Here is a 56,755-nt window from a genome sequence, read left to right as displayed (position 1 = left end):
AAACGGCGCTCTCGGCTGAACCGCCACAGGCCAAAGCCGCAAAGCAGAAGCGTCAACAACAAGTCGAGGTAGCCAAACGTGGAAAAGGCGATGCGATGCTGCGGATCCAGCCACAGGCCGATCGACAGGAGCAACAACCCGCCGAAGAAAAAGAGGAGATGCGGCAGGTGATCGCGCAGGTAATCTCGAAATGTCATGGCGCAGTCCTTTCTGTGCGGCAGCGGTCACGGAATCAGGTAGCCCTGCCCAACCTTGGTTTGAATGTAATCGGGGAGCCCGGCGTCTGTGATCTTGCGCCGCAGCCGGTTGATGTTCACGGTGAGGGTGTTGTCGTCTACGAACCGTTCGTCCTGCCAAAGGTCCTTGAGCAGCCGGGTGCGAGAAACGATCTGGCCGTGGCTACGCATCAGGATCTGAAGGAGCTTGTATTCATTTTTCGACAGGTCGATCTCTTGGCCGTTGATGCTGGCGCCACCGGTCTGTAGGTTCAAGATCAAGCCGTTGTATTCAAGCGCCTCGCTGTTTTGGTCGCTGTAATTATAGGTCCGGCGAAGCAGCGCGTTGATCTTCGCGAGCAGCACTTCCATCGCAAACGGCTTGGTGACAAAATCATCGCCGCCGAGATTCATCGCCATGATCATGTCCATGTTGGTGTTGCGGCTGGAGATGAAAATGACTGGTACGAGACTGTCTTGGCGAATCTTTTGGACCCAGTAATAGCCGTCATAAACAGGCAGGTTGATGTCTAGCAGGACCAGATGCGGTTTTTCACTTTGAAATTGCTCATAGACGCGGTTGAAGTCGGTGGCTACGACCGGCGTGAACTGCCACTTGACTAGATTTTGGGCGATCAAGTTGGCAATCGTTGCGTCGTCTTCTACGATCATGATCTTGAACATAGCGGACCTCCATTTTCTACTATCGTAGCGGTTTTACCCGCGCGACACAAGCGGCGCGGGTCGCGAAAATCTGTTATCATTGGGACGTATTGCACGCCGCGCATTGCGCTGGTAAGGGGATGTGACATCCGGCTGGCTGGCTTAATGGAAATGGCGGGGTGCGGCCGGCAACATAACATAAGGAGGCGCCCAAATGCGCATTGTCACAGTCGATCATTTGACAAAGATCTATGGTCACCGGTTCAACCGAGTCGGGGCGCTCAACGATCTCAGTTTTCACATTGATGCCGGCGAGTTTGTGGGCATTATGGGGCCAAGTGGAGCCGGAAAATCCACCCTACTGAATATTATTGCTTCCATAGACACCCCGACGACTGGGAGCGTGTGGGTCGGTGGGGTCGATCTGACCCAGCTCAATGATGCGGCGCTGGCCAAATACCGGCGCGAACAAGTCGGGTTCATTTTCCAGGAGCTCAATCTGCTGTCGGATCTCACCGTGGCGACCAATATCACGTTGCCCCTGACCTTTGTCCCGCCTGTGCCCAGCGACATCGACGCGCGGCTGGCCCATGTGGCGGACTTGCTCGATCTGACGGGCTTGCTGGCGCGCTATCCGACCGAGCTTAGCCTTGGCCAGCGCCAGCGCGTGGCCGCCGCACGCGCCTTGATCACGCAGCCGGCGCTGATCTTAGCGGATGAGCCGACCGGGAGTCTAGATTCCATGGCCGCCACGGAGTTACTCAGTTATCTGACAAAATTGAATCTGGAAGAGGATCGCACGATCATGATGGTGACGCATGATGCGTTCACGGCCAGTTTTTGTAATCGCATCATTTTTATTCGCGATGGCGCGTATTTTGCCGAGGTGACCCGAAGCGGCTCCCGCCAGGCATTTTTCGACCAGATCATCGACATGGAAGCGACCATCAACGGGGGAGGCAAGCGCCGTGAGACACCTCGCGTGGACTAATCTGAAACGCCATCGCCACAGCACCCTGATCGGCGCAGTGGCAGCCGGGGTCTTGATCGCGCTGGCATATGCGGTCGGCGCCTTGATCGATATGCGGCCGCTCATGCATGCGACTGGCAGCGTGCTTGAGGATTCGCGCCTGATGCCGGCGGTCATGACCCTGGCGTGGATCCTACTGCTGATCTTCATCGTGGCCTTTTTGATCTATTTGAACACGCTTTTGCTGGCCCGGCGCACCGAGGAGCTAGATATGTATCGACTGCTGGGAATGCCCAGTAGCCGGCTGGGTGGGGTATTGATCTGGGAAGCGCTGATGACTGGCGCGGCGGCCTTAGTGATCGGGCTGGTCGGCGGGGTGCTTTTGTCAAAATTGTTGGCGATGGCACTTGTGCGCCTGATGGGCTTTCAAACCGCGGTGGGCATTCAGTGGTCGCCGCAGATCGCCGGTCAGCTGACGGGGCTGTTCCTACTCGTGTACCTCATCATCGGTGCGGTCAATGCGGCATTCATCCGCACTTTGGGACACCAGCGCGGCCGCCGCGCTGAGGCGCAGCATTTGCCGCCTCGCCTGAGCGGCTGGCAGGTCGTGTTGGCCTGTGCCGGGGTGATTTTGGTGGGCTGGTCTGCAATCGGCACCGGGAACTATTTTGCCTGGGTCCGGCCGGTTCGTCAGCTGACGGGCCTGCCAGGATGGGGACAACTGGGCCTCCTGACTTTTTGCGGCATCGCTGGCACCTATCTGGTCTTTCGCCAATCGCTGCCGGCCGCCGCGTTTCTGCTGGCGCGCTGGCGGGTCGTCCGCCGGCATGCAAAATGGTTGCTGGCGGCGAACACGTTGTATCGATGGTGGCGACGCGACCATTTTGCGCTGTGGCTGATCACGCTGCTGTCCACCCTGACGATTGCTGTGCTCGGCAGTGCCGCGATGCTCCTGCAGTTGGGTCAGCGCGAGGTGGAAAATAGTATGCCGCTACCGATCACCACTTCCGCATCAAACGAAGCCCTGGTGGAAAAAAAGGCGGCCGGCTTGATCACGCGGCAGGCGCAAGTGACGACCAAACGGATGGTGGGGAAAACGACGTTGCGTCGGCAGGGCCGCGACGATCCCACCACCACGCTGTATCAAGTGATGCGGCTCAGCGATTATCAGCGGATTCGGCAATGGCAACCGAATCTGCCTGCCTTGCAGGTTGCCCCTGGCCAGGCCGCGTTGGTCCTGTCCGACCCGGCCTTCTTGCGGCGCGGGCCAGCGCAACGGTTGGTCAATGCGGGCCGCCAGATCACATTTCCGGCGGACGGGCGAACGCTGTTGATCAGCGATCTGACCACGGCTTTTCCGCTGGGCTCCGCGATCTATTTTGACCGTGGTCTGGTGGTGGCCGACAGCGATTATGAGGAAATGAAAGGGGTCAATGACCCGCTGGCGGTTTATTGGCTCAAGGAGACAGCGGCCGGCCATCGCGTGGAACAGCAGCTCGATGATCAAACCCAGATCGATTATGTGCGCTACGATCAGGCAGTGCGCAAGGGCGATAAGCTGCCGACCGCGACCAAGGACACCGATGATTCGTTTAGCCGGTCAGGATTGAACGTGCGTAGGCCAATGGCTCGCGCGGTGGATACCTTGTTTGGCTTCGCCGTCTTCATCACGCTTTTGATGGGTGGGGCGGTGCTGGTCGCGACCGCCTGCATTTTGCTCCTAAAGCAGGTGACCCATGCGCAGGGACGTGCCCCGGTGCGGCGCGTGCTGTGGCAGCTGGGAATGCCGACCAGCCAGCTGACAGACGTGGCTTATGTCTCAACGTTTGGGGTGTATCTCGCGCCGCTTATTTTTGCCAGCATCAACGCGTTTGTGATCGTGCATTTCATCGCCTCAGCCACGGCCGGGCAGACAGGCGGCTTGGTGCTCGTCGTCTGGGCAATCTATTCCCTCATCGATCTGGCCTTTGCCTGGCTGGCGGCGCAATTGACGGACCGGTATGGCTAGGCGAAAATTGCGTCTGGCGCGCCGTTTTCTACATCTCTCGGCTGGGGCGGGCACGGGCATTCGAGCGAATACGCTGCCAGGCCAAGCCGATACTTGACTCGGTCAAATACAAACTGGCCCAAAACAATTGTTTCGGGCCAGCGTCTCGTGATTATTTGCCTTGGTGAAATAGCCGCTTCAGATCAAGCGGCCGGTGCTCTTTTTCCTCGCTATCGGCCAGGGCTTCGGGCGTCGTGAAGTGATACTCGCTTTCATGGTAGCCTTCCCCGGCGGCCGCGCGGTGCTTGAAGACGCGCAGCGGTTCGACTAGCGGCAAGGACCGATTGGTGTAAGGATCAAGTTTATCATGCCAAGTGCTCATGACGACGAATTCGATGTGCTTGCTGTCGAGCTTGAGCAGGTGCATGCTTTGCAGGCCGGCAATGCGATCCGCCTCGTCCAGCAGCCGCTTGACCTGACTCTCGAAGACACTGCTTTCGTCCTCATTCAAGCGAAAATACATTAGGTAAAGAAAGCCATCTTGCGGCACTTCCTGATAGTGGTCACGAATCTGATAGCGCAGCGGCGCCTCAAATGGCACGCTGCCAGTTGAATCAAGCAGCAATGAACTTTGTCCTTGAATCATGCCCTCGGCCAGGCGCAGCGACTCTGGCGCCTTTTGATACAACTGTTTTAAAAAGTAAGTGGTCCCCAAGACCATTTGCATTTGATGTGACAAAAATACACCCCCCATGCACTCAGTATAACGCTTCCAAAAAGCGGAAAGGACGAATGACAATGAAATTGACGATTCTTGGCTATCTAGGCGGCTATCCTGCAAATGGAATCGGGACCTCAGCTTATTTACTGGAGAGCGGGGACTACCATCTCTTGATGGATGCGGGATCAGGCGCGTTGATTGCGCTAGAAAAGGTGCTACCGGCCAGCGCACTGGATGCGGTGCTTTTGACTCACTATCACCATGATCACACGGCGGACGTCGGCGTTTTGCAGTATTACTGCCAGCTTCATCAAGGGCCAGCGAAAGTGAGTCCCCTTCCAATTTATGGACACACGAAAGACCCGCTGAATTTTGCCGCGCTGACATTTGGCGACTTTACCAAAGGCGTGGGTTACGATGGCAGCACGACGCTAGAGTTAGGACCACTGACCGCCACTTTTTTGGAAACAGAACACCCGGTGCCAGCATTTTCGGTGCGGCTAGTCGAAAAAGAAACAGGGCGGGTGCTGGTTAATACCAGCGACACCCGCGCCTTTGCCGGGTTGGCGCCATTTGCCAAGGACGCTGATCTGTTAATGGCCGACACAAACTTCCTGGCCGATAAACCCGCGCCGCGCTGGCATTTAACAGCGCCAGAGGCCGGCCAGCTCGCCCAATCCGCCGGGGTTAAACGCCTACTGCTCACGCATTTACCGCAGCAGCTTCCACTCGATACACTATTGGCGCAGGCGCAGGCCGCTGCGTTAGACATTCCGGTTGAATTGGCGACCCAAGGCGCGGTCTTCATGGTCTGACAATATAAAACGATAATTTTATTTCTGTAATTTATCTAGTTAAGCATATGCTGAAGACGCCGTTAATGAACATAACACGGCTAAATGTTCATTAGCCGCTTGATAATGGCCAAAAACGTCAATAATGACAACGGGCAGTTGCGAGAAAAACAAAAATATTTTTTTCAATGTGATTGTAAAGACAGGGTTCGTTCCTTTATACTGATAATTGTAGATCAGTGCTTTGTGAATTTATCGTTTGAAGGAGCGAGCGCTTATGGTAACGCTATATTATGCACCTAGTTGCACCTCATGCCGCAAAGCCCGTGCTTGGCTCAAAGCACATAAGATACCGTTTGTTGAGCGCAATATCGTCGCTGACCCGCTGAATGCGACGGAAATCAAAGCGCTTTTGCGCATGACCGAAAATGGGACTGAGGAATTGATCTCGATCCGTTCCCGGACATTCCATGAACTCGGATTGGATCTTGATGATATGTCAATGACGGCGCTTCTTGACCTGTTGGTGCAGACCCCTGCGCTGATTCGGCGGCCGATCATTGCTGATGACAAACGGCTTCAGGTTGGCTTCAATGAAGATGAGATTCGCCGTTTCTTGCCGCGCAAGGTGCGAGCGATCGAGCTTCAGCAGGCCCAATTAATGTCAGGCTACTAATACCGTTGGCGTCCAGGTTTTGGGGCGCCTTTTTTATGGCTGAGAGTGTCCGGGCCTGCACGTGGCAGCTTTGGGCCGCATGGACGAGGGAGTTAGGTGCGCCTTTCACTCGAGGCGAGGTGCGCCACAAGCGCCCGAGCTAAGCTACCCGCTCAGACCTAGTTTCCCCGCTCCGCCCCCTTCCTAGTTGCGCGCTCGGCGCCGTGTTCTGTTTGCGTTTTGATGGTGATTGCGGTAGACTATCCGGAAGTTAGTAATCTGGTATAATGATTACAGACACACGATGGCGTTTATGACGCATAACAAAGTGAGGTGCAGTGGTCATGGAAATGCAACGACTCAATGAGAACACGATTCGTGTCCTGCTTGGCAACGATGATCTGGCCGAGCGCGGAATCACTGTCCTTGATCTGTTGGGCAACCACAAGCAGATCGAGAATTTCTTCTATAGTATTCTCGATGAGGTCGATAAGGATCACACCTTTGCGACCAATGACGCGGTCACGTTCCAGGTGATGCCGAGTCAGTCCGGGTTGGAGCTTTTGATCAGCCGCAATGTGGACCTCGGCGAAGACGACGATGAAGATGAGGCGCAAGATGACGCGTCTGCTGATGATGGCGACCAGGATGTTCCCGATTTCATCAAACAACAATTACGCGCTTTAGATGATGACTCCGCCACCGAAGCCGTCGACGAGGGCGGCTATATCGATGGCGATGGTGCGGCCCAAGAAGAATTTGTCCTGCGCTTTGGCTCTTTCGAGGATTTCGTGGCGCTCGCCAAACAGCTGCGCTTGGAAGGGGCGGCGAGCGACCTTTATCAATACAAGAACGACTATTACCTGGTCCTGACCTTCTACACGGACCACGTCTCAGCCGATGAGGCACACGATCAACTGGCACTTGCCCTTGAATTTGGCGACCGGGCCAATATTTCCGCAGCCGTTTTGTCAGAGTATGGCAAGTCGATTATGGCGACCAGCGCCCTTGAGACGGCACGGTACTATTTCAAGTAAGTTATGTCAGAAATGGCGAAATAATGGAGCAGACTTTTGTCTCGCTCCTAATTTTTTGCCCGGTGGCCCCTTTGTTTGTGCGATAATGCAGAAAGAAACGAAGATGAGGTGTGACATGGATAAAGCATTGCGATTTCGAAGCGTTTTTGACATCATCGGCCCGGTCATGGTTGGCCCCAGCAGCTCGCACACAGCCGGCGCAGCACGCATCGGCAAAGTCGTCCGGGATATCTTTGGTGAGGTCCCGGAAAAAGTCGACATCTATCTGTATGAATCTTTTGCCAAAACATATCGTGGCCACGGAACTGACATTGCGCTGGTTGGCGGCCTGCTCGGGATGGACCCGGCCGATCCGCGGTTGCGCGATTCGCTCCACTTGGCTTATGAACAAGGCATCAAAGTCAGTTTTGTGCCAAAAAGTGATAAGGTTGATCATCCCAATACCGCGCGGATCGTTTTGACAAAAGGCGCGCGGACGATGTCGGTGGTGGGGGTATCGATCGGCGGCGGCAACATTCAGATCAATGAGATCGACGGGTTCAAGATCTCGCTTTCCATGGGCACCCCGACGTTCATCACGGTGCATCAAGATGTGCCTGGCATGATCGCGCAAGTCACCAGTATTTTCAGCGACAATGATGTCAACATCGCGACGATGACGGTGACTCGAGCGGCCAAGGGGGAAAAGGCAATCATGATCATTGAAAGTGATGTGCGCCGCCCGGACCTCGTGCCGCAGTTACGTGCATTGCCGCACATGCAAAACGTCACGTATTTCGAGTAGGGGGACGCCATGTTTTATTCCATTCAAGATATCATCGAGCAAAGTGCCAATTATCCGTCAGTCGCAGACTTGATGATCGCCACCGAAATGGCGACCAGCGGTAAGGACCGCGAGACCATTCGTGCGATCATGGCGAAAAATCTGACCGTGATGGAGGCGTCGGTGACGGAAGGCGTCGCCGGCGTGCGGTCCGTGACCGGGCTGACGGGCGGAGATGCCAAACGCCTCGATCAGTATTTAGATGCTGGCGAGAGTCTGCTTGGCCCGACTGTTTTGACCGCGGTACGCAATGCGGTGGCGGTGAATGAGGTCAATGCGAAAATGGGCCTGATCTGCGCGACACCGACAGCGGGCTCGGCCGGGGTGCTTGCCGGGACGTTAATGGCGGTGCGCGACCAGCTGCACATGGATCGAGATGCCCAAGTGGATTATCTGTTCACGGCTGGGGCGTTTGGCTTGGTGATTGCCAACAAAGCGGGCATTGCCGGCGCGGAAGGCGGCTGCCAGGCAGAGGTTGGCTCGGCTTCCGCGATGGCTGCGGCGGCTTTGGTGATCGCAAAGGGCGGCACCGCCGACATGGCCGCCCAAGCCGTGGCCATCACTCTTGCCAATATGCTCGGCTTGATCTGCGACCCGGTCGCAGGGCTGGTCGAGGTGCCGTGCGTGAAGCGCAATGCGATGGGCGCCTCGCAGGCCTTGGTCTCGGCTGACATGGCGCTGGCCGGGATTCGCTCCGTGATTCCACCGGATGAAGTGATCACCGCAATGTATCAAGTCGGACGCCAGATGCCACAGATCTTCCGCGAAACAGCGGAAGGCGGCCTTGCGACCACACCAACAGGCCAGCGCCTGCAAAAACAGATCTTCGGCGATGCGACCAATTAAGGCAATTTGCCCGCCAGATAAAGATGAAGCATCTTGCAAAAGGCCTCCTCAATGCGCGAGGGGGCCTTTTGTGTGGCGAAGGATTGAAAAACGTCGGGGCATTCATCTGACAGGAAGGGGTCGTGATTCCAAATTGGCCAAGCGGAAAAGTTATTTTAAATAAATATATCGGGAGCTGACAAGACATCGGTAGAAATGCCGATGAGACGTGGTTCTTACGCATTTAAATTGTTGACAAATAAAGTTGACAAAACCGTTTTCACGGGTGTATATTAACCAACAGTTGAAGAGGTATCTGGCGTGGCCACACAGATTGCTTTCCTCCGAGACGGCGTGCCCGGCGAGGGAGTCCACCCCCGTCGCAAACCTAGAGCAGCCGCTATGAAGGGCATCCGAGTCAGTGGTGTCATAAATTAGGCGAGAGGGCGTACCACCAGTACCACCGTTGTCCGGCAGCAAAAATCGCACCTTGATCAAGCTGCCAGGTTGAAAATCTGATCCCGCTAAGCCCCGCGGCAAGGCGCCCTCAGTCTCCTAATCTAAAGTCTCCAATGCACACTGGCCATGGCTGAAAAGACACGTCGACCGGTGTGTTTGTCGTACATAGGGGCCGAATCTTTTTTTTCGATTCTGACCCTTTTTGTTTTGCCCGAAACAGGGCTCGTTGGACCAAGTGAAGCCGCCAGACAAAAAGATCCCCCTCACAAAAATCGTGAAGGGGAAGGGGCTTAGTCGAGTGTTTTCAATTTTCCTTGGAAGTCGCTGATCGAGGTGTAACCTTTTTTCGCCATTTCAGCGGACAGCTCTTCTGTCAGACGCTGGAAGACGCCGAGGCCTTCGATGCCGAGCACGGTGCCGAGCTGGACCATGCTGGCGCCGCAGAGAATCAGATCATAGACATCGCGGCCAGAGGTGACACCGCCAGTGCCGATGATCGCGATCTCCGGACGCAGGCGAAGGCGGAAGGCGCGGACATTGGCCAGCGCGATCGGCTTGGCGTAGGTGCCGCCGATACCGCCGAAGCCGCCCTTGGGCTTGATCAGAGTGGTGTCTGTCTCCGGGTCGATTGCCATGCCGTTGCCGATCGAATTCATCGAGTTGATGAACGTCAGCGGATAGTCGTTCAGCACGGCCGCCATGTCGTCGAATTGGGTCAGGTCAAAATACGGTGGCAATTTGATGCCCGCAGGTTTGGTGAAAAACGAGAACATGTCATCCAAAATGCGGCGGGTCGTCGGGATATCATAGGCAATCTGCGGCTTACCTGGGACGTTCGGGCAGCTGAGGTTGAATTCGGTCGGGCCCGTAAAGTTGCTTGCCTGAATCTTTTTGGCGATCACATGGTAGTCGTCGGGGCCAAGCCCAGCAACCGACAGGAAGATCGGCTTGTCAGGATGCTTTTCCTGGAACTTTTCAACGTAATCGATGTAATAGTCGATGCCGAGATTTGGCAGGCCCATCGAATTGATACTGCCAAAGGGAAGCCCGGCTGCGCGGGGGCTAGGATTGCCCGTGCGTGCCTCAGGGGTCCCGCTTTTTGTGATCAGTGTTCCCGCCACGGTGTCTGCGAGTTTATCGAGGTCGGCTGCCGTCATGCAGCGGACCCCACTGGCATTCATCAAGACATTGTCGAACCCAAACGAGCCGATCGTCGTGTGCAAATTGACCAAGTGTGCCACTCCTTTGCTATGCGTCTAGGAAAATTTTCATCTGGTCTATTAAAGCATACCACACGCTGTTTGACCAGCTGATTTTTACCTAATTCCACACGAAAAGCGCAGCTCCCTGACAAGAACGTTCGGGTCTGCGCTTGTTGGGGTTATAATAACGCGTTAACGGCCAGGGCAAGAATCGCGACGGCCGCGCTGCCGATCGTGACACGCCGCGGCCATTTAGGCTCGCGGTTGGCAATCATGACGATCAGCCATGTGATCAGGCTAACAAGAAAAACAGTGCCCGCGACTAGAAATACGCCGAGCGTGATGCGACTAAGCGTCAAAGTGAGGCCACCTTGCTTTGATGAGCAACTAGTTGGGCGAGCTTGCTGGCCTTGCGTCGAATTTCAGCAGGTGGCGCTTGTGGCAATGTGAAATGGGTCACCATTTTGTGTGGATCAAAATCAGGTGTCACGCTCACTAGTGAATAAAAGACGTTGTTGTCTTCGGTGTCAGGCATCTGGTTGAGCGTGTAAGCGGTCAGGGCTGCTTCGTCCTTTGGCAGGTGAGCGAGGAACTCAGCGAGCACGCGGTAAGAATAGTAGACTGTCTCTTCGTAAGTCGTCCCACTTGCTTCTGCTTGCGGAATGTTGACAAAATTGATCCGGTAGCCGTGGGTCGTGCGCTCGTTACGCGCCGCAAAGTAATATCGTCGCGTTGTTTTGGCCATGCCGATCGCTCCCTTCTACTTTTTCTCTATTTATTATAGCACGGTTAAAGAGTTAGGCAAGAAAATTTGACCTTTCTCATAATTTAAAGTTGGCCGAACATTTTGCTTGCAGCTTTGAGTGGCTAATGGGGCGTTTGTTTGTCCGAGGTGAGGGCGGGAACCAGGACTGTCCGCCGACCTAGCCGCCCCACCATCCCGCGGGCCTACGCACCGTAGTCGGGCTTCGCGGGGCAGGGGTGGGACATCTAAGCCATCAGCCGCCCGAGGCAAAGAGCGCCTCACGCGTCTGCTGGACTTAGCTGCCCACCCCCTAAGCGCTCCGCGCCGCACCCTAAATTTTCCTCTTGCTTATCTTCCTTCTGGCCGCTATAATATTTCATGTTGTTGCGGTCGTAGTTTAGTGGTAAAACTCCAGCTTCCCAAGCTGGTGTCGCGAGTTCGATTCTCGTCGACCGCTTTTTGCTGGTGCGCAAGCGCCGGCTTTTTTTGACATTAACAACCTTCATTGACGAAGAGGAGATCGTTTGTCTGTTTTCAGTGAGGCCGCGGGGGTGCGAGCGGCTGGCGGACGGCGGTGGCGCGCTTTTGAGAAGGAATTTCATATTGAGTGGACGTTCAGTCAACAAGAGTGGTACCGCGGGGCAACTCGTCTCTTTTTCAAATGGAAAAGGGACGGGTTTTTTTCAGCACCCAGAAGGAGGAAAATATGGATTTCAAACAAGAAGTTGTGACGGCATTGGCGGCTGTACTTAAAGACGAGGTCAGCGAGGCGGACATCGCAAAGCTCGTCGAGACGCCGAAGAGTTCAGCGATAGGCGATTACGCCTTCCCAACGTTCACGCTGGCGAAAATTCGGCATATGGCGCCTCCGATGATCGCCAAGGACCTGGTGGAAAAAATCGATGCCACCCCGTTCCAAGAGGTCAAAGCGGTTGGCGGCTATGTCAATTTCTTCCTTGATAAGGTCAGCTACGCCCATAGTGTTTTGACCACGATTGCCGAGCAGCAAGACAATTATGGTGACCTGACGCTGGGCAAGGGCAATGTGCCGATCGATATGTCCAGCCCGAACATCGCCAAGCCAATGAGCATGGGTCATCTGCGCTCGACCGTGATCGGCAATGCGCTGGCGAACATCATGACGAAGGTCGGCTACAGCCCAATCAAGATCAATCATCTGGGCGATTGGGGCACGCAATTCGGCAAGCTGATCGTCGCCTATAAGCTTTGGGGCTCTGAAGAAGAAGTCAAGGCCGAGCCGATCAAGCACCTGCTGGAATATTATGTCCGTTTCCACAAAGAGGCCGAGACCAAGCCAGAACTCGACGAAGAGGCGCGCGCCTGGTTCAAGAAGATGGAAGACGGCGATGAAGAGGCCAAGCATCTGTGGTCCTGGTTCCGCGAGGCGTCTTTGGCGGAATTCAACCGAATCTATAAAATGCTGGACGTCGATTTTGATTCTTATAACGGCGAGGCGTTTTACAACGATAAAATGGATGCCGTGGTGCAGACACTGCAAGACAAGGGTCTGCTGAAGGAGAGTCAGGGCGCAGAGATCGTGGATCTCAGCAAGTACGATCTCAACCCGGCGCTCATCCGTAAGTCCGACGGCGCAACGCTTTACATGACGCGTGATCTTGCGGCGGCGATCTATCGCCATGATCATTACGATTTCGTCAAGAGTTTGTATGTTGTTGGCGGCGAACAGCGCGAGCATTTCCAGCAATTGAAAGCTGTCTTACTGGAAATGGGGTATGATTGGGCTAACGAGATCACCCATGTGCTGTTTGGCTTGATCACTGCAAACGGGAAAAAACTGTCGACGCGTAAGGGCAACATCATTTTGCTCGAAAAAGTGCTGAACGATGCCATTACGTTGGCAAAACAGCAGATCGCCGCCAAGCATCCGGATCTTGAAAACGCCGATCAGGTCGCCCGCGAAGTCGGCGTCGGCGCCGTGATCTTCCATGATCTGAAAAATGAGCGATTGGACAATTTTGACTTCAACCTTGAAGAAGTTGTGCGCTTTGAAGGGGAGACTGGCCCATACGTGCAGTACACCAATGCGCGTGCTCACAGTATTTTAGCCAAGGCCACGGCTCAGCCGCTGCCTGAAGTGGCACTCACGGATCCGGCGGCGTGGGATGTGCTCAAGGCTCTCGGTGATTACCCGAATATCATCAAGCGCGCGGCCGACACTTATGAGCCGTCTGTGATCGCCAAATACGCACTGCGGTTGGCCAAGTCCTTCAACCAGTACTATGCCACCACCAAAGTGCTCACGGATGATGCAGAATTGCCAGCACGGCTGGCCCTAGTTCAGGCAACGAGCGATGTCTTGACCAACGCCTTGGCGCTGCTGGGTGTGCATGCGCCGGCTGAAATGTAGTTGCCCCGATACCCGATAGAGGAGGGATTCTATGAATAAAGCGGAACGACAGGCGGCGCTTGCGAAGATCATCAACCAGAAATCGATCAGCACGCAAGAGGAGCTGCTCAGCGAGCTCAAAAACGCGGGCATCGACGCGACGCAAGCGACGATTTCCCGTGACATTCGCGAAATGCGCGTGGTCAAGGCCCAAGATGGCACTGGGACGGTCCGTTACACGCTATTCCGCGGCGATTCAGAATCCGAACTCGAACGATTGGGCAACTCGGTGCGCGAGGTCGGCTTGTCGATCACTCGCGTTGAGTTCATGAACATCATCAAGACCATTCCGTCCAATGGCAATCTCCTGGCGGCCATCTTGGATACGATCGATTTTCCGCAGGTCGTGGGGACGCTGGCGGGCCACGATACCATCGTGGTGATCAGCCCAGACGTTGCGAGCGCGGAATGGTTCAACAAACAATACAAAAATAATTTTATCGAATAAGGGTGTGGAGGCCCGCGGGACGGTGGGTCAGCTAACTTGGCTTGGACGCTTGAGGCGTTTTTGGCCTCGAGTGTACGAGACAGTTAGCTGGTCCCACCATGCGGGCCGGAACCTGACTGGAAATAGGCGTGTCCATCCGCCGCCCAGCCATCGAAAAAGCGTTGCACGAAGCTGATCACAGCTTGGCGCAACGCTTTTTTAGTCTCCCTAAAATGGCACTGGCGATTCAAAGTGTAAGTCGCGACTCGACAACGGCTCGATCAGACGCATTTCGGCCGCATGCAGCATCAGCCGTGAAGCCGGGCGCGTGCTGTAAAGCGGATCACCAATGATCGGCGCGCCGATCGAGGCGAGGTGCACGCGCAATTGATGCGTGCGTCCAGTCTCAAGGGTCAGCCTCAACCGCGCGATGCCATCCCGCACGGCAAGCGTCTCGTAATGGGTGACGGCCGGCAAGCCATCCGGGCGAACCATGCGCTTGCGCTTGTCGTCGGGATCCTCGCCAATAGGGGCGGTGATCATACCGCTTGCCGGCAAGCCTGCTGGCACCAGGGCGACGTAAGATCGGGTCATTGTTTTGACCGCAAGTTCGCGGTCGATAATGGCCTGGGTCAGGGGATCCTTGGCGATCAACATTAAACCGCTTGTCGCCATGTCGAGGCGGTGGGTGATATAGGCGGGCCGGGGGTCCAGATAGCGCGCCGCTTGGTTGAGCAGCGTCCCGTTTTCACCTGGCTGGTTGGGATGGGGCTTGACGCCGGGCGCCTTGTCGCAGATCAGCACTTGGTCGTCTTCAAAAACAATCGTGGGCGGCTCGGCGGCGAGGGCATAGGTCGGCGGGGCGTCATCGCGAAGCGTTAAAGTGACCTGGGCGCCGGCTGCGACGGGTTCATTGAAATTTTGATAGAAGCCATCGATGGTGACGGCTTTGTTGATGCGTAAAAGGTGCTGGGTCTTTTTCGGCACCAACCACGCCGAAAGCAGCGCGCGCACACTGGCCGCCGCGGGGGCTGTCTCGTGAAGGGTAAAGATGGGCATCGTGTCTCCTTTCCGCCTGACTGAGGCCCGGATGTATTGAAAAATCGTTAAACTCCGGCTTGGGTCGGAAGCCCTGTATTCCCTGTATGGTAAAATAGGCAAGATCTGACAGGAGGGGCCGTTTTGCAAAATACGGATACATTTGGCGCGCGGGTGCGTGCGCTACTCAGCCGCATGCGCCATGCAATCGGCTGGTTCTTGAGACGATTTCAGATCGTCCGGTGGCTGATCTTGGTGCTGCTGGTCGTGTTCTTGGCGTTCTCCGCCTTTTTTACCTACAAGGCGAAAACGGCGGATGTGCAAGAGATCAAAAGCACGATGCAGACCAAGACGACGATCTATGATCAAAATAGTAAAGTCGCCGGCACGTTATATGGGCAAAAAGGGACTTATGTGGAGCTCGACAAGATCGCCCCGGCGATGCAAAACGCGGTGATCTCGACCGAGGACCGGACTTTTTATTCAAACTTAGGCTTTTCCATCAAAGGTATCGCGCGGTCCGTGCTCAACCTGGTCATCCATCGCGGGGAGATCACCGGCGGCGGCAGCACCATTACCCAGCAGCTCGCGAAAAACACGCTGTTGACGCAAAAGCAGAGCTACCTGCGCAAGGCCCAAGAGATCTTTTTGGCCGTGCAACTCACTAAAGTTTACTCGAAAAAAGATATCCTGACCATGTACCTGAACAATTCCTATTTCGGCAATGGTGTGTGGGGCGTCGAGGATGCCTCCGAGCGCTATTTCGGCAAGCACGCGGCGGCACTCACGGTGAGCGAGGCGGCGACGTTGACGGGGATGTTGCGCAATCCGAGCTATTACAACCCGGCCGATCACATGGACAATGCGGTTGCACGCCGCAATCTAATTCTCGGGCTGATGGTCGACAACAACAAGCTCTCCCAGGCCGATGCCGACGCGGCCAAGGCAACGAAGCTGACTGTCGTCGATAATTACTCCCAAGCAACGGCCGAGAAGTACCCGTGGTTCTTCGATTCGGTGATCGAAGAGGCGCGCGACAAGTACAACATTCAGCCGGACCAGTTGCTGAATAAGGGGTATCGCGTCTACACGACGATGGACCCGACCGCGCAAACGCAGCTCCAGAACAGTTTTGCCCAGGATTGGGCGTTTCCGGCGAATGCCTCCGATGGCACCAAGGCGCAGGCCGCCTCGGTGGTCGTCGATCCGAAAACTGGTGGCGTGCTCGCCGTGGTTGGGGCGCGCGGCCAGCATGTTTTCCTCGGCTACAATTACGCCACCCAGCTCCAGCGCTCGCCGGGCTCGACGATCAAACCTTTGATGGTCTACACGCCTGCACTTGAAAATGGCTACTCGTATGACTCGATCTTGACGGATAAGAAGCTCAGTTACGGGAAAAATAAGTACACGCCGACCAATCCGACCGGGCAGTATCTCGGCAGTGTGCCGATGTACACGGCCCTGGCCCAGTCCCTGAATGCGCCAGCGGTGTGGCTCATGAACAAGCTGGGCGTGGACACCGGCGTGCAGAGCCTCGCGCGGTTTGGCATTGATCTGAAGAAAGAGGATCAGAACCTGGCGGCTGTGTTGGGCGGCGTCACCACCGGTTTTTCTCCGCTGACCATGGCGCGGGCGTATTCGGCGTTTGCCAATGGTGGCAAGTTGCCGGAGACGCATTTCATCACCAAGATCGTCGATGCGACGGGCCAGACGGTGGTGGACAATACGAAGACCACCAGCAAGACGATCATGAAAAAAAGTGTGGCGACCGAAATGACGTCCATGATGATCGGGGTCTTCAAGGATGGCACCGGGCAGACTGCGGCGCCAACCGGTTACACGGTGGCCGGCAAGACTGGCTCCACCGAGGTACCAAGCAGCTGGGGTTACGGCACCCGCGATCAGTGGGTGGTCGGTTACACCCCGGATGTGGTGGTGGCAACTTGGACCGGCTTTTCCACGACCGACAGCACGCATTTTCTTGAAGGCACCAGCACCAGCGGGGTTGCCAGCATTTTCAAATTGGAAATGAGCAACATTTTGCCGTACACGGCTAAGACCCAATTCAACACCACCGATGCCAAGGCCCGCGCGACGCTTCAAACGCCAAGCACGGACGACGACGCGGCGGATTTCTGGTCGGGGCTGCAAAAAGGCGTGCAAGATGGCGTCGACTCGGCCAAGGATACCGTCGGAAAATGGTATAATGACATTCGTGACTGGTTCGACTAGTCAACACTCGGGAAATGAGGCGCGTTATGGCAAACGTATACGATACCGCAGACCAACTGGCAAAGGACCTCGAGGCCAGTGAACAGTTCCAGGACTTGAAAAAGGCATATGACATGCTGAAGCTGGACGCCGTCGCTTATGCGATGTTCCAACAGTTCCAAGACAAGCAAGTCGAGTTGCAGCAAAAACAAGCCACTGGCCAAGAGATCACGCAGGAAGAAATGGCCGGCCTGCAGACGATCGGTGAAAAGATGCAGAACATGCAGCCGATCAACGACCTGCTGGCCCGCGAGCAGGCACTTTCAACGGTGATGGATGACCTCAACCGGGTCATCGCCCAGCCAATCGTGGCGCTTTACCAAGCCAACATGAAAAAGCCTGACGCACAGTAATGACTGCACAGAAAACGCCGTCCAGCGATGGACGGTATTTTTTTGCGCTTTGCGCAGGTTATCGGTATGATGGGGGTAAATAGAAGACAGGTGGGGCGTATGGCAAAACAGATATTCGATTATCAAAACGGCGATGAGGTCAAGTTGACGGTGCTGGTCAAAACGGCCGAAGTGCGGCAGGCCAAAAACGGCAACAAATTCATCGCCTTCACATTCCAAGACGCAAGCGGCCACATTTCGGCCAAGTTCTGGGATGCCTCTGAGGCTGACATTGCGCAGTACAAAGCCGGCGAAGTGGTGCAGGTCAGCGGTAAGCGCGAGCTGTATCAGGGCAACCCGCAGATCAAGCTTTATTCGGTGCGCCTTGCGACTCAGGAAGAGGGCAATGACCCGAGCAAATATGTTGAGCACGCCCCGGAAACAGCGGACGATATGGGCGAAGAGCTCAACGATTTTATCTTCCAGATCACCAATGCCAACTGGAACCGCATCGTGCGCAAGGTGCTTGGCGATCACAAGCAGGCGTTTTTGACCTATCCGGCGGCGAAGTCTAATCATCATGCGTTCACCGGCGGCTTGGCATTCCACACGCTGAGTATTTTGCGCCTGGCTAAAAGCGTGGCGGCGCAATACAGCAGCGTGAATAAATCGCTGCTCTATGCAGGCGCGATCTTACATGACCTGGGCAAAACAATCGAGCTGTCCGGCCCGGTCTCCACGGAGTATACGATGGAAGGCAACCTGATCGGCCACATTGTGCTGATCGACGAGGCCATCGTGGTGGCGGCGCAGGAATTGAAAATCGATCCGGCGAGTGAGGACATGATCATGTTGCGGCATGTGGTGCTTGCCCATCACGGCTTGCTCGAATACGGTTCGCCAGTGCGCCCGCAACTCCTTGAAGCGCAAATTCTGCACGACCTGGACGAGTTAGATGCCGAAATCAACATGCTGACGACGGCATACCAGCGCGTTGAGCCTGGGACCTTCACTGAGCGGTTATTTGGGATGGACAACCGTCGTTTCTACCGCCCGGAAAAAGGACAGGGGTACCCGGATCCGAAGTGAGGACATCGCCAGTCAGCGCAAACAGGCTCACCAACAGTAGATGAACAAAACAAAATCGCCGATCGCAAGGCTCACGGATTTTCTGTGGGTGTCTGCGATCGGCGATTTTGTTGTGCGTTCAAGTTGGACCTTGCACCCGACAGTTGGGCTCCGCCGAGCAGGGGTGGGACATGTAGTTGTCCCGGTCGCCTGATGGCTAAGTGCGCCATCAACCGCCCAGGCCGAACTACCTGCCCACCCCAAAACGCTCGGCTGCGCACCCTACAGTTTGGCTCCGGCCCGCATGGTGGCAACGTCTAACTGTCTCGTGCACTCGATGGCTGAGTACGCCATCAAGCACGCGAGCCAAGTTAGTCGTTCCACCATCCCGCGGGCCTTCGCACCCTCAAGTCGGGCTCCGCCGAGCAGGTCTGAGACGTCTAGCTGTCTTGTGCACTCGAGGCGAAGTACGCCTCAAGCGCCCAAGGCAGACTATCCGCTCAGACCTAAACGCTCGGCTGCGCACCCTACAAAAAAAGCCGGCCTCAGCCGACTTTTTCATTGCGCTTAGTTGCTTGCTGCAGAGGAGCTGGTGCTTGTGTAAACGTCCAAGACGTCTGACAGGTCCTTGTCCTTGATGGAAACATTGGCCTTTTCAAGCACTTGCTCCATCACGCTGGTCATCACGGTGCTGTCGGATTCCCAGGTCGTGTAAAGTTGCTCTTTGAGTTCTTTGGTGTGATCGGATTCCTTGCCCTTGCCCGGGTTCTTGATGCTGCGAATGACATGGTAGCCATAAGTCGTCTTGACCGGGGTGGTGGTGTATTCGCCTTGCTTCAGCTTGAAGGCCGCAGTCTTGAAGTCGGAGTCGAGGCTGGTATCCGTGTTGTCGAACGCCGCAATCTTGCCGCCGCTGGTCGCGGTGCCGGTATCCGTCGAGTACTTCTTTGCCAAAGCGTTGAAGTTCTTTTCAGTGTTGTCCTTGGCCAAAAGCTTGATGATGTCTTCAGCCTTGGCTTTCTTGGCAACCAGAATGTGCTGAACGGTGATCTTTGGCTCGTAAGACTTCCACTGCGTATCGAGCTGCTTTTGGGTGACCTTCTTGAGATCCTTCAAAGCGACTTCGGAAAGAAGGGAAGTGCGAATCTCTTCCTTGAAGCTCTTGGTGGTCAGACCATTTTGTTCAAGGGCAGAGGCAAATGAGGTGCCATAGCTCTTCTTGACGGCGTTGTACTGCTTGGTGACTTGTTTGGTGGTCACTTTTTTGCCGTACTGCTGATCAAGCGCCTTGGCCAAGATCATGTTGCGAAGGGTCGCCTCGCCGCCAACGGAACTAGTCTTCATTTCATCGTAGTACTCCTGCTTGGTGATCTTCGCGCCGTTCATGTTTGCAACGGTCGCACTGTCGCCCGAGGAGCAACCTGCTAAGGTGACGGCCAGAAGAATGCCGGCGAGACCGGCGATCCATTTTTTCATTATCACACATCCTAAGTCCAGATTTTGCTTATGATAAGCACTGGGTCCTAGTTTAGCACATTGAAGCGCTTGTTGGCCCGGTGTTCACAGAACTTTCAAATTTCTATCACGCTGTCTTCTCAGATGACGGCCCGTCGCTTTGACCCGCTAGGGCGTCATCACTGGCAGTCAGGTCCGTCAGTGGGCCTGCTGCGGCTTCGATGGCATCGAGGTGTTCCTGCATCGCGGCCGTGGCGCCTTCTGCTTGGAACTGAAAATCGGTGACGTCATCGCTGATGTCTTTGAGCGCCGGCTGAAGGGTCTCTTTGAGCTCGCGTTGCAGGTCCTTGATGGCATTACCGAGGCGCGTGGTCGCGTGCTGCATATCGCCTGTCGCGCTGGTCACATCATCGACATAATCGGCGATGGCCCGTTGCCGCTCCGGCCCACTTTTTTTCGCGGTCAAAAGGGCGAAGAGGGTGCCAGCCACTGCCCCAAGTAAAAAGCCTTTGCCAAATTTTGCCATGTTAGTCGCCTACCTTTTCAGTGATGCTGTCCGCGACGGCCTGGCGCTTGGCGCTGTCGTATTGCGCGCTGTGGTCGCCAAAGTGGATGCTGAAGTCATCGCTGGCATCATAGCGCGGAATCAAATGAATGTGGGAATGGAACACGCTTTGATAGGCGACTTCCCCATTATTGATGAGGATATTCATGCCGGTGATCTTCGGGTCGCTGTCGCGAATCGCGCGGGCGATCTTTGGCAGCCGGGCAAAAACCTGGGCGGCCAGCTCGGCATCATAGGCGAAAATATCCGGGACATGCTTTTTCGGGACGACCAGCGTGTGGCCCTTCGTGACCTGGGTGAGGTCCAAGAACGCCTTCACAACATCGTCTTCGTAGACCACGGTGCTGGGGATCTCGTTGCTTACGATCTTACAAAATACACAATCCGTCATCACTGATTCCTCTTTCCTATTAATTCTGTGGGCTGGTTTCATGTTATCATAAACTGGACGTAAAAAGCGTTGTCAAAACGAAGAGAACGAGGTATTCAAATGAGCTTAGTGATCAACCATCTCACCGGCGGCTATGGGGCAATGCCGGTGATCAAAAACCTGGACTTTTCCGCCCCAGATGGCGAAGTGACTGCCTTGATCGGCCTGAACGGCGCGGGCAAGTCGACGACGATCAAACATATCATCGGTCTGCTGAAGCCAATGAGCGGGACGATCACGATCGGCGACAAGACGCTGGCCGACGACCCCGATGCGTATCGGCAGGCGATCGCCTATGTGCCGGAAACGCCGGTGCTCTATCCGGAGTTGACCCTCAAGGAACACCTCGAGCTGACCATGATGGCGTATCAGCTGGATCAGGACCAGACCTGGCCGAAAGTGAACGCGATGTTGGAAACGTTCCGGCTGGCCAACAAACTGGACTGGTTCCCGGATAATTTTTCCAAGGGGATGAAGCAGAAGGTCATGATCGTCTGCGCGTTCATGACGGATGCCGACCTGTTCTTGATCGATGAGCCCTTCACCGGCTTGGATCCGCTGGGCGTCCACGACTTGCTCGCGTTGGTCGAGGAAAAACGGGCGGCAGGGGCAGCCATTTTGATGTCGACGCACATCTTGAATACCGCCGAAGAAGTTGCAGATCAATTCGTGCTCCTCAAAGATGGCGGCGTGCGGGCGACCGGCGACTTGGCCAGCTTGCAGCGTCAGTTCAATTTGCCGGCAGGGCGGCTGGACGACATTTATTTGGCCATGACGAAAGAGGCCGCACATGAATAAGCTGTGGAAAACGCGGCTGGCGCGGCACTCAAAAGAACAATTCAAATACCTGCAGCTGGTTTTCAACGACCATTTCGTGTTGGCCCTGATCATTCTATTGGGCGCGCTGTTGTACGGCTATAGTCAGCTGATCCATGATCTGACGCCCCAATGGTGGTTCACCCCAGCCCTGGCCGCCGTGTTGGCCTTAGTTGTTGGGCTCGGTGATCTGGCCACGCTGGCGGAAGCGGCAGATGCGACATTTCTGTTGCCGCGCACCAGTGATTTTGCCGGCTACCTATTTCGGGCCCGGCGGTACAGCGCGCTTTTGCCACTGGCGACCTTGCTCCTCGCCACGCTGGCGGCCTGGCCGCTACTCGGCGTCTTGCATCACGGCGATTGGTTGTCGCTGGGGTTGATTCTGCTCGCGCTGTGGTTGTTCAAGGATGTCGACTTGTGGCTTCAATTGCTGGGCAATTACACGCTGCATTTGCCGATCTGGCTTTCGCGAGCGGTGTTGATCTTGGTCGCCTGGGCCGGATTGATGGCCGGCATCTGGATTCATCCGGTGATCACGACGGCGGTGGCCTTGGCCTGCGACCTCTTGCTCCGCTGGCGGATCGGCGATTGGTTCCAGCCCGCGCAACTCGACTGGCAGCTGCTGATCAAGCGCGAATCGGCGCGCATGGGCCGCATCTATCGCTTCTATAATCTCTTCACCGACGTCCCAGGCATTGGCGGTGGGGTGCATCGCCGCAAATACCTGGATATCTTTACGAAGCTGGTGCCAAAACGTTATGCCAGCAGTTGGACCTATCTCTATGTGCGCGGGTTTCTGCGCCGCACAGAATTTTTCGGCCTGTTTTTGCGGTTGGCGGTGATTGGCGCGGCAATCTTAGCCTTTGTCCAGCAATGGTGGTTGGCAGGGCTCTTCGCCTTGCTTTTCGTCTACCTGGTCGGCTTTCAGCTGTTGCCATTTTACCTGGCCTATGACGAGATCGTCTTCACCCATCTGTACCCGTTGTCGCTCAAGCAAAAAAAGGCCTCGTTTGGCCGGCTGGTGCTGGTCCTATTGCTATTGATGTCGGTGATCTTAGCAATCGGTGCAGCCCTCAGCGGGGCGTGGCTCAAAGTTGGTGTTGTCCTCGCGGCTGGCGTGGTGCTGGCCCTGGCGTTTGCGTTGTGGTATCTGCCGCTGCGGCTGGCAAAATTGGACGCAAGGTAGGCAGGAATTTCGTTTTCGCGGGGCAGGTCTGAGGCATCTAGTCGGCCTGAGCAGTCGATGACCGAACTAGATGCTCAGACCTAAACGCTTGGCTCTGCACCTAATAGTAGGGCTCCGCGGGGCAGGTTTGAGGCAGCTAGTCGGCCCGGTCGTTCGATGGCCAAGTGCGCCATCAACCGCCCAGGCCGAACTAGCTGCTCAGACCTAAACGCCCCGCTCCGCACCCTGATAGTAGGGCTCCGGCCCGTATGGTGGAAACATGCGGCGTCTCATGCACTCGGTGGCAAGGAACGCCACCAAGCACCTGAGCCGACCTAGCTGTTCCACCATCCCGCGGGCCTCCGCACCCTAGTTGGGCTTCGCCGAGCAGGGGTGGGGCATATAGTCGTCCCGGTCGTTCGATGGCCGAGTGCGCCATCAACCGCCCAGGCCGAACTATCTGCCCACCCCTAAACGCTCGGCTCCGCACCCTTCCTCAATATTGCCTTGACGGTGGGGCTGGCGGCTTGTAATATTGATTTTAGCTCACAGAAGATCGGTGCGTTGGGATGGGAGTTTTGGCAGATGAATTTTGACTTAGACCCCGGATGGTCGCTAGAGCCAGTTGGCGGCACGACCGGTGGGGCATTTATGGGCGTTTATGCCCACGAGAAATTCTTTTTAAAACGTAATGCGTCCCCATTTTTGGCGGCCTTATCAGTGGAAGGGGTGACCCCGAAGCTGATCTGGACCAAACGCATTTCTACCGGTGATGTTTTAACGGCTCAAGACTGGGTCAATGGCAAAACGCTGACGCGCGAGCAAATGTGCTCGCCGATCGTCGCACAACTTTTAGGCAAGGTCCACAATTCGGTGTTGCTTCGCCGGATGCTTCAAAAAGTTGGCGGCCAAGGTCAGTCGTTGCCTGCGTTGCGCGAACGCGTGCTGGTCAATTTGGCGCCAACGCTTCGGCAACACGCGGTGGTCGCACAGGCGGTCGCTGCGCTGATGACGTTGCCGCCGCAACGCGAATTGCGCGTGTGCCACGGGGACCTCAATCATAAGAACTGGCTGCTGTCCGACAGCGGGCGGCTTTATCTGGTCGACTGGGATCAAGCCTCGCTTGGCGATCCCGCCTTTGACCTGTCTGTTGTTTTGTTCAACTATGTGCCGCGCGCGCAGTGGCAAGAATGGCTCGATGCGTATGGCACGAAATTAACGGCAGATCTGGCCACTCGCCTGCAATGGTACGGCTTGCTTCATCTGTTGGATGAAACGCAGCGGATGTTTGACGCCCAGCGCTACACAGAAATGAATGCCGCACTGCTCAAGATGCAAGAAGTGCTTGATCAACAAGACTAAAATAAGCACCGGTGCGGACGTCGCACCGGTGCTTTTATGAGGAGAGAAGTAATGCGTTTACGCAACCAACCATGGGCAGCCCCGCTGATCGCGGCGAACCCAAACGAGATCTTAACGCGCCCGGAGAACATGCCGGGCAGATGGCAGGAACGGTTTGCCAAAAATCAACCACTGTATCTTGAGGTCGGGTCGGGAAAGGGTGCCTTCATTACCGAGATGGCGCAGCAACATCCCAATCGGAATTTCCTCGCGCTCGAAATACAAGAATCGGCGATCGGCTATATCCTACGCAAACAAGTTGCACTGAAACTGCCGAACCTACAATTGATCTTAGGCGACGGGGCCGATCTCACGACTTATTTTGCGCCAAGTGAGATCACCGGGGTTTTCCTGAACTTCTCAGATCCCTGGCCGAAAACGCGGCACGAGAAACGTCGCCTGACCTACAAGACATTTTTGGCCCAGTACCGCGCGATCTTGAAGCCGGCCGGGGTTTTGCAGTTCAAGACGGATAACCGCGGCCTGTTTGAATATTCGCTGGTCAGCATGAATAATTTCGGCATGCAGTTTGACCTTGTCAGTGTGGACGTGCACAATGATGCCCGGTTGTCCGAAAATGTCGAGACGGAATATGAGCACAAGTTCAGTGAAAAAGGTGGCGCTATTTATCAACTGACGGCGCGGTTTGCGGAAGAATCCGCTCCCCATTCCCTCTAATCAAAAACTTGATCACTTCGCCATCTTCGGTCGTCACACCGCCTTGATAGGTCGCTTGTGAGAAAGACCCTTCAGTGAGATAGGCGGGGTCCATCTCGATCCAGCCGCCAGTCACGGTATGCGTGGTGGCAACGTCTTGTTTCATCACTTTGAAGAGCCGGTTTGGCAACAGATGATGCCAGTAATAGCGCCGCGCGCTTTCGGCAATCACGCCCACCGCAAGCGGGGCCAGCACGCCGATCAGCAACCATTGATTTTTTCGCATGAGCTTCCTCCGAACATCGCCGCTGTGCGGCAAAATCAAAACTGGTTTCATTATAACCGGCAGGCAGGGAGAATGCATTGCATCTTCCCCGGAAACGTGTAAAATGTACTTATCAAATGTAAGCGAAAGGGATGTTGATCATGGAAAAATTCGATAGCAATGAGGCAATTTTGGAGGCGGCGAAGGCCCCTGGCAAGAAGATGCTGTTTTTCAGTGCTGACTGGTGCCCAGATTGCCAATTCATCAAGCCTGCAATGCCGGCGATCGAAGCGGAGTATCCGGAGTTCTCATTCATCTACGTCGATCGCGATGACAATATCGAGATCGCCCAAGACATGGGTGTGATGGGCATTCCAAGTTTTATCGCGCTGGAAGATGGCAAGGAGATCGGCCGGTTCGTCAACAAGGATCGGAAGACCAAGGCGGAAGTCGAAGCCTTTATCAATAACTTGCAGCCAGCCGCAATCTGATTTTAATTACTCAGGAGGTCCTATTTTGATCACCAGCATGAACAAGGAAGCGTGGGGCGACACTTTGATCGTTGTGCTTGCGCCAGACAGCGCCGTTGAGACCACCACGCAAAAAGGCGATATCGTCGGTATTTTCGACGACGCCGGTGCGGCACTTGGCTTCAATTTCTTCAACGTCTCACAGTGGCTGCCGACGCTGACCGGCGACGGGCAGTTGGCGCTCAGTGAAGCCGACGTGACCACGCTGAACCAGGCACTGGAAGCGGCCGGTTTTGACGGTGTGTTACCTCTGAATGAGGCGCCGACGCTGGTCATCGGCAAGATCGTCGCGATCGAGGCGCATCCGGATTCAGACCATCTGCACATCACCCAAGTTGACCTTGGCAACGGCAATGTCCGCCAAATCGTTTGCGGGGCGCCCAACGTCGCGTTGAACGAGACCGTTGTCGCTGCGCTGCCAGGCACCATGATGCCCGATGGCAAGATCATCTGGCCGGGCAAATTGCGCGGCGTCGATTCTTACGGCATGCTGTGCGCGGCACGCGAACTCGCGGTGCCGGGTGCACCGGCTGCACGAGGCATCTTGTTGATGCCAGCCAGCATTCCGGCTGGGACCCCATATGACCCTGAAGTTGCGGCTGAAGTGGTGGCCGCAGCCAACTAACAGACCCGTATTTCGCGATTCATAGGGCTGGATGGCGATCATGAGAAGACCTTTCGAGGAACCAAGACAAACAGTTTTGTCTTGGTTCCTTTTTTGTGGGGTTCCGGTGCGCAGGGGCGGGACATCTAACTGTCTCCCTCACTCGGGGCAAAGGACGCCCCAAGTGCCAGAGCCAAGTCAGCTGCCCACCCCTAAACGCGCACCTCCGCACCCTTTTTAGTCGGGCTCCGGTGCGCATGGTCGAGACAGCTAGGTATGCCCAGCACTCGATGGCTAAGAGCGCCATCCAGCGCCGGGCTAGCCTACCTGCTCGACCATATTCGCGCACCTCCGCACCCTTTTTTAGTGTTTCCAGCCGGGAAAAGTACCGTTCTATGGTAAAATAGGTGCATTAGCACAAGAGAGGAAGATCGCAATGGCTCATTATGACGGTCCGGCTTTTGGCCGCAAGCCAATTTCGCCGGCAAAATTTGACGACGCCAACGACGACTACGAATTGCCGCCGCGCCAGCAACACCCGACCGCCCGTCCAACCAAAGAGCCGGTCGCGAAAACAAAACCGGCGGCGCACGCGCCTAAGACCGCAGCGGCCACACAGACTGAGACCCGGCCTGGCGCGGCATTGGCGCGTACCATGCCGATGAGCGCCTTTACCACGCCGGCCAGTTTGGTCGATCGGGCGCAACGCGTGAAGATCGATTACAGCGCGCTTTTGACCCGCCTTGAGCGCCCAGACGACGCCGTATTTTTCCTCGCCAGCGAAGAGGACGAGGAGGATGATCCGGTCGCTTCAGAATTCGTTTCGGTGGAAGCGGTCGATGCCGTTGATGACGCACCTGACGAATCGGCGTTGCCGGATGTCGAAGAAGTGGAAGCGGACCAGGATGAAGCACCGGTAGATGAAGACTCTGAGACCGATGACGCGCCCACTTCACAAGCGGGGCTAAACCTCGAGGATGAGCCGATTCTAGATGCCGATCAAGAGCATCAGACTGACTCAGAAGAGGCCGCGGACCTGTCCGAAAACGAGACAGCGGACGCCGAGGAAAATGCGCCCCATTCGCCGGACATGGACGAGTCAGCCACTGTGTTCGAGCCAACGAACGAAGTGGCAGACGCTGAACTTACCACATCGACTGATGACGCGGCACCGGCTCCAGTCCAGAAACAGTCGATCGGCGAACCGGGGACATCCAACCCGTCAGATCAAGACGAGACCGCCCCAGCGCCGACCGGATCCGCGCATACTTATGTGGCGGCGACGTTGACGGAAATGATGGATCAGACCCGACGGCATCCTGAAAAACGGGCCACGACCACGGCAACGCAGGCGGCCAGCCGCGAAGAGCGGTCCTTGCTGCCGGATCGCCGCGCGGTCAGCCAACAGGTCCAGGCATACTTAGCAAAGAAAAAGGCAGCTCGGACAACGGTCGCAGCAACGACTGACACCCCCGCGGCTGAGCCGACCGCGACGCAATCCGAGCCCGTCGTTAAAGAGGTACCTGCCTTGACCGCCGACCTCACAGCACCGCAGACCGTTTCGTCGCACCAGAGCGCAAATGACCTTGGCGACAAAGAAGCAACGGCAACGACCACAGTCCAGCCCGCGCCATACGAATTTCCATCGCTCGACCTGCTCGATCCAGTTGCGACCGGCGATGAGGACGCGCAGGAAACATGGGCGGTCAATCAAATGGGCCAGCTGGATAAAACGCTGGCGGCCTTCAACGTTGACGCGCATGTGGTCGATAAAACCATTGGCCCAACCGTCACCCAGTTTCAGGTCGCAGTCGGGCCAGGGGTGAAGGTCAATAAGATCACTAATCTGACCGATGACCTCAAGCGGGCATTGGCCGCGCGCGACATTCGTATCGAGGCACCAATTCCGGGCAAAACGACTGTGGGTATTGAGATACCAAACCTCCATCCCCGGCCAGTGATGTTGCGTGAAGTGCTCCAGAGCCCTGTTTTCCAAGACGCCCGCTCGCCGTTGACCGTGGCGCTTGGGGTCGACTTGTTCGGCCAGCCGGTGGTCACGGATCTCGGGCGCATGCCGCATGGGCTGATCGCCGGGGCAACCGGATCGGGGAAGTCGGTCTTCATCAACAGCATCCTGACCTCGCTGTTGTATAAGGCCACGCCGCAACAGGTGCGCCTGCTGCTGATCGATCCAAAAGCGGTGGAGTTGGCTGTTTATAATGGCCTGCCGCATTTGGTCTCGCCGGTGATCTCAGATCCAAAAGCCGCCGCAGCCGCGTTGAAGTGGGCGGTCCAGGAAATGGATGACCGCTACAAGAAATTGGAAGCCGCGCGTGTCCGCAACTTGAAGCAATTTAATGAAAAAGCGGCGGCGCATGGCGACTACGGCCTGCAGCTGCCATATCTCGTGATTGTGATCGATGAGCTGGCCGATCTGATGATGGTCGCGTCCAGCGAAGTTCAGGATTATATTGCGCGCATCACAGCCAAGGCGCGGGCAGCCGGCATTCATTTGCTGGTGGCAACACAGCGGCCAAGCGTCGATGTCATCACAGGCACGATCAAAAATAATATTCCGACCCGTATCGCCTTCATGGTCGCTAGTCAGGTCGATTCGCGCACCATCATCGATACCGCTGGGGCGGAACGTTTGCTGGGCAAGGGCGATATGCTTTACCTGGGCAGCGGGGCCAGCCAAGCCCGCCGTCTGCAGGGGACGTTCATCGACCAGGCGATCGATGACGTGGTCGGGTTCGTCAAGCAACAAGCGCCAGTCCATTACGATTTTCAGCCGGAGACCTTGCTTCATAAATCAGAAGCCGCTGCGGACCAAGATCCGCTCATGCCGCAAGTGATGGCGTATCTCGTGGATCAACAAGAGGTCTCAACGTCTAAGCTTCAACGCGTCTTTTCCATCGGCTACAATCATGCGGCCAAACTGATCGATGAACTGGAGCGCCGGCATTTTGTCTCGCCGGCTAACGCTTCAAAGCCGCGGGATGTATACTTGACCCAGGAAGACTTGGCTCGCCTGAGTGATCAATAGAACAGAGAGGAAACATCATGACAGAGGACACGTATTATTTTATCGGTATCAAGGGCTCGGGGATGAGCGCACTGGCGCTGATCTTGCATGATCTTGGCCACACGGTATTAGGGAGCGACATCACCCAGTACACTTTCACTCAACGTGGGCTTGAACAGGCCGGCATTCAGTCGTTGCCATTTGATCCGGACAACCTGAAGCCGGGCTACACCGTGATCTGCGGCAACAGTTTCACCGATGAGCACCCGGAAGTTCTGCGCGCGCATGAACTTGGGCTGACCTTTTATCGCTACCACGAATTCGTTGGCAAATTCATGACGCCATACACCAGCATCGGTGTGGCTGGCGCGCACGGCAAGACCAGCACGACCGGCCTGCTTGCGCACACCTTGTCTGGCATCGCCAAGACCAGTTATCTGATCGGCGATGGCACTGGCAAAGGCGTTCCGGATTCCCAGTTCTTTGTGTTTGAGGCGGATGAATACCGCCGCCATTTCCTCGCGTATCATCCGGATTATACGATCATGACCAACATCGATTATGACCATCCGGATTATTACACCGGCATCGAAGACGTCTACTCCGCGTTTCAGACCGAAGCTGACCAGACCCAGAAGGCGATCTTTGCCTGGGGCGATGACAAGTGGCTCCGCAAGCTGTCCGCGAAGGTGCCGATCTATTATTATGGCTTAGATGACCGCGATGATTATGTCGCGAAAAATGTGGTGCGCACCACCACGGGTTCGAGCTTCGACGCGTTTCATCATGGCGAACTCATCGGCCATTTCCACGTGCCGTTGTTCGGCGAGCATAGCGTTTTGAACGCATTGGCTGTCGTCGCCGTGGCCACGACCGAGAATCTCGACCCAGAATTCATCGCGCGCGAGCTGGCCAGTTTTGCTGGCGTCAAGCGCCGCTTTTCGCAAAAAACGGTGGCGGATGCCGTCATCATCGACGATTACGCGCACCATCCAAGCGAGATTCGCGCGACCCTTGATGCCGCCCGCCAAAAGTTCCCGAATAAGCAGATCGTGGCGATCTTCCAGCCGCACACTTTTTCGCGGACGATCGCGTACCTGGATGATTTCGCCAAGACCTTGAATGCGGCCGACGCCGTGTACGTGACGCCGATCTTCAGCTCTGCGCGTGAAAAGTCGGGCGCGGTCTCGGCGGCGGATCTTGCGGCTAAGATTCCAGAAGGTGGCCATGTGATCGAGCTTGAAGACATGTCACCGCTGTTGGATTACAAAAACGCGGTCTTCGTCTTCATGGGGGCCGGGGATGTGCAAAAATACGAGAACGCGTTCGCGGATCTTCTAAGTGATCTCAGTCCAAAGTCTAACTGACAAGTCAGCCTGCGTTTCGTATAATAGCTTCTATACAAACAATACGTGTTCCAGAAAGGATCTGATTCAATGGATGAACGTCGAGTGGTGAATGACGACGCGGGCGTTGCGTCGTTCTTTAGCAAGGTTTACACGAAGATGGGTCTCGGCCTTGGATTGACCGGGCTGTTGTCCTATCTGCTGGCAGTGCCATTTCAGCAGCAGTATCTGACCTTCATTGGCCAGCACCAGATCCTGGCATGGATCTTTCTGTTCTTGCCGTTTATCATGACATTTATGGTCAGCGGCCGGCGCGCGCAGCAAAATACGTCCTTTGGCAATCTGATGTTCTACCTGTTCTCCGCCAGTTTTGCCTTCCAGATCAGCCTGGTCTTGATGGTCTATCCGACGATCAACATCTTTGCAGCCTTCGTCGTGACCGCGGTGATCTTCGTCTCCATGTCCCTCGTTGGACGGTTCGGTCACAAGGACCTCAGCAAAGCCGGTAGCATCGCCTACACCGCGCTGTGGGGTGTGATCGTGATGTCCCTCGTCAATATGTTCATCGCATCAAGTGGCTTGCAGTGGCTGATCAACTACGCCATCCTCGCGATCTTCATCGTGATGACCGCGTTTGACACCCAAAAGCTCAAGCAAGTCTACCTGACAGCAGGCGGCACCGGCGACGGCCTTATCGCGGAAAACGCCCTTGTGACCCAGGGCGCCTTGATGCTTTACCTCGATTTCCTGAACCTTTTCCTCGTCATCCTCCGCATCTTCGGTGGCGTGAGTCGAGATTAATAAGAATTTGTGTAAGCACTCACCTAACAAAACGGGTGGGTGCTTGTTTGATTCTAGGCGATGTTTCCGAGAGCCGAAGCAACGTGCGACAATGCAACGAAAAGTGCGGGACCTGTTCTTGTCAGTATCTGATTTTTTCTTTGTCGACTGCTCTGATGTGAAGATCGGAGTAATCGGAGTTGATCAGTGTCGTGAGTTTTATGACAACTTTTATGAATTCAAATGGTGTGTAACTGGAATGTGCAATATGAGGGTGGGTTCCGGCCAGAAATGGCTCAGCCCCCTCGTCGGTGTTAGCGGCTGTGCCGCTTACACCGAAAGTGAGCTTTAAGACCGCGGTCTTTGCGGGCTTAAAGTCACTTGGGAGCGTTCCAGCCATTTCTGGCCGGAGCTCAGCCGGGCGTTTTCACAAAATAAGCTTCTTAGCTAGATAGAAAACCTCAGACCTTGCCATCGAGGACCCACCCGCTGACCCTGCAAAATCTGGTACAATGGAAACGAGAAAAAGGAGGCCGCACATGGCAGACAAGGTGAAATTATTATTGATTGATGGCAATTCAGTCGCGTTCCGCGCATTCTACGCGCTGTACACCCAGATGGACCGCTTCACCAACAGCGAAGGCCTGCACACCAATGCGGTGTTCGCCTTCAATAACATGCTCGACAACATTGTGGCCCAGCAAAAGCCCGACAAGATTCTCGTGGCCTTTGATAAAAGTGGCGGTACATTTCGGACCAAGATGTTCGGCGACTACAAAGGCCAGCGTGACGCCGCGCCTTCTGAGCTGCTCGAGCAGTTGCCCGTGATCAAGGAACTGCTCGACGATCACGGCATGGCCCATTATGAATTGCAGGATTACGAAGCGGATGACATCATCGGCACCCTTTCCCGCGAAGCGGAAAAAGCAGGGTGGGAGACCACCATTGTGACCGGCGACCGCGATTTGACTCAACTGGCCACGGATCACATCACGGTGCAGGTGACCAAAAAAGGCGTTGCGGAGCTTGAGACCTACACGCCGGCGCACATCGAGGATAAATTCGGCCTGACCCCGACTCAAATCATCGACATGAAGGGCCTGATGGGCGACACCTCGGACAATTATCCCGGCGTCACCAAGGTCGGTGAAAAAACGGCGATCAAGTTGGTCACCCAGTTCGGCAGTATCGAAGATCTCTATGACAATCTGGATCAGCTCAAGCCTAGCAAAATGAAGGAAAACTTGGTGAACGACGAGGCCCAGGCTCGCCTCAGCAAGACTCTTGCGACCATCAAAGTCGACGCGCCGCTCACGATCGGCCTGGACGACCTGCATTACGCCGGCCCAGATATCGAAAAATTGCGTGCGCTTTACACCCGGCTGGACATGCGCCAGGCATTGGCCAAGTTGCCGGCCAGTGCACAGGAAACGGCGGTCCACGAAGCCATTACCTACACCGTCCTCGACGACGCCAATTTAGCCGCCCTGCTCGACGTCCATGAACCGGCTGCATTTGAAGTAGAGATGCTGACGGAAAATTATCATACCGCAGACCCGATCGGCTGGTTTGTTGTCACTGCGGATCAGGCTTTTGTCAGCAGTGATGTCACGCTGTTGACCCTGCCCGCGGTGCAGACCTGGCTGACGGAGGCGAAGCTGGCTGTATTTGACGGCAAGCGCGATATCGTGGCCGCCGCCCGCCTTGGCGTGACGCTGCCCGCGCTTGCGTTTGATGTGCTGCTGGCGTCCTATTTGCTGAACCCTGATCAAAACGCCAACGACCTCGGCCAGATCGCGCAAGATCATGGCGTCAGCGTGCCATTTGATGAAACGGTCTACGGCAAAGGGGCCAAGCGCCACGTCCCAGACGAGGTGGCGCTGTTTACGCATTTTGTTGAAAAAGGCCGGGCAATCTTAGCCCTGCAGCCGCTGTTGACCACCAAGCTGAAGGAACAGGAAGAGACGCATCTGTTCACCGAGCTGGAAATGCCGCTGGCGCAGGTGCTCGCGCAAATGGAAATCACCGGCATCACGCTTGAGCGCGCGACGCTCAAGGCGATGGGGGACCAGTGGCGCAGCACCCAGACGGTCCTGGAGGAAAAGATCTACGCCGAAGCTGGAGTGAAGTTCAATCTGAACTCCCCGAAACAGCTCGGCGAGGTCCTGTTTGAAAAACTCAACCTGCCCGTGATCAAGAAAACAAAGACGGGGTATTCCACCAGCGTCGAGGTGCTTGAGGAATTGAAATCGGCCAGTCCGATCATTCAGGACATTCTGGATTACCGGCAAGTCGCCAAACTTTTTTCAACCTATGTCACCGGCTTATTAAATGCGCAGCTGGCAGATGGCAAAATTCACACGCGCTATCTGCAGACCTTAACGCAAACGGGCCGGCTGTCTTCCGTGGATCCCAATCTGCAAAACATTCCAGCGCGCGATGAGGGGAAGCAGGTCCGTAAGGCGTTCATTCCGTCCAAGCCGGGTTGGCAGATCTTCTCCAGTGATTATTCGCAGATCGAATTGCGCGTGCTCGCCCATATTTCCGGCGATGCGAACATGCAGGAAGCCTTCAAGGAAGACCGCGACATCCACGCCAATACCGCGATGAAGATCTTTGGCCTGGATTCGCCGGATCAGGTCACCCCGGACATGCGCCGGCAAGCCAAGGCGACCAACTTCGGAATCGTGTACGGCATCTCCGATTTTGGCTTGGCCAAGAACATCGGCGTCACTCGCAAGCAGGCCAAGGCGTTCATCGACGGCTATTTCGAGCAATACCCGCAAGTCCACGACTACATGGAAAAAATGGTGAAGGTCGCCCGCGAGCAGGGGTATGTTGAAACCTTGATGCATCGCCATCGTTATCTGGGCGACATCCACTCGCGCAATTTCAACCTGCGCAGTTTTGCCGAACGCACGGCCATGAATTCGCCGATTCAAGGCAGCGCCGCCGATATCATCAAAGTGGCGATGATCCGGATGCAGGCGATGCTCGATGAGAACCACTTGCATTCGCGGATGTTGCTACAGGTCCACGATGAGCTGATCTTCGAGGGGCCGGCAGAAGAAATGGCGACGCTGGCCGAGCTCGTGCCCAAGGTGATGGATTCCGCCGTCTCGCTGGCGGTGCCATTGAAGGTCGAAAGCCATTACGGCCCGACCTGGTTCGACGCAAAATAAATGGGAAGTGGGCCGAATGTCGATCTTGGGTCCGACAGGTAAGTGTCCGCATCACCAGGTCCGTTCTTTGGACCAGGCGATGCGAACCTTAGCTGCTCGGACCCGGACATTTGGTCCACGACACTGCTGTCAAAGTGGTGGACGATACGGAAGTGGGCCAAGTGCCGGGTCTGAGTCGTAATCACTTGGGTTCGAATCATGCGGCCACTTTTATAACGAGATAAAGGAAGAACAAAATGCCTGAATTACCTGAGGTCGAAAATGTGCGCCGCGGCCTGTCCAAATTGGTCGTGGGCAAAACGGTCACGGCCGTCGATGCCAATTGGCCGAAGACCTTGATCGGCGGGCTGACCGCGTTTCGCACCGCGCTGATCGGTCGCACCATCACTGGCGTCGACCGCCGCGGCAAATACTTATTGATTCGCTTTGACCAGGACTTAACGCTGGTGTCGCATCTACGCATGGAAGGCAAGTATCAATTGGCCGCCTCTGCGGATCAGGAGCCGCCGCGCTTCATGCATGTCTGGTTCACCTTTGCGGATGGCTCGCAAATGCGCTACGCCGACATGCGCAAGTTTGGGCGGATGCAGCTGGTGCTGACCGGCACGGAAAACTCGACGGTCAGTGGTCTTTCGACACTAGGTCCGGAGCCGGATGACCCAAGCTGGACCGCGGCGACTTTTTACGATGCTTTGCACCGGCGGAAAGCGCCAATCAAATCCGTGCTACTGGATCAAAACGTGGTCGCCGGCATCGGCAACATCTATGCCGATGAAACGCTGTGGCTCAGCCAGCTCTCGCCGCTTCAGCCCGCCGCGACCCTCAAGCGTGCGGAAGTCGTGCGCCTTCATGACAACATCATCCAGGAGCTGGCCACCGCCACCGAACTGGGCGGCACCACGGTCCATTCGTTCTTGGATGCAGGCGGCCACACCGGGCGCTTCCAGGAACAACTCCATGTTTACGGTCAAGAGGGAACGCCGTGTGCGCGCTGCGGGACAGAGATCTTGAAGACCAAAGTCGGCGAACGCGGGACCCATTTTTGCCCGCATTGTCAGCCGCTGAGAAAGAGGCGACTGCCATGACGTATTGGCTCGGGCTGACCGGCGGCATTGCGACCGGCAAAAGCACGGTTGCAGCCGTGTTCAAACAGCGCGGCTGCCTTGTTGTTGATGCGGATGTGATTGCGCATCAGGTGATGGCGCCCGGCGCACCAGTGTTGCAGGAGATCGCGGCGGCGTTTGGGGCGGATGTGCTGACCCCAGACGGCGCGCTGAATCGCAAGCGGCTAGGGGCGCTGATCTTCGCCGATCCGGCCAAGCGCCGGCAGCTGGACGCCATCGATCAGCCCCACATCCGCGTCGCATTGAAGCGCGCGCTGGACGAGGCGGCCGCAACCGGCGCCCCGGTGATCGTGGGCGACATTCCGCTGATGTATGAGACCAACTGGGACAAGGCGTTTGACGGCGTGGCGGTGGTGACACTGCCGGAATCGGTGCAACTCACCCGGCTGATGGCACGTGATGGGCTTTCCGAGGCGGCGGCCCAGGCACGCATTGAGGCCCAGATGCCACTGGACGAGAAGGTCGCGCGGGCGGATTTTCTCATCGACAACAGCCGCGGCCAGGCGATTCGCGAGAAGCAAGTCGATGCGCTGCTCAAGGCCGTGACAAAAATGGCGTGACGGCCGCGCTTTTCTTGTGAACTCAAGCTTGGTCGCATATGCAGCAAAATAAATATGCTATAATGACGTATAAACCCTGGATAAGAAGGTGGCGCCTTGTTATGCCCACATTGTCATCACAATAGTTCGCGCGTCGTTGACTCTCGCCCGACAGATGGTGGTCGCGCGATTCGGCGGCGGCGGGAATGCGAGAATTGCGGCTTCCGCTTCACGACCTTCGAGCGCGTCGAGCAGACGCCGCTGTTGGTGATCAAGAAAAATGGGACCCGCGAAGAGTTCAATCGCGAGAAGATCTTGAAAGGCTTGATTCGAGCAGCGGAAAAGCGGCCTGTCACGATGGAGCAGATGCAAAATATCGTCGAGCAGGTCGAAAACAAGTTGCGGGCGATCGGCGACAACGAAGTCTCCAGTCAGGTCATCGGCGAGTATGTCATGAAGCTGTTGGCCGACGTAGACGACGTGGCGTATATTCGGTTTGCCAGTGTCTATCGCCAGTTCAAAGATATGTCCGTTTTCATGTCCGAACTTCAGGACATGATGAAAAAGGAACAGACTGACCAGAAATAGCGCAAAAGCGCCGGGGGCTTGGCTGCGCGCCAGGCCCTTTATTTTGCGGCCAGCACCTGGCCACGTTGTCGAAGCAGCCTACCGCGTTGCCAAAGCAGCCCGGCGCGGGGAGGCGGCCAATCGCGTTGCCGAAGTCAATTGCGGCAGTCAAAAGAAAGGAGCACGCCGATGAAACGACCCACCACATTCATGGCCCAAGACGGGTATCTCGTCACCCAGGCCACGTATTTAAGCGACCTAGATCAAGATGTCGCAATCTGTTTATATCAGCCACTGGTCGGCCCGGCCGCGCTCAGTTTATATTTGACGCTTTGGCGCGAGGCCAAACAGCCGCAACAATTTTCCAAACGGCCTCCTCAGACGCGGTTGCTGGATCTGATCGACGTCGATCTGGATGGCTTATTTGAGGCGCGGGTCAAACTCGAGGCAGTGGGCTTGCTCAAAACGTATTCCACCGTCGATCAACTCGGCCGCTATTTTGCCTATGAGCTGTATGCCCCGGTCGCGCCGAATCGCTTTTTCGCGGACGACTTGCTGGGAATGCTGCTGTATGACAAGGTCGGGGAGACGCGCTACCTGCAGTTGCAGGGGCAATACGAATTGCATCCGGTGCGCCGCGACACCTGGCAGGATGTGTCCGCCCAGTTTCTGGATGTCTTTCATCTGACCCATGTGCTTCAGCGGCCGGCGCAGTCAGACGGGCCAAAAACGCAGCCGGCTGTCAGCTTGGGCAATGGCGACGGCTATGACTGGGCGCTGCTGGCTGCGATGCTCACGCGAACCGGCGTCGATCAGGGCAGCGTGGATGCCCAGCGCGCGGGCCTTTATCAGGTGGCGAAGTTCTATGGCCTCGATGTGCCGAGCCTGGCACGGCTATTGCAGCACGCCGCCGATCCACTGACTGGTAAGTTTAAGTTGAAGGCTGTACAAAATTTTGCGGAGCAGGAGTTTTCCACCGGGCAGGCCAATTTCCGGCCAGCGGAAAATGCGGCCACGGCGCAGGGCCAAGCCCAGCCGCAGACGGGCGATGCCACGCAGACGCAGCAGCCAGGGACAACCGCCCAGTCGCAAATGCAGGGCGCAACTGCCACTTACACCCCGGCCGAAACGACGCTGCTCAAGCAGGCACGCGACTTGCCGGTGCGCGAATTCATGGAACAGCGCAAGAAGCAAAAGGGGCCGAGCATGTTTGTCTCGCGTGATGAAGAATGGGCGGTGCGCGACCTCAGCCGCCGCCATGTCTTTGACGATGCGACGTTGAATATCTTGATCGACTCGATCTATCAGACCAATGACACGATCAATGAAAAATACCTGAACAAGGTGGCTAATGAATGGGCGAAGGCCGGTGTCGGCTCACCTGAGGCGGCGCTGGCCTATCTGAAAACAGCGGCCGCCAACCCGACGACCTCTTCGCAGCCGCGCTCCCGCCGAAACAGCGGGCGCCCGAGTCGACAAGAGGCAGTGCCGGATTGGTTGAAAGATGATTACCAGGCGCAAGGGGATGCATTGACTCCGGCCCAACAAGCCGAGCTCGATGCCCGACTCGCGCGGATCAAACAGACGGATAAGAAAGGCGGCAACCAGCAATGAATCTGACAAATGTACGCGACCAGATCGCCGCGATCATGGACCAACGCCAACTGACCGGCAGATATGCCGAGCTGGTCAAACAGGCAGTCGCAGATCCGTCGGTGCAGGCATGGCTGACGGCGCACAAGGATGAATTGGCGGACGATGCGGTGACTCGCGGCGCGGCCAAGATCTACGAATATGTGACCGCCCGCGATGGCAAAGGCGAGGACCAGGCGTTGCCAAATTCCGGCTACATGCCCCAGCTCGTCGTGTCCAACCGGCTGATCGACATCATGTATGAGCCGACGCCGGCTAAGATTGCAGCGGACCAAGTGGCCCATCAGGCGTCGCTCATCACCTCGGTCAACATGCCCAAGGCGATTCGCACCGCGGCGCTTGAAGACTATGATCCAACCGGCCGAGCCGCCGCATTGCTCGCCGCGACCCGTTTCACCGACGCGATGGATGAGGCCCCGCAGGAATTCCACCGCGGCCTTTACCTGACCGGCCCGTTTGGCGTGGGCAAGACTTATCTTTTGGGCGCGATTGCCAATCACTTGGCGGACCGCGGCATCGCCTCGACCATGGTGCATTATCCGACCTTTGCCCTTGAGATCAGAAACGCGATCAATGATCACACCACCGAAGACAAACTCGGCCGATTGAAAAAGGTGCCCGTTTTGATGCTCGATGACATCGCCGCCGAATCGTACAGTGCTTGGCTGCGTGACGAGGTGCTCGGGGTGCTGCTTCAGTACCGGATGCAAGAGGAGTTGCCGACGCTTTTTACCTCGAATAAAAGCATGGCCGAGCTCACCGATTTCTTGTCGGGCAAGGAATCGGGGAAGGACCTGGAAGAGGTGCGTGCACGCCGGATCATGGAGCGCATCCGATTTTTGGCCGATGAGATTCATGTCGGCGGCCAAGAGCGGCGAAATGGGTCGCGCTGACGCCTGATCACGCGCCAATTTTTCGCCGAGCCGAAAAGTTTTTTCAAACTCGCGCTTGCGCCGTTTTGCTGGCTGTGGTTTAATCAGGGTATCAAAGACGAAAGTTAAAGGATCATGTTTCACCAGAGAGCCCCGGCCGTGGCTGAAAGCCGAGCAAGACCTGATCCACACCGCTTTCCGAGTGTGCCAGCGATGGCCCAGTGCTCAGGTTACGAGCATAGAGTGGAAAGCAGTGCTTTCAAGTCGGGTGGAACCGCGAGAGATCGTCCCGGGTATCGGTAAAGATATCCGAGGCGTTTTTTTATGGTCAAGTGTTCGAAAAGGGACACAGCTTTCAAATTTAAACAAAGGGAGTTTTTACAATGTCGATCAAGCTCACATTTCCAGATAACAGCGTCAAGGAATACGATGACGGCGTGACCGTTGAGGCGGTGGCCAAGGCTATCAGCACCTCGCTGGCGAAAAAAGCCGTCGCAGGCAAATTCAACGGCGCATTCGTCAACCTTCAAGACAGCCTGACTGCAGACGGCGCCATCGAGATCATCACCAAAGACAGCGAAGACGGGCTCAACGTCCTGCGTCAAACGGCCGCGTTTGTGTTGGCTGCCGCGATCAAGGACCTGCATCCAGAAGTGCGGCTCGGCGAAGGCCAGGCGGATGAGGATGGCTTTTTCTACGACACCGACCGCGATGATGGCCAGCTGACGATCGACCAATTGCCAGCGATCGAAGCCAAAATGGCGGCGATCGTCAAGGATGCTCCGGCAATTGAAAAGGCGTCCCTGACCAAGGCCGAGGCGAAGCAATTGTTCGCAGACGACCCATACAAGCTCGAATTGATCGATGCGATCGAAGGCGACACCGTTGATGGCTTTAAGCTGGGCGACTTTTTCGACTTCGAAGAAGCAGTTCTGTTGCCAAGTCTGAAGGACCTCAAGCATTTCAAGTTGTTGTCCGTTGCCGGCGCATACTGGCAGGGCAAGTCAAGCAACCCAATGCTTCAGCGGATCTACGCGACGGCTTACTACAAGGAAGCCGACCTTGAAGCAGACGCCAAGCGCCGCGAAGAGGCCAAGGAACGTGACCACCGTGTGATCGGGCGCGACCAGGATCTGTTTTTCGTTGATCCAAACGTCGGCGCCGGCCTGCCATACTGGATGCCAAATGGGGCGACCATTCGCCGCGTGATCGAGCGCTACATCATCGACAAGGAGCTCGCGGACGGCTATGAGCACGTCTACACCCCAGTTCTGATGAACCTGAGCGCGTACAAGACATCCGGCCACTGGGAACACTACCGCGAAGACATGTTCCCACCGATGGACATGGGCGATGGCGAAATGCTGGAATTGCGGCCGATGAACTGCCCGAGCCACATCCAGATCTACAAGCACCACATTCGCTCGTATCGTGAATTGCCGCTGCGCATCGCGGAACTTGGCATGATGCATCGTTATGAAAAATCCGGCGCGCTTTCCGGGCTGCAGCGCGTCCGTGAAATGACGTTGAACGATGGCCACACGTTTGTCGCCCTTGACCAAGTCCAGGAAGAATTCAAAAAGATCCTGCGCCTGATCATGGCGGTGTATGAAGACTTCAATATCTCCGATTACAGTTTCCGTCTTTCCTACCGCGATCCGAAGAATACGGAAAAGTATTTTGACGACGAGGAAATGTGGACCCGCAGCCAAAGCATGCTGAAGGCCGCCATGGATGACCTTGGCCTGGACTACTACGAAGCAGAAGGCGAGGCTGCCTTCTACGGCCCGAAGCTCGACATCCAGACCAAGACAGCGCTGGGCAACGACGAAACGATGTCCACCATTCAGCTGGACTTCATGCTGCCGGAGCGCTTCGGCTTGACATACGTCGGCGCCGATGGCCAGGAACATCGCCCAGTTATGATTCACCGCGGCATCGTCGGCACCATGGAGCGCTTCATCGCCTATCTGACCGAGATCTACAAAGGCGCCTTCCCAACCTGGCTCGCTCCAACTCAGGTCGTGATCGTGCCGGTCAACCTCGACGCGCACATGGCTTATGCCAAGCAGCTCAAGGAAGAAATGCTCAAGAAGGGCTTCCGCGTTGAGCTCGACAGCCGCAACGAAAAGATGAACTACAAGATCCGCGACTCGCAGACCCGCAAGATTCCATTCACGATCGTTGTCGGGGAAGAGGAATTGAACGCCGCGACCGTCTCTGTTCGTAAGTTTGGCCAAAGCAAGGCTGAAGAAATGCCGGCCAACATGTTTATGGATTCCGTCCAAGCTGAGATCAACAACTTCAGCCGCGATGGCAAACACAAGCGCGGCGAAGGCAGCCAGCTCGCTGACTAACAACTGAATTCGTGCTTTCTTGAACCGTCGCAGCGCGTGATCGCTTTGCGGCGGTTTTTGTTGCCATTTAAAGAACGGTCCTGAGACGTTTTCCCTGATGGTTGCAAATAACTCGAATGAATCAAAAACGGCGTTGCCCCATTTTGCGAGGTAACGCCGTCGTTTTTCCTCTATTATATACGTAGCTGGTATCTCGGGGGTTCGCGGCTATCTGCGCCGCTGCTTGGCAGTCCGCATGACCTGTTTCATCTGTTTGCGACTGCCAAAGATCTGGTCGATCTTCGCGCGCTCCCGGGCCCGCCCGCGCAATGCCACATTCACGGCTTGCTCTTCTTGCAGGCGGCGGAAACTGGCAAGGCGCTCAGGGTCAAGCGTCCCCGCTGCGATCGCCGCTTGCACTGCGCAACCGGGTTCTTGCTGGTGCGTGCAATCATTGAACCGGCATTGCGTCGCGAGATCCGTGATATCCGCAAAAGTGGTTTCCGTGTCGGCGTCGAGTAGCGAAAGTGCCCGCATGCCCGGCGTGTCGATCACAATGCCGCCGCTGGGCAAAAGCAAGAGGTCACGGCTTGTGGTAGTGTGGCGGCCATGGGCATCATTTTCGCGTATCGCGCCCGTCGCCAAGCGGTCTTCCCCAAGTAGCCGGTTAATCAGGGTGGTTTTGCCCACACCTGATGACCCAAGGAATGCCACTGTTTTGCCTGGCTCGATCAAGGCAGCCAGCGAGACGATGCCATCGGTCCGCGTCGCATCGCAAAATACGACGGGCGCGTTGCCACTCAGGGCACGGACGGCGCTCAGTTGGTCGGTGAGGTCGGGCGCCTTGTCCGCCTTGGTCAAAACGATCGCAGGCATGGCGCCACTCGCATTGGCCACGGCCAAATAGCGCTCCATGCGGCGCAGGTTGAAATTCTCATCCAGCGCCATGCACAGCATCAGTGTGTCCACATTGGCTGCGACGACCTGTTCGGCGCCGCTACGCCCGGCCGCGACTCGGCTGAAAACACTGGTGCGCGGCAGGAGCCGTTCGATGATCGCCACGTCGCCAGCAGTTGGCGTGCCGCGAAGCAGGACCCAATCGCCGACCGCGGGAAATTCTTCCGGCCCGGCCGCCATGTTCGCAAGCCGGCCAGCCACTTCGGCGCGCACCGGCCCAGTTTCCGTGGCTGCGGTATACAACGTGCGATCCTGCGTGGTGATGCGCGCAAGGGTGAGCTCGGCCGGCTGCTGAGCCGCGCGGGCAGGGGTGAGACCATATTCAGTTAATGTCAATTTCGTGTGTTCCTCCTAATAGATCTGGAGGGCTGCTAGAAGGCGATTCCCTCCACCGACGGGCCAACGCCCATCACAATGCTCAACTTATTTGTCATAGCATGCACACATCCTTTCCGAAGCCGCCGCGACGTCTGCGCGGCTGTTGTCGCCAGTATAGCATGGTTAATTATAAAATTAATAGTGCCAGCCGGTTTTTTCGTCGTCTCATTTCTGCGTGGTCGGCCTCGATTTTCTGCCCGCACACTCGCCCCGTTATGATAGACTGGTTTCTTGTGGAGGCGGAAAATGTTGATCGCGCTGTGGGGTTCTTGGCTTCTTTTATATCTGATCGCAAGGGTGGTCGGCGCGTTGATTACCACGGCGATCATTCTTTTGGCCGCGGTGTTGCCCGGTGATCGCGAAACACGGTTTCAGCGGTTAGCCGCGAAAAATGGGCGTGGGTTGATGACCATTTTGGCGGTCGCATTAGTAGCGGCGCTGGTGGCCACAGGGTTTATCGCTGTCGCCTGGTTCCGCGCGATCAATTTTTATCCAGTCTGGATCGCAGTCTTCGGGGCGGTCGGCATCTGCGCGCTGACCTGGGGGATGCGCTTTTTCCACAGCCGGCAGGACATGATCGACCAGCTATCGCATTGGAATGATGATGGGGATGAATGACCCGAGTCTTCGAGTCAAAATGAAGGCATGAATGCCTCCCACAAAGAATCTTGACGCTGGCTGATTTTTCCCGTATACTATTCAAGTTGAGAAAACAAGCAGAAGTTCCCGCTTCTCGCCCACGTGCTTTGCACCGCTAGGCTCATATGTACGGTATATACATACGGCGGGGACCTTTATATGGTCTTCGCCGTATTCTGTTAACGGGCAGATGGCCCCGTTTTCTCGAAATTTATTCGGAGGTGAATTGCCATAGCACGAGATATGATGGTCAATGATGGGATTCGTTCACGCGAAGTACGCCTGATCTCTTCGACCGGCGAACAGCTTGGCGTCAAGGATACCCGCGAAGCCCTGCAGCTGGCGCAGGATGCAAACTTGGACCTGGTCTTGGTTTCTCCGACCGCGAAGCCGCCTGTCGCTCGCATCATGGATTACGGCAAGTTCCGCTTCGAGCTGCAAAAAAAGCAGCGTGAAGCACGCAAGAAACAGAAAACCATCAGCATCAAAGAAATTCGCCTGTCTCCGACCATCGGTGAAGCGGATTTCAACACGCGCCTCAAAAACGCGACCAAGTTCCTTGAAAAAGGGGACAAGGTAAAGGTCTCCGTTCGTTTCCGCGGACGTGCGATCACCCATAAGGACTTGGGGCAAAAAGTTCTGGAACAGATGGCGACAGCCGTTAAAGACATCGCCAACGTTGAGGCTCGTCCGAAGATGGATGGCCGGAGCATGTTCATGATGCTCGCACCAAAACCTGACACCAACGCAAAAAAGTGATCAGGGAAGAAGTTTAGGAGGAAGATCGTTATGCCAAAATTCAAGACACACCGTGCATCTGCAAAGCGTTTCAAGAAAACTGCTAGTGGTGCGCTGAAGCGCGGTCACGCGTACACCAGCCACCGTTTCCACGGCAAGACTAAGAAGCAGCGTCGCCAGCTTCGCAAGTCCGCACTGGTATCCCATTCCGATATGAAGCGGATCCGCCAGATGCTCAGCCAGATGAAGTAATTGCCTGCCAGTGCAGGACGCATCTGAAAACGAGCGTCGCACCGCAGAACGTATTCGTATTTATTAGAGGAGGAATTTCCTATGCCACGTGTTAAAGGTGGAACTGTTACTCGTAAGCGTCGTAAGAAGGTCTTGAAGCTCGCCAAGGGTTATCGTGGGGCCAAGCATCTGTTGTTCAAGGCAGCCAATGCCCAGGTCATGGTATCCTATCGTTACGCATTCCGCGACCGTCGCGCGACCAAGCGCAACTTCCGCAGCCTGTGGATCGCTCGGATCAACGCCGCAGCCCGTATGAACGACATTTCTTACAGCAAGTTGATGCACGGTCTGAAAGTGGCCAACATCGACATGAACCGTAAGATGCTTGCTGACATCGCGATCGCCGACCCAGAGGGCTTCACCGCTCTGGCAGACGCCGCAAAGAAAGCTTTGGCATAACAGATCGACAACCGTCCTTTCGGGGACGGTTTTTTTGTGCCTTTTTTGGTGCGGAAAAAGGTGCAAGGTTGCCTGGAATGTGGCGTGTCCGCACGCCGGTCGGCTTGGCGTTGCGTTGGTGTGATAGCATCACATTATTTGTCGGGGATATCCGGGGGGCGTGCAAATTCGCATACCCGGAGTACGCCCGGGGAAAACTGGCGCGGTAGACGGTGCCCTGTATGGCAATCTCTGATATCGCAAATATCTATAATTTTCGCGTCTGAGAGCAAGTTTGCAATCTCTGATATCGCGGATTTTGGCATATCCTCTTGATGGACGGTGACTTGGTGTGATGGCATCACATTATTTCTCGGGGACATCCGAGGGGCGTGCGGACAAAATAATGTGACGGCATCACAATTGCTAGATGTGTCATTCATCAAACTCTATTTTGTCGTCCTTGAGGAGATCTGCCGAGCCACGCGTGTTATGCTTTTACCATTCTGGAAAAAGCGAGGCCCCCTGATGACAATTGGTAGACTCACACAAGATGACCAAACAGATATGCACAATAATAGTGATGAACTGACCGACAACGATGACAATACACTGACAGGTGTGTCGGCGAGCCAGTTGGCCTCCGATGATCGAGTGCAAACGAACGACCGAGCCAATGATGAAACCTCTGGTGCTGAATCAGTAGTCAGCGATTTTCAGCTGAATCCGAGGCAGGGGAAGCAACCAACATCACCGAAACGCAAATTGAAAGTGAAGGTAACGATTCGACCGATTCAAATAGGACTTCGACTCCCGACGCCGACCAAGTAGCTGACTCTGAAACAGGGACGGCGCCGACGACACATGAAGAGGCTGATACAATAGAAGATCTGACGGCCCTGCCATATCTCGCACGGATACGCGAAACGCTGAGCGATGACCGGGTCTTGGGCAAGTCGTATTCAGTCAGCACGACCCTTGACCGGGTGCTCGCCTGGTATGGCCGCGTTAGCGTGGTCTGGTTTGGCTTTTTGGTCTGGTTTGCATACCATATGACCTCCAGCACTGGCTTTGACTGGCGATATTTTAAGCTGGAATTCGCATTGCTCGTTCGGTACCCATTTGACGTGGACTTCTTGGGCTTGGGCTTTTACGCAGTGATGATAGCCGTGATTCTGGCCGCCGCTCGTTGGTATTATGTGAAAAATGCGATCCGCAAATATGCCAGTAAGATGCGCGAGAACCCGACCTTGATCACGCTCACGCATAGTATGCCCGTCAAACCGTACCGGCTCGTTTACCAGTTAACAAACGGCGGGCCACTGTTGCCCCAACGGATGAAAAAATGGCCGGAGTCGGCGCGTGTGGATTGGCACGAGATCGTTGCGATGATCAATGATGGCAGTGATGATAGTGGGGACTCAATGACCACGACTGAAGGACGACTTGAAAATTTGCTGGCCAAGGCTGAACCGGACGTGACGTTCTTGGGTCTCACCGAGGAGCATCACGATCTGATCTGGCCAAGCGGCGATGGCAGTTTTCATGATCTGGTGCTGGTCCTTGATCCGGCCGCAAAACCGGTGCGGGTCGTGCGCAACAATTTTGATCAAGAAACGCAGCGGCCGGCCAAAGATTAGGTTGCCTCATGCATTCGGCGCTTCAACGATCATGACGCCCAACGACGGCTATAGACAAAGACAGGATCCCACGCAACCGCGAAGCTGCGCAGATCCTGTCTTTTTTCATGACAACTATTTCACCAGCACGATTTTCCCTGGGGCATGGCGGGTCTCCAGTAATTCATGGCCGCGAATCACGCCGGCGAGGTCAAATGGCAGAACATCCGCCAGCGGGACGCTCAGCGCGCCGGCCGCCACGGTATCGACCAGCTCATGGAGCAATGCCCCGTTGTCGACTTTGATCGTGCCCAGCTGCAGGCGGGTCACATGCGGACGCGTGCTGAGATCGACGTCGACCCAGGCCGTTGTAAGCAATTTGCCATCCGGCTTGACCAATTCGATGCTGGTGGCCAACTCATGGCCGCCACCGGTCGCATTGATCACGGCGTCGGCGGTGCCGAAAACATCGGCGATCTTACCCAAGTCATCAGTCGCCAAGGCTAAGTCAGCGCCCAATTTTTTTAACAAGGGCAAATTCGGCCGGCTGGCGAGCGCGATCACGTGGAGGCCAGCGGTTCGTGCCAGTTGCACCAGCAAACTGCCAACCCCACCCGACGCGCCTTGAATCGCGAGGGTCGCGCCGGGGTGCAGGTTGACCTGCCTCAACGCCGCAAGCGCCGCCACGCCAGCTTGCGCCAATCCGGCAGCCTGGGTGAGCGGCATCGCGTCTGGCATTTTGGCGACTTTGGAAACAGAGGCGTTCACGACTTCACTGTACCCACCGATCGGCCGGTAGTTGATCACCGTGTCGCCAAGCGCAAATTCGGTGACGCCTTTGCCGATCGCGGTGACTGTGCCGACGACATCCGTTCCCGGCACAATGGGAAAAGTGAGCGGCCGTATTTTAGCCTGTTCACCGCGGCGCAATGCGGCATCATACGGATTGAGGCCGACCCCTTGGACCGTGATCTGAACCACTCCCGCGATTGGCGGAAGCGCCTTGGCTTGGATCGTTTCAAAAACTGATGGCGCGCCAAATGTCGAAAATCCATAACGGTTCATTCTATCGCTTCCTTCTATTAAAGATGCAGCCGGCCGGAGTCTTGAAGCCAGGTGCGCGCACTTTTCAGCTCGTCTTCGTTGAGGTTGTGGCCTTGGTCATGCGTAAAAATCGTTGTCTGAACGCCGGCCTGGGTGAGGTCGTTTGTCAGCTCGGTGAAATTGGCGGCCGATACGATTGCATCGCGACTGCCATGAGAAAGCCAAACTTCGGCGTCGGCTGGCTTGGCAAAGTTTGTGATCACGCCCAAGCTCATCGGGTGGAAGAGGACGGCGGTGCGGTACGGCACGGGCCGCGTCATCAGCGCCCGAACCGCCACGTTGGCGCCGTTTGAATAGCCAATCACGATCGCGGCCGAAAGCGGCACCCGATTGTCCGCGGCAGCGGCACTCATTTCATCGAGCAGCCAATCCGTTTGAACGGCCAAGTCGGCAAGGTCAAAGCCGCCCTTTGGCAAATGGCGAAAATAGCGACTTTGGCCATCTTCGATCAGGGGCGCGCCGATGCTGATGATGGGGCTCCCAGGCGCAAGAAACCGGCCGATTGGAATCAGGTCGTCCACCGAGCCGCCGGTGCCGTGAAGGACGATGAGTGGGACGCGCAACGGCGAGCCGGAAACAAATTTGATCTCAGCCATAATTGTCCTTTCTCAGCGGCCACGCCATCTGGTCTCGATGGGGGTGAGGCCGGCTTCGATGCTGGCCCTCTGCGCTTCCAAAAATGGCGGTAGCTCCAGGTGAATCCCGGCCTCATCATACGTTTCATCCTGCAAAAAGCCAGGTCCCGCGGTGGCGATCTCAAACAGAATCTGCGGCGCCGCCCGGAAATATTCGGACTGGAAGTAGTAGCGCTCCACAAATCCGGATTGCGGCAAGCGATAATCGGAAATGCGGTCGATCCAAAATTGCAGGGTCTCACGGTCCTCGGTGTTGAAGGCCGCGTGGTGAATCTGGCCAAACCCTTCCACGGCCAGGGGCAGGTCATCGCGGTGTTCGACGATCAGCTGCGCGCCGTGGCCACCTTCGCCTGTCTCGTACAAGGTAAAGTTGCCATCCGCGGCCAGCTGACGATAGCCCATCAGATCCGTGGCGACAAAATGCATATGTTCCTGATCGGCAACGGTCACCGTCACCGGACCCAGGCCGAGGATCGCCATTTCTGCTGGAACGTCGCTATGCCGCCATGGAGTGCCGCCTGCCACGCCATGTGTATTTTCATCAGAGATAAGCTGATATTCCTGACCATCTTCATCGCGAAAGTTCAGATGGCGGCTGCCGAATTGGCTCTCGGCCGGATCGTGCTCGATGTCGCGGTCATTCAAGCGGTCCTCCCAAAAGTCGAGCGCCGCGTCGTTGGGCACGCGGAAGCTGACACGCGAGATCATATTCGTCCCGCGAATACCCGGCAGCTGATTGGGGAAGGTGAAAAACGTCATGTCGGTGCCGGCAGTCCCTGTGTCATCCGTGAAGTACAAATGATACGTGTCGATGGCATCCTGGTTGACGGTCTTTTTGATCAAATGCAGGCCGAGTGTTTTGCTCATCAAGTCAAAGATCGCTTGCGGCGAGCTGGCCATCGCGGTCACATGGTTCATTCCAAGCAGGGGATGTTTGATCATGAGAAATCGACTCCTTTATCGTGAAAATAGGCAGTGATCACTGGTCGTTTTGCCTCTAAAAATGGTGGCAGGCCAAGCCCTTGGCCCAGTGTTTCGACAGGCTCATCCAGCGTGAAGCCGGGGCCTGGCGTGGCAAACTCGATGCGCACCCCACCCGGCGTGAGCACATACAAACTTGTGAACCAGCCGCGATCCGCAAACTTTTCAATGACAAACTGGTTGGCGGAAGCGCGGGCGGCGATGTCATCGAGCGCACCCTTGTCCGGCACGACGAATGCGACATGATCCATGCTGCCGCGGCCGAAACGATGGGTGCCGGCATGGCCAGGCCGCAAGATCAGCCCCGGATCATCCGCCAGCATCGTCGAGGCAAACCGCTGCGCCTCTGCGGTTGAGGTGGTCTCAAGCGACGTGCTAACCAGCCCGGTGATCTGATGATCCCCCGGCACAGATCCTGCGACCTGCCGCGCCGCGGGCAACGCCGGCCCATTTTCCACCAACGTGATCGCGACATCGTTTGGATCCGTGACCGTCAGCCCGCCCAGCCGCGCGGTCCAATAGGCGGCGGACCCATCTGGAATCCCAAGCGTCACGCCGGTCAGAAAATCGCCATCGTCATACCGCGACCCAAGATGATCGATGACAAAAAACGAGATCACTGTCCCCAGCGTGCCAAAGCGGTCGCCGAAAAATAAATGGCGCATCTTCAGATCTTCCTGATTGACTGTATTTTTCACCAACCGCAGCCCCAGTCGTTCCTCGTAAAAATCACGCGTGGCCGCAGCGGAGCCAGTGAGCAAAGAAACATGATGCAACATCGCTATCGCCTCCCAACTTATTTATAGTAAGTATATCAACCGTGTCATAAAAAGCAACCTACCTCCATTGTAAAGGGGGCCGCCCAAAAGAGGAAACAAAAGCACTTGGGGGAGGGCGGCTGTTGCTGCGGACAGCCACAAGTAAGACCGCCGGCGGATGCTGCGCGCGTCGATTACGCTATTATAATAGAAGAAAAAAGTCAGCGCACGGCGAGGCTGTGAGCGGAAAACGTTGGGGGACAAGAACTTTGGACTTTATATGACCGCGATATATTGACAAGACAGACTGCTTGGTCGACCAGGCAAAGAACGAGTTCAGGCAAGTGTATGGTCATTGTCGATGAGCGCGTCAAAACGGGACAAACTGATGTCCTTGATTACACAAGATATGCCCAAATCCGTTTCCGGTTGGGCAAGACATTGCGCGCGTAGTATAATAAACTGATATGACCTTTTGTCATGAGGAGGAACAACGTGTCACTTTTCAAACCTACCTGGCTGGTCCAGGCTGTCTACGGCTTGACCGCCGCGCGCTTGAAAGAGCAAGGCATCCGCGCGGTTTTTTGCGACCTAGATAACACCTTGCTGGCGTGGAACGACCCAGACGGCTCCGCAGAACTGCGCGACTGGCTCGCCGCGATGCACCAAGCCGACATTACCGTGATGGTCGTGTCGAACAACAACGCCAAGCGCGTGGGGCGGGCCCTTGAAAAATTGGACCTGCCATTTGTTGCGCGGGCGATGAAGCCATTGCCGGTTGGAATCAATAAAGCCGTCCATTATCTTGGTCTCACCAAACGCGAATGCGTGATGGTGGGCGACCAACTGCTGACGGATGTGGCGGCCGGCAATCTTGCCGGGGTGCGCACCATTTTGGTCCAGCCGCTGATCGAAAGCGACGCCTGGAACACCAGCATCAACCGCTTTTTGGAAAAATTCGTCTTCATGACGCTCGGCGGGAAAAAACACCTGCATTATTCGGAGGATCTGAATGGAAAATAACGAAACGGCACTTTTTTGTATTGGCTGCGGTGCGCAGCTGCAGACCACAGACCCGGCCAAGGCTGGGTATCTGCCGGCTGCGTCCCTGGCGAAAGCAGAAGACGGTGAGGAGCTTTATTGCCAGCGCTGCTTCCGCCTGCGCCATTACAACGAGGTCGCCGATGTTCAGTTGACCGACGATGATTTTTTGCGCCTGCTCAACACGATTGGTGAAAGCAATGCGTTGATCGTCAACGTGGTCGATATTTTTGACTTCAATGGCTCGGTGATTCCTGGGCTCCACCGCTTTGTCGGCGATAATCCGGTGGTGCTGGTTGGCAACAAGGCGGATGTCTTGCCGCGTGACCTCAATCACAACAAATTGACGAATTGGCTGACCCAGGCCGCCCATGCGCAAGGGCTGCGGCCGGTGAAAACAATTTTGACCTCCGCCAAACGCGGCGATGCGGTCGACGACTTGCTGGAAACGATCGAGGACCTGCGCGCCGGCCGCGACGTGTATGTGGTGGGTGTCACCAATACCGGAAAATCGACGTTGATCAATCGCATCATCAAAGAACTGACCGGCGTTGAGGATCTGATCACCACGTCGCGTTTTCCCGGAACGACCTTGGACCGGATTCAGATTCCGCTGGACGATGGGCATTTTCTCATCGACACGCCGGGCATCATTCACCGCCACCAAATGGCGCATTACCTGGGCGCCAAGGATCTGCGGCTGGTGACGCCGACGAAGACGATCAAGCCCAAAGTCTATCAGCTTGAGGCGGGCCAGACCATCTTCTTGGCGGGCCTCGCACGGTTTGATTTCATCCGCGGGCGCCGCAGTGGCTTTACCATTTATGCGGACAATCAGCTCTTGCTGCACCGCACAAAGCTGGCCAACGCGGATGCATTTTATGAAAAACACCGCGGGGACCTGCTGACACCGCCGCGGCCGGAAGATCTTGCTGATTTTCCCAAGCTGGCCCGATTCGAGTTCACGCCCAAGGAAAAATCCGACCTGGTGTTTGCCGGGCTCGGCTGGATCGTGGTGCCGGCCGGTGTCACCGTTGCGGGCTATGCCCCAGAAGGCGTCGACGTGTTGTTGCGCCGCGCCTTGATCTGAAAGGAGTCGCTATGTTAACTGGAAAACAGAAACGGTATTTACGCAGTTTGGCCATGACCCAAAAGCCGCTGATCAATGTCGGCAAAAATGGGCTGACCACGCAATTTGCGCAGGGGGTCGCGGCTGCGCTTGAACCCCGCGAAATGGTGAAGATCGCGCTTTTGCCAAGTGCCGAGGAAACGCCGGCGATGGTGGCCGACTTTTTGGCTGAGGCAATGCCAGGGCTTGAGGTGGCGCAGCTCATCGGGCGCACGCTGGTGGTCTTCCGGCCGGCTGAGCAGGAAAAGCATCGCAAGTTGTCGCTTGAAGTCGCCAAGCGCGGGTGAGCCCCATGGCAACAAGGAAGGCTCAAGACACGCGTGACGCGGCGCCGGCCCGGACCACGGTTCAGCCGCTGACTCGCCCCGCGGTCCATGCGGTGATCGAGGAGGAAGTGACGGCGCAGCCCCTTGCTGGCAAGCGCCGCCAAGTCGGTGTTTTCGGCGGGACGTTCAATCCGATTCACATCGGCCATTTGATCATGGCCGAGGCCGCGGGCACGCAGCTGGGACTCTCGCAGGTCCTGTTTTTGCCGGATAATCAGCCGCCGCATGTCGACAAAAAAGAGGCGATCGCCGCTCGCGACCGCGTGGCGATGGTGGAGGCGACCATCAAGGACAATCCGCTGTTTGGCCTGGAGCTCGCCGAGATTCGGCGCGGCGGGGTGTCGTACACGGTCGATACGATGCGGGCGCTGACACATTTGCATCCGGACATCGATTATTTCTTCATCATCGGTGCGGACATGGTCGCGTATCTGCCCAAGTGGCACGCAATCGATGAACTGGCGAAGCTGGTCACGTTTGTCGGCGTCAAGCGCCGCGGGTACGCCCCGCAAAGCCCGTACCCGATCGTCTGGGTGGACGCGCCGCTTGTGGATATCTCGTCCACGCAGATCAGACAGCGCCTGGCATGCGGCCTCAGCATTCGCTACCTAGTGCCGGATGCCGTCCGGAATTACATCGAAGAAAAGGGGCTTTATCGTGGATGAAATCGTTTATCCAAGCACCTTGACCAATGGCAAAACACGCGACGAGATCGTCCATTTGCTGCAAAAACGGCTGGACGAGGCGCGTTTTCAACATTGCCTGCGGGTCGAAAAAACGGCCCGAGCGCTCGCCCGCCTGCATCACGAAGACGTCGATCGCGCCGGACTGGCGGGCCTGCTTCACGACTATGCCAAACAGATTCCGGTCGCGGACTATCGCCAGCTGATCGAGACAGGGCCCTATGACCCCGAACTGTTGGTGTTTGGCCGCGGGGTCTGGCACGGGGTGGTCGGCATCGCCTACATTGAACGCGAAGTCGGCATTACCGACAAGTTGGTGCTGCAGGCAATTGCCCGCCACACGACTGGCGACCCTGACATGACGCCGCTTGATGAGATCATTTTTCTTGCGGACTTCATTGAGCCGGCGCGCACGCTGGACAGTGAAAAACAGGCGCGCAAAGCCGCCCAGACAGACTTGACCGAGGCCACCTTGATTGAGTTGTCGTCGACGTTGACGTATCTGGTCGGTGCCCGCAAATTGATTTTTCCTAAGACACTTGAAACGTATAACGCATTACTTCAAAGGAGTGAGTCAAACTGAACGCAGAAAAGTTACTCGAAACGATCGTCCTGGCCGCTGATGACAAGCGCGCCGACGATATCGTGACCCTGGATATGACCAAGGTCTCCCTGCTTGCCGATTACTTTGTGATCATGAGCGCCGGCTCGCAGCGCCAGATCGATGCAATCGTGGATGCGATCGATGAAAAAGTGAAGGCCGCTGGTGGCCCGCTTCCCCGCATCGAAGGGACAAAGGATTCCAAATGGCTGCTGATGGACTACACGGATATCGTGGTCCATGTCTTTTTGCCAGAGGAACGCGCCTTTTACAATCTTGAAAAACTTTGGTCTGAAGCCCCGCTGGTGGATGTGTCGGCCTGGGTCCAGGAAGCATGATCTACACGACGTTTGCCGAAGTCTATGACCGCTTGATGGACGACAGCTTATACAGCCGCTGGTGCGATTATGTGACCGCCCGCGTGGCGCCTCATGGCCAGCGCCTGCTGGAATTGGCGGGCGGCTCCGCCAGTTTGGCGGTGCTGTTGGCGCAGGCGGGGTTTGCCGTGACGGATCTTGATCTGTCAGGTGACATGCTGGCGCTGGCTGAGCCGAAGATCGAGGCGGCCGGCGTGGACGTACCGCTGGTGCAAGGCGACATGCTGGCGCTGGACGAGATCGGCCTGGCGCCATTTGATGTGGTGACCTGCTTTGACGATTCGCTTTGCTACATGCCAGACCTGGCCAGCGTGGCAGCGGTCTTCCAGCAGGTAGCCAAGCTGTTGCCGGCCGACGGAGACTTCTTTTTTGATGCGCATTCGCTGCATCAAATGGATGATATTTTTCCCGGCTTCATGTACAACGACCAAACGGAGACGCAGGCGTTTTTGTGGACCAGCTATGAAGGTGAGGTGCCGCATAGTATCGAGCACGATCTGACTTTCTTCATTTATGACGAGGCGATCGACGCCTACCATCCATTGGCCGAAACGCACAAGGAGCGGACCTATCCGCAGGCAGACTTTGAAAAGACGTTGGCGCAGGCGGGCTTTAAACTGGTGTCGGCCACCGCTGATTTTGGCGAAGCCGCCATCACGCCGGCCAGCACCCGCTGGTTTTTCCACGCGAGAAAGGAGTAGGCATGCAGGCTGTCGGGATGATTGCGGAGTTTAATCCGTTGCATCACGGCCATGTGTTCGCGCTGGCGCAGGCCCGCAAGCTGAGCGGCGCCGATTGCGTGGTGGTCGCGATGGCGGGCAATTACGTCCAACGCGGCGAACCCGCGCTGGTTGATAAATGGACGCGCGCGCAAATGGCGTTGGCCAGCGGCGCGGACCTGGTGATCGAGTTGCCCCCGGCGCAAGCGGTGCAGGCCGCCCCACAGTTTGCGATGGGCGGGGTCCGGTTGCTTGCTGCATTGGGCGTGTCATCCTTGGCATTCGGTACGGAAAACGCGGCGCTGGATCATGCGGCTGTCGCGGCGAAGCTGGCTGACTTGCAGGCGGCGCCCCCTGATTTTGTTGATCACACGCAGACGTATGCGACGCAGGTCAACGCGTTTTATGAAAAAACAGTCGGCGTCAGCTTGACCAGTCCAAATCTCTTGCTTGGCATCAGTTATGCCCAGGCGATTCACGCACTCGGCGCTCGGATGCAGTTGGTGCCATTTGAGCGGCGCGGCGCCGGCCACGACGAGGCGGCGACAGACGGCGACTTGGCCAGCGGCAGTCAGATCCGAGCAAAACTGGCGGCTGGTGAAGATATCAGTGCGATGGTGCCACCGGCCACATTGGCGGGGCTGAAAACGGCGCGGCAGGTGACCTGGGATGTTTTTTTCCCATGGTTGCGCTACCGGCTGGAGACAGCCAGCTTGGATGAGCTGCGCGGCATCTTGGGCATGACCGAGGGACTTGAATTCCGGCTGACGCAACAGATCGCAGGGGCGGCGGATTTTACGACCTTCATGGCGCGCATCAAATCTAAGCGCTACACATACGCGCGGTTGCGCCGCTTGTGTCTCGCCGTGGTGCTCAACTTGCGGGCGGTCGACGTGGCCGCGGCCCCATTACTCGTCCACGTGCTCGGCTTTACGCCGGCCGGCCAAGCCTACCTCCATCAGGTGAAAAAAACAGCCAGTCTGCCGATCATCTCGCGCCCAAGCCTGCCGATGCTGGCCCCAGGCGGCGAAATGGCGCTGACCGCGCAATGCGACCACCTGATTGAAACGCTGACAGGGACGCAGCAGAATTTTGCGCGCAGGCCGATTCAACAAGGTGCGTCGCCGAGCGTTTAGGGTCATGCAGGTAGGTCCAGCAGACGCGTGAGGCGCTTTTCGCCTCGCGTGGGTGATGTCCTAGATGTCATGACCCTGCTTGGCGAAGCCCAATTACCAGGTGCGTAGGTTCGCAGAAAATAAATCGATGCGTTTTTTGCATCACTCATGAAAGGAGCTCGCCATGCTTAAATGGTCTATCAGTGAACTGGTCAAATATCGGGATCAGCCACTGCATTTTACAACCACACTCGACTTGAAAAAAGAATTGATGGCCCGCGATCCCGAGATCTTGGATATGACGCCACTGACGG

At 56.3% G+C, this 56,755-nt stretch carries 59 protein-coding genes, 1 tRNA gene and 1 pseudogene (2 of these 61 only partly in view); 45 read left to right on the top strand and 16 right to left on the bottom strand.

Going from position 1 to position 56,755, the window contains the following annotated elements:
• Both EKM95_RS01590 and EKM95_RS01585 read right to left on the bottom strand, forming a co-directional pair.
• Window positions 1-197, bottom strand: partial view of a sensor histidine kinase gene (locus tag EKM95_RS01590; RefSeq protein WP_125696077.1) — the 5' portion only. It extends 865 nt beyond the left edge of the window; 197 of the gene's 1,062 nt are visible here — the first part of the coding sequence; the start codon lies at window positions 195-197; its stop codon lies off the left edge, out of view.
• Between the two features lie 27 nt (window positions 198-224).
• Window positions 225-899, bottom strand: a complete 675-nt coding sequence (locus EKM95_RS01585) for a response regulator transcription factor (protein WP_125696076.1) — start codon at window positions 897-899, stop codon at window positions 225-227.
• Between the two features lie 193 nt (window positions 900-1,092).
• Here EKM95_RS01585 and EKM95_RS01580 point away from each other — a divergent pair, with 193 nt between their 5' ends.
• Entirely contained in the window at window positions 1,093-1,869 is a 777-nt protein-coding gene (locus EKM95_RS01580; protein ID WP_125696075.1) for an ABC transporter ATP-binding protein, read from the top strand.
• On the top strand, window positions 1,847-3,856 hold the full coding sequence (locus EKM95_RS01575; protein ID WP_125696074.1) for an ABC transporter permease: 2,010 nt from the start codon (window positions 1,847-1,849) through the stop codon (window positions 3,854-3,856). Before EKM95_RS01580 ends, EKM95_RS01575 begins: the two co-directional genes overlap by 23 nt.
• 151 nt (window positions 3,857-4,007) lie before the next feature.
• Here EKM95_RS01575 and EKM95_RS01570 read toward each other — a convergent pair whose 3' ends face one another.
• Window positions 4,008-4,574 (bottom strand): hypothetical protein, encoded by a 567-nt coding sequence (locus EKM95_RS01570; RefSeq protein WP_125696073.1) that lies wholly within the window; start codon window positions 4,572-4,574, stop codon window positions 4,008-4,010.
• A gap of 59 nt (window positions 4,575-4,633) precedes the next feature.
• Between EKM95_RS01570 and EKM95_RS01565 the strand changes: the two genes are divergently transcribed.
• From EKM95_RS01565 to sdaAA, 5 genes are all read left to right on the top strand, one after another.
• Entirely contained in the window at window positions 4,634-5,371 is a 738-nt protein-coding gene (locus EKM95_RS01565) for an MBL fold metallo-hydrolase (RefSeq protein WP_125696072.1), read from the top strand.
• A gap of 256 nt (window positions 5,372-5,627) precedes the next feature.
• Window positions 5,628-6,026 carry a transcriptional regulator Spx gene (gene spx, locus EKM95_RS01560; protein WP_125696071.1) on the top strand — a complete coding sequence of 133 codons (399 nt, stop codon included), beginning with the start codon at window positions 5,628-5,630 and terminating at the stop codon, window positions 6,024-6,026.
• Between the two features lie 323 nt (window positions 6,027-6,349).
• The gene (locus tag EKM95_RS01555; RefSeq protein ID WP_125696070.1) at window positions 6,350-7,042 is read left to right on the top strand and encodes an adaptor protein MecA; all 693 of its coding nucleotides are present in this window, start codon (window positions 6,350-6,352) and stop codon (window positions 7,040-7,042) included.
• Window positions 7,043-7,157: 115 nt separating this feature from the next.
• A complete protein-coding gene (gene sdaAB, locus EKM95_RS01550) occupies window positions 7,158-7,826 on the top strand; it encodes an L-serine ammonia-lyase, iron-sulfur-dependent subunit beta (RefSeq protein WP_125696069.1) in 669 nt (222 codons plus the stop codon).
• Window positions 7,827-7,835: 9 nt separating this feature from the next.
• Complete coding sequence (gene sdaAA / locus EKM95_RS01545) at window positions 7,836-8,711, top strand: L-serine ammonia-lyase, iron-sulfur-dependent, subunit alpha (RefSeq protein WP_125696068.1); 876 nt, start codon at window positions 7,836-7,838, stop codon at window positions 8,709-8,711.
• 728 nt (window positions 8,712-9,439) lie between these two features.
• Here the strand turns inward: sdaAA and EKM95_RS01540 are convergent.
• From EKM95_RS01540 to EKM95_RS01530, 3 genes are all read right to left on the bottom strand, one after another.
• Window positions 9,440-10,381, bottom strand: coding sequence for a dihydroorotate oxidase (locus tag EKM95_RS01540; RefSeq protein WP_125696067.1), 942 nt, complete (start codon window positions 10,379-10,381; stop codon window positions 9,440-9,442).
• 149 nt (window positions 10,382-10,530) lie between these two features.
• Window positions 10,531-10,710, bottom strand: a complete 180-nt coding sequence (locus tag EKM95_RS01535) for a hypothetical protein (RefSeq protein WP_125696066.1) — start codon at window positions 10,708-10,710, stop codon at window positions 10,531-10,533.
• Window positions 10,707-11,096 carry a hypothetical protein gene (locus EKM95_RS01530; RefSeq protein ID WP_125696065.1) on the bottom strand — a complete coding sequence of 130 codons (390 nt, stop codon included), beginning with the start codon at window positions 11,094-11,096 and terminating at the stop codon, window positions 10,707-10,709. Before EKM95_RS01530 ends, EKM95_RS01535 begins: the two co-directional genes overlap by 4 nt.
• A gap of 386 nt (window positions 11,097-11,482) precedes the next feature.
• Here EKM95_RS01530 and EKM95_RS01525 point away from each other — a divergent pair.
• From EKM95_RS01525 to EKM95_RS01515, 4 genes are all read left to right on the top strand, one after another.
• Window positions 11,483-11,553, top strand: a tRNA-Gly gene (locus tag EKM95_RS01525).
• 29 nt (window positions 11,554-11,582) lie between these two features.
• A complete protein-coding gene (locus tag EKM95_RS11760) occupies window positions 11,583-11,849 on the top strand; it encodes a hypothetical protein (protein ID WP_225423110.1) in 267 nt (88 codons plus the stop codon).
• Complete coding sequence (gene argS / locus EKM95_RS01520) at window positions 11,803-13,485, top strand: arginine--tRNA ligase (RefSeq protein ID WP_125696064.1); 1,683 nt, start codon at window positions 11,803-11,805, stop codon at window positions 13,483-13,485. Before EKM95_RS11760 ends, argS begins: the two co-directional genes overlap by 47 nt.
• Window positions 13,486-13,516: 31 nt before the next feature.
• Entirely contained in the window at window positions 13,517-13,972 is a 456-nt protein-coding gene (locus tag EKM95_RS01515; protein WP_125696063.1) for an arginine repressor, read from the top strand.
• Between the two features lie 207 nt (window positions 13,973-14,179).
• Here the strand turns inward: EKM95_RS01515 and EKM95_RS01510 are convergent, their stop codons facing one another.
• On the bottom strand, window positions 14,180-15,010 hold the full coding sequence (locus EKM95_RS01510; protein ID WP_125696062.1) for an RluA family pseudouridine synthase: 831 nt from the start codon (window positions 15,008-15,010) through the stop codon (window positions 14,180-14,182).
• Window positions 15,011-15,184: 174 nt separating this feature from the next.
• Here EKM95_RS01510 and EKM95_RS01505 point away from each other — a divergent pair, with 174 nt between their 5' ends.
• The 3 genes from EKM95_RS01505 (at window position 15,185) to EKM95_RS01495 (ending at window position 18,681) form a co-directional block, all read left to right on the top strand.
• The gene (locus tag EKM95_RS01505; protein WP_125696095.1) at window positions 15,185-17,221 is read left to right on the top strand and encodes a PBP1A family penicillin-binding protein; all 2,037 of its coding nucleotides are present in this window, start codon (window positions 15,185-15,187) and stop codon (window positions 17,219-17,221) included.
• A 26-nt stretch (window positions 17,222-17,247) separates the two neighbouring features.
• Window positions 17,248-17,613: a YlbF family regulator gene (locus tag EKM95_RS01500; RefSeq protein ID WP_125696061.1), complete on the top strand. Its 366-nt coding sequence runs from the start codon at window positions 17,248-17,250 to the stop codon at window positions 17,611-17,613.
• A gap of 99 nt (window positions 17,614-17,712) precedes the next feature.
• Entirely contained in the window at window positions 17,713-18,681 is a 969-nt protein-coding gene (locus EKM95_RS01495; protein ID WP_125696060.1) for a 3'-5' exoribonuclease YhaM family protein, read from the top strand.
• 546 nt (window positions 18,682-19,227) lie between these two features.
• On the opposite strand, the gene EKM95_RS01490 is transcribed toward EKM95_RS01495, so the two are convergent.
• The 3 genes from EKM95_RS01490 to EKM95_RS01480 form a co-directional block, all read right to left on the bottom strand.
• Window positions 19,228-20,136 (bottom strand): peptidylprolyl isomerase PrsA, encoded by a 909-nt coding sequence (locus tag EKM95_RS01490; protein ID WP_125696059.1) that lies wholly within the window; start codon window positions 20,134-20,136, stop codon window positions 19,228-19,230.
• Window positions 20,137-20,242: 106 nt separating this feature from the next.
• On the bottom strand, window positions 20,243-20,641 hold the full coding sequence (locus EKM95_RS01485; protein WP_125696058.1) for a YtxH domain-containing protein: 399 nt from the start codon (window positions 20,639-20,641) through the stop codon (window positions 20,243-20,245).
• A 1-nt stretch (window position 20,642) separates the two neighbouring features.
• Window positions 20,643-21,071, bottom strand: coding sequence for an HIT family protein (locus EKM95_RS01480; RefSeq protein ID WP_125696057.1), 429 nt, complete (start codon window positions 21,069-21,071; stop codon window positions 20,643-20,645).
• Between the two features lie 99 nt (window positions 21,072-21,170).
• Between EKM95_RS01480 and EKM95_RS01475 the strand changes: the two genes are divergently transcribed.
• The 4 genes from EKM95_RS01475 (at window position 21,171) to trmB (ending at window position 25,170) form a co-directional block, all read left to right on the top strand.
• Window positions 21,171-21,908, top strand: coding sequence for an ABC transporter ATP-binding protein (locus EKM95_RS01475; RefSeq protein ID WP_125696056.1), 738 nt, complete (start codon window positions 21,171-21,173; stop codon window positions 21,906-21,908).
• Complete coding sequence (locus tag EKM95_RS01470) at window positions 21,901-23,112, top strand: ABC transporter permease (RefSeq protein WP_125696055.1); 1,212 nt, start codon at window positions 21,901-21,903, stop codon at window positions 23,110-23,112. Before EKM95_RS01475 ends, EKM95_RS01470 begins: the two co-directional genes overlap by 8 nt.
• A 564-nt stretch (window positions 23,113-23,676) precedes the next feature.
• On the top strand, window positions 23,677-24,453 hold the full coding sequence (locus EKM95_RS01465; protein ID WP_125696054.1) for a phosphotransferase family protein: 777 nt from the start codon (window positions 23,677-23,679) through the stop codon (window positions 24,451-24,453).
• Between the two features lie 51 nt (window positions 24,454-24,504).
• A complete protein-coding gene (trmB, locus tag EKM95_RS01460; RefSeq protein ID WP_125696053.1) occupies window positions 24,505-25,170 on the top strand; it encodes a tRNA (guanosine(46)-N7)-methyltransferase TrmB in 666 nt (221 codons plus the stop codon).
• Here the strand turns inward: trmB and EKM95_RS01455 are convergent.
• Window positions 25,115-25,435: a hypothetical protein gene (locus EKM95_RS01455; RefSeq protein WP_125696052.1), complete on the bottom strand. Its 321-nt coding sequence runs from the start codon at window positions 25,433-25,435 to the stop codon at window positions 25,115-25,117. The two genes, trmB and EKM95_RS01455, sit on opposite strands and share 56 nt — an antisense overlap.
• A gap of 140 nt (window positions 25,436-25,575) precedes the next feature.
• Here EKM95_RS01455 and EKM95_RS01450 point away from each other — a divergent pair, with 140 nt between their 5' ends.
• From EKM95_RS01450 to thrS, 12 genes and pseudogenes are all read left to right on the top strand, one after another.
• Window positions 25,576-25,905 (top strand): thioredoxin family protein, encoded by a 330-nt coding sequence (locus tag EKM95_RS01450; RefSeq protein WP_125696051.1) that lies wholly within the window; start codon window positions 25,576-25,578, stop codon window positions 25,903-25,905.
• Between the two features lie 22 nt (window positions 25,906-25,927).
• Window positions 25,928-26,569: a YtpR family tRNA-binding protein gene (ytpR, locus tag EKM95_RS01445; protein WP_125696094.1), complete on the top strand. Its 642-nt coding sequence runs from the start codon at window positions 25,928-25,930 to the stop codon at window positions 26,567-26,569.
• Between the two features lie 1,657 nt (window positions 26,570-28,226).
• Window positions 28,227-29,594: pseudogene (locus EKM95_RS12020) on the top strand (DNA translocase FtsK); the annotation flags it as partial.
• 17 nt (window positions 29,595-29,611) lie between these two features.
• On the top strand, window positions 29,612-30,940 hold the full coding sequence (gene murC, locus EKM95_RS01435; protein WP_125696049.1) for a UDP-N-acetylmuramate--L-alanine ligase: 1,329 nt from the start codon (window positions 29,612-29,614) through the stop codon (window positions 30,938-30,940).
• Window positions 30,941-31,009: 69 nt separating this feature from the next.
• Window positions 31,010-31,720 (top strand): Bax inhibitor-1/YccA family protein, encoded by a 711-nt coding sequence (locus EKM95_RS01430; protein ID WP_125696048.1) that lies wholly within the window; start codon window positions 31,010-31,012, stop codon window positions 31,718-31,720.
• Between the two features lie 518 nt (window positions 31,721-32,238).
• Complete coding sequence (polA, locus tag EKM95_RS01425) at window positions 32,239-34,881, top strand: DNA polymerase I (protein ID WP_125696047.1); 2,643 nt, start codon at window positions 32,239-32,241, stop codon at window positions 34,879-34,881.
• Between the two features lie 236 nt (window positions 34,882-35,117).
• Window positions 35,118-35,966 carry a DNA-formamidopyrimidine glycosylase gene (gene mutM / locus EKM95_RS01420; RefSeq protein WP_125696046.1) on the top strand — a complete coding sequence of 283 codons (849 nt, stop codon included), beginning with the start codon at window positions 35,118-35,120 and terminating at the stop codon, window positions 35,964-35,966.
• Entirely contained in the window at window positions 35,963-36,565 is a 603-nt protein-coding gene (gene coaE / locus EKM95_RS01415; RefSeq protein WP_125696045.1) for a dephospho-CoA kinase, read from the top strand. Before mutM ends, coaE begins: the two co-directional genes overlap by 4 nt.
• A 96-nt stretch (window positions 36,566-36,661) precedes the next feature.
• Window positions 36,662-37,132, top strand: a complete 471-nt coding sequence (gene nrdR, locus EKM95_RS01410) for a transcriptional regulator NrdR (protein ID WP_125696044.1) — start codon at window positions 36,662-36,664, stop codon at window positions 37,130-37,132.
• Between the two features lie 168 nt (window positions 37,133-37,300).
• Window positions 37,301-38,725, top strand: a complete 1,425-nt coding sequence (locus EKM95_RS01405; RefSeq protein ID WP_125696043.1) for a replication initiation and membrane attachment family protein — start codon at window positions 37,301-37,303, stop codon at window positions 38,723-38,725.
• 2 nt (window positions 38,726-38,727) lie between these two features.
• Window positions 38,728-39,657, top strand: a complete 930-nt coding sequence (gene dnaI, locus EKM95_RS01400) for a primosomal protein DnaI (RefSeq protein WP_125696093.1) — start codon at window positions 38,728-38,730, stop codon at window positions 39,655-39,657.
• 362 nt (window positions 39,658-40,019) lie between these two features.
• On the top strand, window positions 40,020-41,993 hold the full coding sequence (thrS, locus tag EKM95_RS01395; RefSeq protein WP_125696042.1) for a threonine--tRNA ligase: 1,974 nt from the start codon (window positions 40,020-40,022) through the stop codon (window positions 41,991-41,993).
• A gap of 207 nt (window positions 41,994-42,200) precedes the next feature.
• On the opposite strand, the gene rsgA is transcribed toward thrS, so the two are convergent.
• Complete coding sequence (rsgA, locus tag EKM95_RS01390; protein WP_125696041.1) at window positions 42,201-43,265, bottom strand: ribosome small subunit-dependent GTPase A; 1,065 nt, start codon at window positions 43,263-43,265, stop codon at window positions 42,201-42,203.
• Window positions 43,266-43,553: 288 nt separating this feature from the next.
• On the opposite strand from rsgA, the gene EKM95_RS01385 reads away from it, so the two are divergent.
• The 6 genes from EKM95_RS01385 (at window position 43,554) to EKM95_RS01360 (ending at window position 46,993) form a co-directional block, all read left to right on the top strand.
• The gene (locus tag EKM95_RS01385; RefSeq protein ID WP_125696040.1) at window positions 43,554-43,925 is read left to right on the top strand and encodes a hypothetical protein; all 372 of its coding nucleotides are present in this window, start codon (window positions 43,554-43,556) and stop codon (window positions 43,923-43,925) included.
• Between the two features lie 246 nt (window positions 43,926-44,171).
• Window positions 44,172-44,705, top strand: a complete 534-nt coding sequence (gene infC, locus EKM95_RS01380; protein WP_164510038.1) for a translation initiation factor IF-3 — start codon at window positions 44,172-44,174, stop codon at window positions 44,703-44,705.
• Window positions 44,706-44,735: 30 nt separating this feature from the next.
• Window positions 44,736-44,936: a 50S ribosomal protein L35 gene (gene rpmI, locus EKM95_RS01375; RefSeq protein ID WP_003565872.1), complete on the top strand. Its 201-nt coding sequence runs from the start codon at window positions 44,736-44,738 to the stop codon at window positions 44,934-44,936.
• An 81-nt stretch (window positions 44,937-45,017) separates the two neighbouring features.
• Window positions 45,018-45,374, top strand: coding sequence for a 50S ribosomal protein L20 (rplT, locus tag EKM95_RS01370; RefSeq protein WP_125696038.1), 357 nt, complete (start codon window positions 45,018-45,020; stop codon window positions 45,372-45,374).
• A gap of 387 nt (window positions 45,375-45,761) precedes the next feature.
• Complete coding sequence (locus EKM95_RS01365) at window positions 45,762-46,184, top strand: hypothetical protein (RefSeq protein WP_125696037.1); 423 nt, start codon at window positions 45,762-45,764, stop codon at window positions 46,182-46,184.
• A 116-nt stretch (window positions 46,185-46,300) separates the two neighbouring features.
• On the top strand, window positions 46,301-46,993 hold the full coding sequence (locus tag EKM95_RS01360; protein ID WP_125696036.1) for a hypothetical protein: 693 nt from the start codon (window positions 46,301-46,303) through the stop codon (window positions 46,991-46,993).
• 114 nt (window positions 46,994-47,107) lie between these two features.
• Here the strand turns inward: EKM95_RS01360 and EKM95_RS01355 are convergent, their stop codons facing one another.
• Genes EKM95_RS01355 through EKM95_RS01340 form a run of 4 tightly spaced genes read right to left on the bottom strand, consistent with a single transcriptional unit; the run spans window position 47,108 to window position 50,477 of the window.
• The gene (locus EKM95_RS01355; protein WP_125696035.1) at window positions 47,108-48,037 is read right to left on the bottom strand and encodes an NADP-dependent oxidoreductase; all 930 of its coding nucleotides are present in this window, start codon (window positions 48,035-48,037) and stop codon (window positions 47,108-47,110) included.
• 17 nt (window positions 48,038-48,054) lie between these two features.
• Window positions 48,055-48,672 (bottom strand): alpha/beta hydrolase, encoded by a 618-nt coding sequence (locus tag EKM95_RS01350; protein WP_125696034.1) that lies wholly within the window; start codon window positions 48,670-48,672, stop codon window positions 48,055-48,057.
• 12 nt (window positions 48,673-48,684) lie between these two features.
• Complete coding sequence (locus EKM95_RS01345; RefSeq protein ID WP_125696033.1) at window positions 48,685-49,653, bottom strand: ring-cleaving dioxygenase; 969 nt, start codon at window positions 49,651-49,653, stop codon at window positions 48,685-48,687.
• Window positions 49,650-50,477 (bottom strand): VOC family protein, encoded by an 828-nt coding sequence (locus tag EKM95_RS01340; protein ID WP_125696032.1) that lies wholly within the window; start codon window positions 50,475-50,477, stop codon window positions 49,650-49,652. The genes EKM95_RS01345 and EKM95_RS01340 overlap by 4 nt, the downstream gene beginning before the upstream one ends.
• A 468-nt stretch (window positions 50,478-50,945) precedes the next feature.
• Here EKM95_RS01340 and EKM95_RS01335 point away from each other — a divergent pair, with 468 nt between their 5' ends.
• From EKM95_RS01335 to EKM95_RS01295, 9 genes are all read left to right on the top strand, one after another.
• The gene (locus EKM95_RS01335; protein ID WP_191988581.1) at window positions 50,946-51,473 is read left to right on the top strand and encodes a YqeG family HAD IIIA-type phosphatase; all 528 of its coding nucleotides are present in this window, start codon (window positions 50,946-50,948) and stop codon (window positions 51,471-51,473) included.
• A complete protein-coding gene (gene yqeH / locus EKM95_RS01330; protein ID WP_125696030.1) occupies window positions 51,463-52,581 on the top strand; it encodes a ribosome biogenesis GTPase YqeH in 1,119 nt (372 codons plus the stop codon). Before EKM95_RS01335 ends, yqeH begins: the two co-directional genes overlap by 11 nt.
• Window positions 52,582-52,592: 11 nt before the next feature.
• Window positions 52,593-52,907 (top strand): YhbY family RNA-binding protein, encoded by a 315-nt coding sequence (locus EKM95_RS01325; RefSeq protein WP_125696029.1) that lies wholly within the window; start codon window positions 52,593-52,595, stop codon window positions 52,905-52,907.
• 5 nt (window positions 52,908-52,912) lie between these two features.
• Window positions 52,913-53,611, top strand: coding sequence for a nicotinate-nucleotide adenylyltransferase (locus EKM95_RS01320; RefSeq protein ID WP_125696028.1), 699 nt, complete (start codon window positions 52,913-52,915; stop codon window positions 53,609-53,611).
• Window positions 53,604-54,212 (top strand): bis(5'-nucleosyl)-tetraphosphatase (symmetrical) YqeK, encoded by a 609-nt coding sequence (yqeK, locus tag EKM95_RS01315; RefSeq protein WP_125696027.1) that lies wholly within the window; start codon window positions 53,604-53,606, stop codon window positions 54,210-54,212. The genes EKM95_RS01320 and yqeK overlap by 8 nt, the downstream gene beginning before the upstream one ends.
• On the top strand, window positions 54,209-54,568 hold the full coding sequence (gene rsfS / locus EKM95_RS01310) for a ribosome silencing factor (protein ID WP_125696026.1): 360 nt from the start codon (window positions 54,209-54,211) through the stop codon (window positions 54,566-54,568). Before yqeK ends, rsfS begins: the two co-directional genes overlap by 4 nt.
• Window positions 54,565-55,308, top strand: coding sequence for a class I SAM-dependent DNA methyltransferase (locus EKM95_RS01305; RefSeq protein WP_125696025.1), 744 nt, complete (start codon window positions 54,565-54,567; stop codon window positions 55,306-55,308). Before rsfS ends, EKM95_RS01305 begins: the two co-directional genes overlap by 4 nt.
• Window positions 55,309-55,310: 2 nt before the next feature.
• Window positions 55,311-56,462 (top strand): nucleotidyltransferase, encoded by a 1,152-nt coding sequence (locus EKM95_RS01300; protein ID WP_125696024.1) that lies wholly within the window; start codon window positions 55,311-55,313, stop codon window positions 56,460-56,462.
• A 163-nt stretch (window positions 56,463-56,625) separates the two neighbouring features.
• Window positions 56,626-56,755, top strand: partial view of a YceD family protein gene (locus tag EKM95_RS01295; protein ID WP_125696023.1) — the start only. The gene runs 428 nt beyond the window's last position; the window shows 130 of its 558 coding nt (coding positions 1-130); its start codon is at window positions 56,626-56,628; its stop codon lies beyond the right edge, outside the window.

Origin of the sequence: Lacticaseibacillus yichunensis, from assembly GCF_003946405.1 — a bacterium.
Classification (GTDB): Bacteria; Bacillota; Bacilli; order Lactobacillales; family Lactobacillaceae; genus Lacticaseibacillus; species Lacticaseibacillus yichunensis.
Note: the sequence above shows the minus strand (reverse complement) of the source record. Positions and strands in the feature narration are given on the sequence as shown.

What these genes read in the sequence shown, in the direction of transcription:
- EKM95_RS01585 (WP_125696076.1), bottom strand. Translation starts at nt 899, where the DNA reads ATGTTCAAGATCATGATCGTAGAAGACGACGCAACGATTGCCAACTTG.
- EKM95_RS01580 (WP_125696075.1), top strand. Translation starts at nt 1,093, where the DNA reads ATGCGCATTGTCACAGTCGATCATTTGACAAAGATCTATGGTCACCGG.
- EKM95_RS01565 (WP_125696072.1), top strand. Translation starts at nt 4,634, where the DNA reads ATGAAATTGACGATTCTTGGCTATCTAGGCGGCTATCCTGCAAATGGA.
- spx (WP_125696071.1), top strand. Translation starts at nt 5,628, where the DNA reads ATGGTAACGCTATATTATGCACCTAGTTGCACCTCATGCCGCAAAGCC.
- EKM95_RS01555 (WP_125696070.1), top strand. Translation starts at nt 6,350, where the DNA reads ATGGAAATGCAACGACTCAATGAGAACACGATTCGTGTCCTGCTTGGC.
- sdaAB (WP_125696069.1), top strand. Translation starts at nt 7,158, where the DNA reads ATGGATAAAGCATTGCGATTTCGAAGCGTTTTTGACATCATCGGCCCG.
- sdaAA (WP_125696068.1), top strand. Translation starts at nt 7,836, where the DNA reads ATGTTTTATTCCATTCAAGATATCATCGAGCAAAGTGCCAATTATCCG.
- EKM95_RS01530 (WP_125696065.1), bottom strand. Translation starts at nt 11,096, where the DNA reads ATGGCCAAAACAACGCGACGATATTACTTTGCGGCGCGTAACGAGCGC.
- argS (WP_125696064.1), top strand. Translation starts at nt 11,803, where the DNA reads ATGGATTTCAAACAAGAAGTTGTGACGGCATTGGCGGCTGTACTTAAA.
- EKM95_RS01515 (WP_125696063.1), top strand. Translation starts at nt 13,517, where the DNA reads ATGAATAAAGCGGAACGACAGGCGGCGCTTGCGAAGATCATCAACCAG.
- EKM95_RS01510 (WP_125696062.1), bottom strand. Translation starts at nt 15,010, where the DNA reads ATGCCCATCTTTACCCTTCACGAGACAGCCCCCGCGGCGGCCAGTGTG.
- EKM95_RS01505 (WP_125696095.1), top strand. Translation starts at nt 15,185, where the DNA reads ATGCGCCATGCAATCGGCTGGTTCTTGAGACGATTTCAGATCGTCCGG.
- EKM95_RS01500 (WP_125696061.1), top strand. Translation starts at nt 17,248, where the DNA reads ATGGCAAACGTATACGATACCGCAGACCAACTGGCAAAGGACCTCGAG.
- EKM95_RS01495 (WP_125696060.1), top strand. Translation starts at nt 17,713, where the DNA reads ATGGCAAAACAGATATTCGATTATCAAAACGGCGATGAGGTCAAGTTG.
- EKM95_RS01490 (WP_125696059.1), bottom strand. Translation starts at nt 20,136, where the DNA reads ATGAAAAAATGGATCGCCGGTCTCGCCGGCATTCTTCTGGCCGTCACC.
- EKM95_RS01485 (WP_125696058.1), bottom strand. Translation starts at nt 20,641, where the DNA reads ATGGCAAAATTTGGCAAAGGCTTTTTACTTGGGGCAGTGGCTGGCACC.
- EKM95_RS01480 (WP_125696057.1), bottom strand. Translation starts at nt 21,071, where the DNA reads ATGACGGATTGTGTATTTTGTAAGATCGTAAGCAACGAGATCCCCAGC.
- EKM95_RS01475 (WP_125696056.1), top strand. Translation starts at nt 21,171, where the DNA reads ATGAGCTTAGTGATCAACCATCTCACCGGCGGCTATGGGGCAATGCCG.
- EKM95_RS01470 (WP_125696055.1), top strand. Translation starts at nt 21,901, where the DNA reads ATGAATAAGCTGTGGAAAACGCGGCTGGCGCGGCACTCAAAAGAACAA.
- EKM95_RS01465 (WP_125696054.1), top strand. Translation starts at nt 23,677, where the DNA reads ATGAATTTTGACTTAGACCCCGGATGGTCGCTAGAGCCAGTTGGCGGC.
- trmB (WP_125696053.1), top strand. Translation starts at nt 24,505, where the DNA reads ATGCGTTTACGCAACCAACCATGGGCAGCCCCGCTGATCGCGGCGAAC.
- EKM95_RS01455 (WP_125696052.1), bottom strand. Translation starts at nt 25,435, where the DNA reads ATGCGAAAAAATCAATGGTTGCTGATCGGCGTGCTGGCCCCGCTTGCG.
- EKM95_RS01450 (WP_125696051.1), top strand. Translation starts at nt 25,576, where the DNA reads ATGGAAAAATTCGATAGCAATGAGGCAATTTTGGAGGCGGCGAAGGCC.
- murC (WP_125696049.1), top strand. Translation starts at nt 29,612, where the DNA reads ATGACAGAGGACACGTATTATTTTATCGGTATCAAGGGCTCGGGGATG.
- EKM95_RS01430 (WP_125696048.1), top strand. Translation starts at nt 31,010, where the DNA reads ATGGATGAACGTCGAGTGGTGAATGACGACGCGGGCGTTGCGTCGTTC.
- polA (WP_125696047.1), top strand. Translation starts at nt 32,239, where the DNA reads ATGGCAGACAAGGTGAAATTATTATTGATTGATGGCAATTCAGTCGCG.
- mutM (WP_125696046.1), top strand. Translation starts at nt 35,118, where the DNA reads ATGCCTGAATTACCTGAGGTCGAAAATGTGCGCCGCGGCCTGTCCAAA.
- coaE (WP_125696045.1), top strand. Translation starts at nt 35,963, where the DNA reads ATGACGTATTGGCTCGGGCTGACCGGCGGCATTGCGACCGGCAAAAGC.
- EKM95_RS01405 (WP_125696043.1), top strand. Translation starts at nt 37,301, where the DNA reads ATGAAACGACCCACCACATTCATGGCCCAAGACGGGTATCTCGTCACC.
- thrS (WP_125696042.1), top strand. Translation starts at nt 40,020, where the DNA reads ATGTCGATCAAGCTCACATTTCCAGATAACAGCGTCAAGGAATACGAT.
- EKM95_RS01385 (WP_125696040.1), top strand. Translation starts at nt 43,554, where the DNA reads ATGTTGATCGCGCTGTGGGGTTCTTGGCTTCTTTTATATCTGATCGCA.
- rpmI (WP_003565872.1), top strand. Translation starts at nt 44,736, where the DNA reads ATGCCAAAATTCAAGACACACCGTGCATCTGCAAAGCGTTTCAAGAAA.
- rplT (WP_125696038.1), top strand. Translation starts at nt 45,018, where the DNA reads ATGCCACGTGTTAAAGGTGGAACTGTTACTCGTAAGCGTCGTAAGAAG.
- EKM95_RS01355 (WP_125696035.1), bottom strand. Translation starts at nt 48,037, where the DNA reads ATGAACCGTTATGGATTTTCGACATTTGGCGCGCCATCAGTTTTTGAA.
- EKM95_RS01350 (WP_125696034.1), bottom strand. Translation starts at nt 48,672, where the DNA reads ATGGCTGAGATCAAATTTGTTTCCGGCTCGCCGTTGCGCGTCCCACTC.
- EKM95_RS01345 (WP_125696033.1), bottom strand. Translation starts at nt 49,653, where the DNA reads ATGATCAAACATCCCCTGCTTGGAATGAACCATGTGACCGCGATGGCC.
- yqeH (WP_125696030.1), top strand. Translation starts at nt 51,463, where the DNA reads ATGGAAAATAACGAAACGGCACTTTTTTGTATTGGCTGCGGTGCGCAG.
- EKM95_RS01325 (WP_125696029.1), top strand. Translation starts at nt 52,593, where the DNA reads ATGTTAACTGGAAAACAGAAACGGTATTTACGCAGTTTGGCCATGACC.
- EKM95_RS01320 (WP_125696028.1), top strand. Translation starts at nt 52,913, where the DNA reads ATGGCAACAAGGAAGGCTCAAGACACGCGTGACGCGGCGCCGGCCCGG.
- EKM95_RS01305 (WP_125696025.1), top strand. Translation starts at nt 54,565, where the DNA reads ATGATCTACACGACGTTTGCCGAAGTCTATGACCGCTTGATGGACGAC.
- EKM95_RS01300 (WP_125696024.1), top strand. Translation starts at nt 55,311, where the DNA reads ATGCAGGCTGTCGGGATGATTGCGGAGTTTAATCCGTTGCATCACGGC.